Raw genomic sequence first — 57,671 nt, forward strand, 5'->3', positions numbered from 1 at the left:
GGTCAAATAAGCCTTGAGATGAAGCACACAGGAAAGCCGTATGCGGGAGATCCGCACGTACGGTTTGAGGTGGCAGGAGATGGAAACGGATGAGATGACCCGCTTGAGGGGGACACTCTCCCGAAAGGGGAGTAAACAGTCTGGCCTCACAAGGTCTGTACTTACACCGCGCCATTTCTTGACCCTACGGTCTTTGAACAACCTTCAGAATAGGTTGGCCTTTTCGAAATTGAACGAAAGATCCACTCTTCAAGTTGTTTGGTCTGTGATCCATAGGTATGCTCATAGAAGCAACCAGGAATGAACATCGAACAACCCTTTCAGGGGACTATGTCAGGGCAGCAACTTTTCCAAACGTTGGAGACTCACACCCTCCGCCACTACGTGGCCCTCCTCCCTCAAGGGAGGACTTAAGATCAGGATCATCGGGAACCAAACACAGCATTCGCACGAGAACCAGCATATTAATGGAATTTAACTCCCTGACTTATGGGTAATAATGAGCATTTGAGAGGGGATTTAAGAGCTAAGATCAGAATCAGCGAGAAAGATCACTTTTGAGCGCTCCGCTACGAGAAGACGAGGATTGAGGCGAGAATAGGGACTGACGAGTTCTTGAGAACCGCTGCACGCGTATAATCAAGGATCCGCTGATCGCTGTGAAGAGCCATTCTTCGTTAAATCAATCGAGATAGAGCATTTCGAAAGTTTGCTGCGTTCACGAGAAGACCGAGATTCTGAGCAGGATCATCTCAAATGACGCGATGCAAGGGAAGACGGTTATCTCTAATTACTCATGCTAACGCCTTACTTTGTCATCCTGTGAGTGTTTCTGCACAGGATCTCGCCCCTAAGAACCGCTGAACGCCTAAAGAACTGCTTTACGCCTAAAAGCGGAGAACCCGCTGAGCGCCGCAAAGAGCCGTCCTTGGTCCTTCGTCCAAGAGCATGGACTCGTCCTTCGATAAGATCGAGATAGGACGAGGAAGGTCATTTCGAGACGTTCGCTGCGCTCACGAGAAACGCGAGTTTTACCAGGGGTTCTGTCAGAATTACGGCTGGTTTCTCTCTCTACCTTCACTCTATACTCCCTATCTTATTTAGACAAGTTTGCTTAACCTCTTCAAAGATGCTAACATGGCAGTGTCTGGAAGACCGAGGATGTGACTAGATGAATGTTATCGAAAGAAAGATGGAGGCTGACGAAGATCTCGAGAACGGACCGATGCTCCTCGCGAAGAAGATAATCGCGGTAGTTCTACTCGCCGCAATAACCCTCACTTTCTCAGGCTGCTTCCTGATTCGGGCCATTCTCCAGCGTGGCGGGGATTCAAGCGAGCAGGAAGTAGTAAGCTCACCCCTAGGTCTTACGCCGGTAACCGTTGATATAAAAGGCACACAGGCAGTGTACTTTCTAGAATTGCTGAATCTCTTCGACGAACTTCCCGACTACGATGAGGCTACCGTTCGCGCAGTCGTTGACGGCGATACGATTTCTCTCAGAAGAAAGGGGTCGCTGTTGACCGCCGAGACTGTGAGAATGATCGGCCTGGATACACCAGAAACCGTTCATCCAGACAAAGGCATCGAGTACTACGGAGTCGAAGCCTCCGGCTTTGCGAAGGCCCTGCTCGATGGGGAGGAGGTCTTTCTCTCTTACGACTGGAACTCTATTGACAAGTACGGGAGGACACTCGCTTACGTCTGGCTCCCGATAAGCTACGAAGGGCAAAGCTTCAACGCTTTGTTCAACCTCCTCGCAATATCGAGCGGTTACGGTCACGCGTACACCAGCTATGTCTTCAACGACCGCTACATGGAATTCTTCGTAGAGGCCGAAAGACTTGCCAGGCTTAGTTCCCGGGGCCTCTGGTCTGGCGATGACTTTGCGAACGATAACGTGGTTCTTGAATACGATCCGATAGTCTACATAACCAGCACCGGAAGCAAGTACCATCTGGAGAGCTGCCATTACCTTGCGAACAGCAAGATCCGGATTTTGCTGTCGGAGGCGAAGAGGAGAGACTACACGCCCTGCGGAGCTTGCAAGCCTCCCAGATAGTTACTCATCAGCGAGACCCGAATCCTTCAGAACCCTCTTCCAATAGACCCTTAAGAATCCAACTACGGCTCGATAATTTTGATCCAGTGAGGCGATAAGTCATTGCCGGTGAGGTCGGGGACGCTATAATTTATTGTCTTGATCGAAGCCGCCGAGTAGCCTTCCTTGCTTTGTGTATTGCACACATCAGAAAGTGTTGCCGCCGGCAGGACAGAGATCGGGTATGAAGAACGATTAAGAACCCGACAAGAATAAGGAGAAAGGCTTAATACGAGAAAGGGGTGAGACGAGTGAAGAGAATCCTAACGTTTCTGTTTGCCGCAATCTTCGCTTTCATGGCATTCTCAGTAAGTGATATGGTCCTCGTAGAGAAAGGAACCTTCCAAATGGGCGGTTTGTGGGGAGACGGTGCAAACTTCGAGAGCCCTGTTCACGAGGTCACTTTTACGAACGATCTTCTTATCGGCAAGTACGAAGTGACTTTCGATGAGTACGATGTTTTCTGTGAAGAGACCGGGAGGATTAGGCCCGGTGACGAAGGCTGGGGAAGGGGTTCCAGACCGGTGATCAACGTCAGCTGGCACGATGCAATCGCCTACTGCAACTGGCTTAGCCAGAAAGAGACTCTTCCTTTCGCTTACGACTCGAACGGCAATCTGCTTGATAATAATGGCGAAATCACAGTGGATACAATAAATGTGGCTGGCTACAGGCTTCCGACAGAGGCCGAGTGGGAGTTCGCTGCCCGCGGAGGAACAAAGAGCAGTGGCTTCGAATACGCCGGAAGCAACTCCCTTGAGGAAGTTGGCTGGTTTGATTCGAACTCAGAAGGAATGACTCACGAGGTTGGACAGAAACTGCCTAACGATCTGGGCCTGTACGACATGTCCGGGAACGTATGGGAATGGTGTTCCGACATGTTTGATGAATATCCCGATTCGCCGCAGATCAATCCTTATAAAACGATCGGCTTCGGCGGGCCAGTAATGCGCGGCGGCAGCTGGGAATACGAAGCCAGATCAGCATGGGTTGCATCTCGTGACTGCGGTTCGGAGTTTGCGAAATCTAACGGCCTGGGCTTTCGAATATGCAGAACCATTCCAGATCCGGCAGACACAGCTGCTTTCCCTGACAAAGGAATAGTCCTCTTGCTTCCGGAAGACAAAGCGGTATTCGAGAACTTCCCCAGATTGATGAAATTCGAGTGGCTTCCCGTAAACCTTCCCGAAGGTACGACCTACCAGATCGAAATTGAATACTGCTGGAAATTCTCGAACAGTATCGACGAGCCGGAGTTCTTCGGAATATGGGCCGAGGGCAACTACTCCCCGTGGATATCTCGTTCGGGCTTGACGGCTACGGTACTGGATCATGAATTCATTGGCTCTCAGCCGGGAAGATGGAGAGTAGGATATAAGGACGAAAGCGGCGAAATCAAATGGACCGACTGGAGATACTTCAGGTTTCACTAATAGATGAGGCACTTCATTAGCCTCTACACGGATATCCAGTCGGGACTTTCCGTAATGCCAACGCCGTCATTCCGTAGAGTCTACCCCAATAAGCCTGCCCTGAAATGCTCCTGTTTGGGGTCTCTGTTCAGGGGTCCTGTTTGGGAGGTCTGCACGGGATCTGTACTTTTGAAGACGTGGCCGGGGGTAGCGGTTAGGGGGTTGGAAAGAGCGAGTGAAAAGGATCACCGTTGAATGGTTCACCGTTCTCCGAATAAAAAATTGGTTCTTCGTTCTTGGTTAGGGCAATGAAGCAGAAGCATCAAGATTCCTACCAAGAGCTTTGTCGGAATGACGGCATTTGACGCTTTTTCCTCGGGACTTCAGCTTGCAACTTGGAGCAAGCAACTTGTCACTGCTCTCCATGAAGGACCAAGGACGGCTTTTGACAGCGCTCAGCGGGTTCTCCGCTTTTAAGCGTTCAGCGGCTCTAATGCTTGCAACTTGAAACTGATATTTCGCTCTTACCAACCCGCAACCACCAACCCCGAACCTCGTCATTTATTCTTGCAACTTGGAACTTACAACTTGCAACTGATCTTTTAGCGTAAAGCGGTTACTAAATACCTGATCTCGCAAAGAACAACACTGGATGACGGAGTCAGATTGTACGCCTATCCGCAGAGACAAACGGTCGTTTTCTTGAAGAAGCAAAGGTGTTGGAGAGAGCGAACAAGAAATTCTGGTTCAATCATTAATGATAATATGAAACGCTGTGTAAGACTTGCATAACATCATTCTGGAACCCAATCTTCATACCGTTATTTTTCTATGCAAAAGAATGGAGAGTTCGAAGAGGAAGGTTAGAAGAAAATCGGGATTAGTAAATTGCAAAGATCATTCAGAATTATCTATGGCCTTTCACTTCAGATAATGGTATGCCTTAGAAATGGAATTCTTTGAGTTATATGAGTTGGATAAGCTGCAGTCGGAATTTCAGCTTTGCTTAGCAATCAGAACAATCGAAGCTCACAGTCTAGTTATCTGCGAAATAGTGGTCTCAATAGTGCTACAATTCAGCAGAACAAGATAATTGAGAGCTTCTTAATATATTCGGTTTTGGAGCTACTGATTATGAGGTTACGGTTTAATTTTCTCTATAAAATGATACTCAGGAATGTTTTGGAGTTAGAGCAAACCAAGAACTGATTTTACTTTGCATGGTCGGGAATAACATACGGGGATCCATGTGGCATCAAACCCTTTTCGTCGTTGTTGCCAAATAAAGCGAAGGCTGTGTCTTTAGAAAGAAGTGTGCTAGCTTACTATTGTCTAGCCGTTGTCCAGACAGCAAAAGCTTGACGTGGTCCAAAGTCGTGTCTTCAAAAGCTCCGTAGAGTCCGGGAGGTGTAGAAATGAGGGACAGACTCAGAACTCTTATGTTGATTTTTCTATTGTTATTCGCGTTTGTGTTTGCGTACTCCTTTGAAACTGGTCCCTTGAACTTGAATAACTCGCAAAAAGAGGCAACCGATAAAACCGCAGAAATAAACCGCAGTTACTACTCGATTCTCGATTTCGATGACGAATCAGAATATGAATTTGCAACAAGGGGCCTAATCGTGGCGCCAGAAATTCTGGAATTGAAAGATAGCAGTGGGAAGGTTGTCTGGAGCCAGGCGGCATACGGGTTTGTCGATGAATTCGAGACAATACCAGACACAGCGAATCCCAGTCTTTGGAGAGACACTGTTTTGAACCACTGTTATGGGCTTTTTGAGGTCTGTGAAGGCATCTACCAGGTACGCGGTTACGATCTTACCAATCTCACGCTGATCGAAACGGAATGTGGCGGCTGGATAATCTTCGATCCCTTGATGAGTCTCGAGTGTTCTGAAGCAGCCATGAGACTTGTTGAAGAAAATCTCGGCAAGCGTCCCATACTGGCCATTGTAATGAGTCACCCTCACGTAGATCACTTCGGAGGGATAAAAGGAGTCATACAGGAAGAAGAGGTTGCAGATAGAGCTCTCTCAATAGAAGATCAGATCTCCTCTGGGAAAATTTCCATTATCGTTCCTGAAGGCTTTACTGAGCACGCCGTGAGCGAAAACCTTTTCGCTGGAACCGCCATGGCGAGACGTGCTGCTTACCAGTACGGTGTGCTTCTTGAAAAAAGTGAAAGGGATTCGCTGGCTATGGGAATTGGCCTTGGCCAATCAACGGGTACACTGACCTTCATTTTGCCCACCCATGAAGTTAGAAAAACCGGTGAGAAGATAGTAATCGACGGTGTTGAGATGATATTCCAGATGACTCCGGGAACAGAAGCCCCCACGGAAATGAACACATATTTTCCGCAACTCAAAGCCCTGTGGCTGGCAGAAAACTGCACCGGAACACTTCATAACCTCTATACACTGCGTGGCGCAGAGGTGCGTGACGGCAACACCTGGGCCAAGTACATTCTCGAAGCAATCACTCTATTCGGTTCAGAAACGGAAGTGACCTTTCAGTCACACAACTGGCCTCACTGGGGGAATGACGTTGTTATCAAATACATGGAAGACACTGCCGCCGTTTACAAGTTCATTCATGACCAGACGCTAATGTATATAAATCTTGGCTACACTTCCGATGAAATATCCAATATGATACACTTGCCGGAATACTTTGGAAAAGTTTGGTACACGCGGCAATATTACGGCACTGTCGCACACAACGCCAAGGCAGTTTACCAGAAGTATATGGGCTGGTACGATGCCAATCCCGTACATCTGAATCCACTAGATCCATCGGAAAGAGCCAGGAAGTTTGTCGAATATCTTGGCGATACCGAAAGGGTTCTTGAGATGGCTTACAAGGATTTTCTGGCCGGAGAATACCAGTGGGTCGCCGAGATCACGAATATCCTTGTCTACGCAGATCCGCAGAACATGGCCGCCCGTTATCTCTGTGCGGACGCTCTCGAACAACTTGGATACCAGTCAGAGTCGGGAACATGGAGAAATGCCTACCTTACTGCCGCTCTGGAGTTGCGAATAGGAAATCTTAAGGATGAATCAAAGCTCGCAAAAGGGAGTGCTGACATTCTTGCCAACTTGACAGTGGAAATGCTGCTTGATTACATGGGAATGCTTATCGATGCTAATGAAGCAGAGGATATTGATATCACTTTCAATCTAGTTTTGACCGATTCAGATGAGAGGTACTTCGTCCACCTATTCCACGGTGTATTGCTCTACTACAAAGATCAGACTCGCGAGACCTCAGATGCAACGTTGACTTGCCCTAAAATCGGTCTTTTGACTCTGATAAGCAGAAACGAGGCGCAGCAGAAACAGCTCATCAAAGTTGATGGCAACGAGGACATCCTGATGAAACTGACTCAAGCAATGGTGACAATGGACAGGACTTTCAATATAGTTGAACCGTAAAACCCGAACGCAACCGGCAAAGAACCGGCTACCATGAGCCTGAGACTCAGTTTCTTACATCAGTCTAATTATCGCGGATCAGGTACTTAGGTCATCTCATAATGGTTAGTCAGATAAAAGCTTACCGTAAGCCATTCTAAGATCTCTCTTGAAGAGAGAGAAAGATATGATCTTCATTATGGAGCCGTCGGGAACAGACCAGCAAAAACTGTTCCCGATTCTCGTTAGTTTTTGGCAGCTGGGGACAAACATAAAAATGCATACAGGCTTGAGAATTCAGTTGATTTCAAATTATTCTGCCAGAACCCTTCGCCCATTTCTAAGAAAGTATTTTGCTGATCTTTTCGGATTCATTTAGCGATTCGTCTCGCAGCTGATGCACGCTAGATGCCACTTTGTGTCAGTGCTCTACTAACTCACAGCATTTCTGTTTTTCACTTTCCTGGATCTTTCGATGACTGCTAAGACAATCTGTGTTGTATGATTATTGGAAATCAACAGTTCCATTCAAGCTTTGCAGGATTTGGCTCGTCTTCGACCGAAATGGTACGCAGTGCGTTAAGCATTCTTCCGCACTCCATGGCGGCGCATAGTTCCAAATGCTCCCAGTGAGCCTCTATTCCGAGTGTGTCATAAGCGACGGCTAGCGCTCCATAAAGTGCGAGCCCTATGCAGTGTCTTGCCGCATGTATAGTTGATGCGCTCTGAGCTATGGCTCTTGCTGCGGCTTGCGCCGCTGGACTGTTTTGAGCATCTCTTGCTGCTTCATGGCACCGAAGAATTTTCTTCTTTGCCTGCGGCAGTTTTATTTCTCCGGATAGCCACTGCCGAGCGGCATTTATCGCAAATTTCGGACGTAAGTCACTCGGATAGTACTTGAGCCAAAGCGGTAATAGAATGCGCTCAGAATAATCTGTGACCCATTTTATGAGCGTTGTCTTGCTCTGAGTTTCAATCTGTTTCATAAGTGACTTAACATAGAGAGCATTCCAGTCGCTAAGCATCCTTCTCAATCTTGGCATACCAGTCAATCCTCCATTAGTGATGATTACCAGTTTCATAACACCATTTGGCAATTTCTGCGATCAGCTCCAGTGGGAGTGGCTTGCTATATGGAAATTGAACCGCACCCTTGCTTGTTTTATATTGTGTCAGCCGGTCGGCAAAATGCGAAACGGCTTTGTCACCTGGATAAAGTCCGATGTGGTTCTTGAAGGCTGCGAAGTGGATGATATTGTGATTTCTCCAGTAAGTCGGCATTCTCCAGGAAATTCGTTCCTCTGCATCTGGTAGCGTTGCACGGAGTGTATCCCGTACTTGGTGCAGGAGCAGCTGAAAGCTCTCAGGTTGAGCTTCAATGTACGCGTCAATCGTTTTCTGGGGAATACCACATGAATGTCTCTGGTTCTCTTTCTCGAATTCACGACCACATTTCGGACACTGCCACAAGGTAACTCACTACTCCCTTTCCATTATCGTTGCTTTGACGCTGTCACCGGGCTTCTTTCCAATCTTGGCTCTTATATCCTTCCTTATGACGATTACGTAGCAGACCGTACCACCAGGTTCTTCATTCCCATATTAACAACGCTTCCGCCGTGCGGTTCGCCGTCAAAACTCGCGTGGACCCTTAATCCTGCCCCTGCCAAATTCCTTCCTTAAATCATAAGGGAATTCGCTACATGCCCCATCTATGTCGGGAACTTCCAAAAAATGGCATCAGACTCATATACTTTCGGGTTCTTAGTCAATAACTCCCTTCAGAAAAGATCTTCAGTAGCCTCTCCGCGGCGAAAATAAACAAGTACGTTATTTCACGGCTCTTATCACAGAGCGCCTCCATCAATGTTCAGGCTCATAATCCTGTAATTCTTTGTCCCGATCGCTGAATCTGAATCTAATAGTCAAACCGAGAACAAATCAAACTGAATATGTATATAGATAATACACGGTTGCTCTTATGTTGTGAAGAAGCGATCGTTCTCTATGGCAGTCAAGAAACTCATCGAGAAAAGTGCGATAATTCTAGGGTTTTATCTTTCAAAAAAGAAATCGGAAATCCGATTTCAAGCAGCAACAAAAGTCGTTATGTGAAACCAGTATTCAATGAACTGAGCTTTAACCTGAGCTGCATGGTAGATAGAAAAGTCCCGCTTTCGACCGTACTCTAACTCATCCATTTATCCCGGGCCGAGCGTTCCTAGAGTTAGTCCAGTGTAACGTAGCATCCCTTTCCCTTCATGCAGCCTCCTAGCGCGAATCCTGTTGATTTTGGATTCATTCCAGGCAGGTAGAAAACGGTTGTGAGTTCCTCAACATCCTGGCCATGTTGGAGCCAGATGCTTTCTGCCAGTTTCTTCAGGCTGTCTTCGGACTGGCTGTAATTGAAGATCCGTATTTTGACGTTTCTACGTCGCATTGCCTTTCCGAAATCCCTAATTTGAAGGATTTCGTAGCTAATCTCCTCGCTTTTCACTGTTTATCCCCCTAAGAATAATTACAACACGGATATTATTTTACAGCAGTTAACACCAAAAGCAAAATCTCCAATTTAATTGTCTTTACAGTAGTAGTTCGCCAAATTACTATCAAGACATTGTTGAATCAATAGATTAAGTGATATGATTAAGTAGATATTTTGAGGGGTGGATATAACAGAAGGAGGTTTTAAATGAGAGGATTTGATGAACTCCGGTACATCAGACCTACTTTAGTCATATTCATCTTTCTAGTAACGATTCTTCTAATGATGCTACCGTACCATGTCTTTCAGAATGAAGCTATCAGCTATACTCAGGAGATCTATTCGGGAATCTTTGAGACATCTGTCGAAAATCTGGGATCCGCTTTGTCTTTGGGATATTTCCAATGGAATGCCATGTACGATGCCGTTTTGTCGAAAGACGACTTATTCATCGAAGAGATGCTCCAGGAGATCCAAAATGAGTTTCCAGCAGTGAAGTCGGCCAGGCTAGTAAGCAGACCGCCAGAGATACCGGCTAAAGACGTCTACAAACTAGCAACCATAGAGCAGGAGGTCTATCTCTACTTCAACGTTTACGACAGTCATATGGATAATGAGATCTCAGATGCAGTAGTGATTGTTAGTATTGACAAGAATGTTCTGCTTTCGGAGATGAGTTTGGATGATAGAATTACCTTCTCTCCGGGCGGATCGAAGAGTTTCGCCTACGGCCTGAGAACCGAAATAAAAGGATATGACCTTACTAAGTGGATGATTCTGCATTCCGTGGCGGCTGGGATAGTTGGTGTCTTGTTCATGATGGAAGCGCTGGCGCTCGGTCTGTCTAGATACTATGAGATGAGTGGTCTTCAGGAAATTATGTATTTGTGGGAGATGGAAGATTCCTACACAGCCTTTCACTCCAAAAATGTGGCAAAAATTGCTGAGTTTTTGGGCAAGAGTCTTGGATTGAGAAGAAAGAAAGTCATGGAGCTTGTGAACGGAGCAAAACTTCATGATATTGGTAAGATGGGTATTTCACCAAACATACTGAGAAAGCATGGCCCTCTCGATGAAATTGAAAAGGAGGTAATACACAATCACCCTCAACACGGTAAAGAGGTTCTTCAACATTTCAAATACCTCGAGAGATTCATTCCTTACGCCTATCTACACCACGAAAGAGAAGACGGTTCTGGCTATCCCCAGGGCCTAAAGGGAGATGAGATACCGCTCGAAGCAAAGATCTTGGCCGTAGCTGATGTGTTTGAAGCTCTCACAGCGGATAGGCCCTACAGGACTGCTTACTCTTTTGGTCAAGCGGTGGACATGATGACAGAAATGCCTCTCGATCAAGATATAGTATCCGAACTGATAAGTATTCTTCCGGAACTCGAGAACGAGCTTTGCGGGAGGAATCCGCGTAAGTGCGGGATCATTAGAAGTCAAAGTTGATTTTCTGGATAGCCTCATCAAACAAGTCTGTGACGCAAGCAACTCATACACTCTTCTGCTTCTGGTCGGAGCGATATGATGGGCGTTGATTTCGTTGTGCGGGTTTTCTGTCTAGAAGGCTTAGCAGATCGACACTTTCTGAAGATTGACTCAATACAAAGGAGAAGCATAGAATAATAGACAGGGGTGGTGAAAATCACAGTTTCAAGCGTTATCCCGATTTTGGTCGTAGGGCTTGTTATCACGGTAATAGCCATATTCGTTCGTGGTTTTACGATAGTCATGGACAATATCTAGATGCCGGAGCCATTCTCCAAATTTGGATTTCTTTCGCAGTGATGGACTGTAAAAAAACTTTCGATGATGCACTTTCTTGTCTCCATCGCTTCTTCATTTGAAGGAAATTGGCAGTATAGTATTGATTGTGATTTTCTGGTGAAGAACATGAGTCATACCTTCTGCAAATACATTCCTGCAGAAACAAAAGCCCATGAAGACCCGTCCCCCCATCTTACTCGAATAGTCCTCAGGATGAGAAATAGAGTACATAGGCTCTCATTGGCAACTCTTCAGCAACAGTAAGTGAATACATCTACAGTCTATATTTCGCGAAGTCACTTCTCATTATGCAGGGAAATCTAAAACGGGTTGGTTATTTTCAGCTCAGTGCATCGCCATGAGAGCAAAAATCGGATGTTTAGTGAAAACTGCTGATCACAGCCACTGGCAATTCTAAAAGCCTTAGAGCTAATGAAACAGTGGTCTTGGATCGCCGAAAAACTCGCCCAAAAACAAACAAGCCTCCCAACGGGAGGCTAGATTCATTGATCTGAGCGCTTCATACACGCACGTAGGCCCTAAATGCTTGGTGGCGGCGGTCAGAATCGAACTGACGACTCTGCGGGTATGAACCGCATGCTCTAGCCAGCTGAGCTACACCGCCTAATAAATGGTAGCGGGGACAGGATTTGAACCTGTGACCTTTGGGTTATGAGCCCAACGAGCTACCAGACTGCTCCACCCCGCACCGGGTATCTATTATTCTTAATATTTCTATATGAATGACCTGCTTTTTCTGCTTCCATGGTGCCGGGGATGGGAATCGAACCCACACGGAGCCCTCGCTCCAACGGATTTTAAGTCCGTTGCGTCTGCCAGTTCCGCCACCCCGGCAACCGTAAACTATGATAACACCAGTGCAATTCCTTGTCAACCGGAGTTAAAGCTCGACTGTCTGAAGATTCGATGGTATCTGAATCTCGAACTCATACTGCAGTTCTTCGGCGAGGTTTTCAAGTGCTCCCTCGTCACCGTGAACATAGATAAGTTTCTCTGGTTGGAGCTTTCTGGGGAGATCAAGCAGTTCCTGGTAATCGGCATGGCCCGAGAAATTGAAGATATCTATATTCTTTGTCCCAATTTCTACGATTTCTTCTCCCAGAGCGATTTTATCATCACCATTCTTGATTGATTGAAGCACTCTATAGCCATCTGATTCTGGACTCTGATAACCCATGAAGAAGATGCCATCCTTGCTGTTGGGGAGCATCTGCTTCGCGAAGATGTAAGAGAGCGTTTCTTCGACGAGCATTCCAGCTGAAAAGACCAGGAGAGCCGGATCTTTCGAGAAGAGGAGCCTCTCGATACTCTTGGGTGCTACCGTAACATTTTTCTGGAAGTTCTGCATGAACCACTTTCTGTCTTTATCGCTTATTCGTTCGTAATTGCTCATGTAGAGATTGCTCAGAGAGGCAACCATACCATTTGTATATATTGGAACGGAGGGGATCTTGTTCTTCTGCATTAGCCTGAGGAGCATGTATATTGTCTCCTGTCCTCTTCCAAGAGCAAATACCGGTAGCAAAACCCGTCCGCCATTCTCTAGAACACGTTTCACCGATTTGCTTAGACGCTCTATTTCGCTGTATCTTGTATGTAGTTGGTTTTCCTTAGCCCCATATGTTCCCTCGGATATAAGCGTTTCAACCTTTTTGGGAAGCTGAGCCGGCGGAATTGTGAGCTGCTGCGAAAGCGAAATATCTCCTGAGTAGAGGATTCGTCGTCCTTTGTGCTCCAGGTAAATTGAAGCTGCGCCCATCACATGTCCCGCCGGATAGAGCGCCACATCCACTACGTCGTCTATTGAATATCTCTGGAAGTACTCCATGGGATATATTCTTCTTTTCAGCTCATTGACCTCGCCGTGATTGTAGAGTATCGGCTCTACACCGTCCTTAGCGTTTTTCTTCTTCATTACCTCAACGGAGTTCTGAAGTATTCTAAGTGACAGACCCTTGTTTTCTTGAGCCATCAGGATGGGGGCATTTGGCCATCTTTGAGATATGTATGGCAAAGAAGAGAGATGGTCATAGTGAGAGTGGGAGATCATTATCACATCTAGATCGTCTATTTTGTCAATTTCCGGTAGCGACTCAAAACCTTCCTTTACTGGGTGTCTTCCTGCATCGATTAAAATATTCTTTCCGTCCAGACTAAGGAGATAGGAGTTTGCGCCTATCTCGCGGCCGCCACCAAGCGGCGTTAGTGTCATCAAATTTCCTCCTTCTTATTACAATTCTAACAAAAACAAGGAGAATTAACTTGAACTGTCTTCTGATACAATTGCTTTGTCGAAAAGGGGTGATTTCATGGAACAAGACTGGACAATAATACTCGACTTCGCTTACCTTTCCATCCTGATAGGTGTAGCTTCTGTTCTGAAGAGAATCATCACTCCCCTCAGCAAGGTTCTTATTCCAAATGCCGTTATTGCCGGATTTCTTGGAATACTTTTCGGTCCGGAGGTTCTGAAGATAATTCCCTTCTCATACGATAGACTTGGAAACCTTGTCTATCACTTGATGGCAATAGGTTTCATTGCAATTGCGCTTAAGAGAACGAGGCGCTCGACTACAAAATCGTCTGTCAATACCGGGTTCCTTATAAGCATGTCATACGCTCTTCAGGGTCTCGTGGGGTTTGTCGTTGGTATCGCACTTGTGGGATTGTTCTTCAAAGATCTCTTTCCACCTTTCGGCCTTCTCTTGGCGCTCGGATTTGCTCAGGGTCCCGGTCAGGCCTATTCGCTGGGCAGCCAGTGGGAAGCGTTGGGCTTTACCGGAGGGGGTGCCGTGGGCCTTAGTGTTTCAACATTAGGCTTTCTCTGGGCGGCCTTTGGCGGAATAGTGATGTTGAACACAATGGTGTATAGAAAGCGACAGATCGGTATCCAGATCGAGAAACCGACCGTCAGGAAGAGAATCGAGGCGACTATCAGGGACTTCGAATTCTCGGATATAGACGGCTTCACGATTCAGATTTTGGCAGTTGGAATTGTTTATCTTGTCACTTACCTTTTTCTGAAGTGGTTCACGGGTCTGATTGGAGGGCTCGGAACCTTTGGCGAAACCTTTGCCCAAGTTTTGTGGGGCTTCCACTTTGTGATTGGTGTTCTCTTTGCAATGGGTTTCAGAGTGATTTATGAGAAGATCAGAAAATCGGAAAAGTATAAAACGGAATACATGAACGACTTCCTTCTTCAGCGTATTGGCGGGGGTGTGTTTGACTTCATGGTTGCCGCATCTATCGCGGGTATTTCGTTCTCGGTTATCCAGGAGTATATCTGGCCGGTAATAATTCTCACCTCCGTAGGAGGACTATTCATAGCGGGATATACTATTTGGTTTGGGAAGAGGATTTACGAGAAGGCCCCGCTGGAACACATAGTTACCTTCTTTGGCATGCACACAGGAACGCTTTCTACGGGTATGGCATTGCTCAGAGAAGTAGATCCAACCTTTGAGACCGGAACTGCCGAGGACATGGTTTTCGGAAGTGGCCTGGCATTATTCCTTGGCATTCCAATGCTCATACTGCTGAACATTCCGATTCTTGGTTACAGAACAGGCCAGCCAATATACTATCTTTACTTCATACTGGGTCTGGCTGTGTATATCGGAGCAATGTATTTCTTCTGGTTCAGAAAGGCAAAGATAAGAAGCAGAGAAAAGAAGAGTCAGAGCGTAAATAGCCGCTGAGAAAAGCCATTATCCGTCACAGGTCCGCCGTCCTCCGACAAAAGCGGAAAGAGTGGGTTATGGGAGCGAGTTTCAAAGAACGGGTTATCAAAACCGGATCCCGAAACAAGTTCGGAATGACATTCCTTTACGTTATTCTGGCATACTTCTGGCCAAAATTTGGTTCGTTAAACTATTGAAGAGGATGATCTCTATCCTTAGGAAGATTGATCCTTAATAGCGGGCGTGCCGCCGCACGCCCCTACATCCGTTTGGATCGAATCTATTCGCACATGCAACTCACAACTGGAACTTGCAACCGTTCTTTTCTGAGAACGGAGAACCTTTCAACGGTCAACCAGTTTCTCTTGCTCTTACGAACCCGCTACCTGCTACCACTTGCCACGGTTTCTCAAAAGCCCAGATCCCGGATCAAGTCCGGGATGACAGTGTTAGGTGGTTGTGAATATGTCACATCCCGTCATCTGAACTTGATTCACCATCTCTCTCTTTCTTTTCGGAGAACGGAAAACTGTTCAACGGATAACGAGTTCTCCTGCTCTTACGAACCCGCTACCTGCTACCACCTGCCACGGTTTCTCAAGAGCCCAGATCCCGGTTCGAGTCCTGGATCACAATGTCAGATGATTCTGCGATTCCTTTATGGGGGCGAACGGCTGCTTTTTCGCCCAAGAAGGGAACCAACAACGTGGCACTATGCGTTTCATGACAAGCTCTACAGGATGAAAGTGTTTGGTGCTTCTTGAAATATCACGTCCCGTCTGAACTCCATTTGGCAACTTGATAATCGAAAAGACAAAAAAACTGTACAATTCGAAATCCATCGGGTATAAAGAAACAGAATCTGTTTTGAGCCTTGATTTGGTAACCCTGAATAGGAGAATCAAAGGGTAGGCCTTTGAGAAAAGGCTACTAGGGGTGACTGTCCGCTAAAGCAACCATACCCACCGATGATCTTTGACGGCAAAGTGTTCTATGTCAGTAGCGGTCGTCTTCTGTAGCTACACACGTTAACCTTGCGAACGTCTGAAGACACACCTTGAATTGTCAGAAGTTGCAGCTCTTCTTTGGTTATTAAGAAGATCTCATTTCTTCAAAGAGCTTTCACGGATATTTAGTTCCACGTCGATGATGATTTTTCGTAGAGGAAAGTCCGGGTTTGCAAGTCTTTCGAGAAGAGTCTGGAGAGCCAATTCTCCCCAGTTGAACTTGCTGTAATTCACAGAGGAAAGAGAAGGGTAGACCATCATTGAGAATTCAAGGTCGTCATAGCCAACAATTCCAACATCTTCGGGAATTCGGATTTTCTTTTCGTGTAAAGCTTTTATCGCTCCATAGGCAAGGAGATCGTTGAAGCAGACAAGCCCATCGAATTTCTTGCCGGACTCAATTGCTTCCTTAATTGCCGCATAGCCTTCATAGATTCTGTGCTGTTTTTCCAGATTGGCGTTGATCAAGTGATTCTCTTCTTTATATTCTATTCCGTTATCCATTATTGCTTTCTTATAGCCTTCGAAACGTCTTCCGTAATAACCGGTCTTGTACAGGAAGTTATCCAGAAATAGTATCTCTCTTCTTCCCGTTTCTATCAGGTGGTTCGTGGCCATGTACATTCCTTTGAACTCTTCTGTGTAGACACAGTCTATTATTCCTTCTTCTTTGCTCCAGCCAATAAGGACTCCGTTTCTTGTAATTCCGTACTTCTGATACTTCCTTATCTCTTCCTGAAGCGGGAAGATCACGAGGCCGTCAACTCTATACTGAATCAAGGTCTTTATGGCTTGCTCTTCTCTCTCCTGTTCTCCTTCAGAGTTCATTCGTATCAGTTTGTAGCCTTGAGTGAAGGCTTCGCTCTCGAGACCTGCCATGAATTCTGCGAAGAAGGGATTAGAGCTGTCGGACAGAACAACACCAATTGTGTTGCTCTTGTTTCTCTTCAGTTGCGAAGCCGAGAAGTTCTTAATGTAACCCATCTCCTCTGCTGCTTCCTGAACGACTTTCTTTGTTCTTGCGCTAATATCCGGATGATTGCGCAACGCTTTGGAAACCGTTGTTATTGCGAGACCGGTTTTCTCGGAAATATCTTTCAGAGTAGCGTACTTTCTTGCCACCTCTCACCCTTCCCTCTAGCGAGTTTCATGGAGGATTGCTTCCATTTGTCAAGACTATTCTATATCATACTTTTTATATGCGCTCTAGATAAATTTCCCCGTGATTACAGGAATTCTCAGAAGTCTTCGATACTTCTAGTCCTTTGAAGGCGCTCCGAGATCACTGGTCATCGGTTGACTACTTCCTCTTTCTAATAAGAGTATGGACGACCACGGCGGAAATGATCAGGAGACCTATTATGAAACGTGTCCAGAAACCTTTGAGACCTGCAGCGACTATTCCTGCCTCGAGGGCTCCGATCATGAAAGCTCCAAGGAAGGTGCCGAATATGCTGGCCTCTCCGCCGAACATCGAAGTGCCTCCCACGAAAACCGCAGCCATGACCATCATTAGGTAACCTTCCCCCATGGTGGGCCACCATGTTCCCATTCTGTACAGATCGAAAATCCCGGCCATTGCCGCCAAAGCGCCCATAAGCGAGAAGGCTCCGATCTTTACCCAGTCGACATTTACACCCATCATCCTTGCAGCTTCAACGTTATCGCCGACAAAGAGTACGTGTTCGCCGAACTTGTGCCTAAATAGCAAAAAGAAGAGAAAGACTGCAATACCTAAGAACCAAAGCGATTGAAGGGGAACGTTGCCGATTTTGCCCACAAGAAATTGATGAGAAAGTGAACCTCTTACTCTCACAATTATGGCCGTTCCGTTTGAGAGCAAATTGCTCAGCCCTCTTATAAGGAATTGCATTCCCAGAGTAACAACGATTGATGGGACACCGACTTTAGCAATAATCAGTCCATTTACGATTCCAACCAGTATCCCCGATCCTATACAGGCGAGAATGGCGAAAAAGAAGTTCCCTGTGCTGGCATAGACACTCGCAAATAGGAATCCTGATAATGCCATGACAGACGGGAAAGAAAGGTCGATCTCACCTAGAGCAAGAATGAAAGTGAGACCAAGGGCCATTATTCCAATTGTGGGGACGGAAGCTAGAAATGAAAAGTAGATGTCTGCTCTCAGGAATACGGAAGGGCTGGTGATAATAAAGAAAAGGACAACCAGGCTGACCATTATGACAAGTCCAAATTGAGATCTGTATTTATAGAAAAGGCTTTGCTCTGTTCTCTCATTAGCTTTGGTCATGAAAACAACCCCCTGTAGCCTACTTGATTTTCGACTTGGTGAATTCGATTAGCTCTTCGTTGAGCTTCTCCAGCGAGATGTCTCTTCTGTAGTATTCACAAACGACTTCACCTCTATCTATGACGACGAATCTATCGGATACAGGGTAGACGTTTGCGATATTGTGTGAGATATAAACACACGACTTGCCTCTCTCTTTCACTGCCAGGATGAAGTTGAGCACCTTTTTGACTTCCTGAAGCGACAGTGCCATTGTTGGCTCGTCAAGTATTACCAAGTCCGAGTCAAAATACATCGCTCTCGAAATGGCAACACCCTGTCGCTCTCCGCCGGAAAGCGTTCTTATGTATGATTCTGCTCCAGCCCCGATTCCTCTAAATCTCATCATCTCTCTCATTATCTTGTTAGTTTCTTTGATTTCTTCCTTAACTCTTATGAAGCCGAGTCTGTTGGTTATCTGCCGTCCCAGAAAGATGTTTCTCCAGAGCTGCTGTTTCTCTCCAAGAGCCTTTTCCTGATAGACGGTCTCGATTCCGAATCTATGCGCTAATTTCACACAGTGATGCCTGGGATGAATCTTCTTACCCTTTATGTACATTTCACCCGAGTCAAAGGTATGGACTCCCGAAATAATCTTAATCAATGTTGACTTGCCAGCCCCATTGTCACCGAGGACACCTACCACTTCGTTGGGGCCGACGTGAAAGTCTATTCCCCTCAAAGCCTGAACCCCACCGAAGGATTTATGAATGTTTTTCATTTCAATAATGTTCTCGCTCAAGGGACCTCCTCCTTCTTTAAACTGAAAATGCCAACAAGCGGAAGGGGCTCTCACCCCTCCCGCAATTCACAGTGTTCATTCAACAGAGATTATCTGATTCCCTTCTCTGCCAGTGGCGCTATGAAGTCGATGTTGTCAGGACCTATCAAGCCGCCTCCTGTGTCGATGTGGAGTCCAGAGAATCCGAATTTCTTTGTCAAATAGATCTGCATCACCGGCAGGAAGCCCTGCAGGAATGGCTGTTGGTCAAGAACGAGGTCCGTGTAGCCCGACTTGATACTCTCGACAGTTGCCGGTGAGAGATCGAAGCCGGCTCCGTAGATTTCATCGGGACCATAGCCTGCAGACTCAAAATATGCTTGCTGCGCGGATGTGAGGTTCCCGTGATCGGTCACCACAACCTTGCAATTGGGATTGGCCTGCAAGTACCCCACTATTACAGGAATTCCGTTGGCCGCATCTTTGTCGACCTCAGCAGATATCTCGATATAGTCCACAATGAGGCCGCCGTTCTCAAGAGCATCAATGGCTCCCTGGGTTCTCTGCCCTCTTGTTGGCTGGGACTTGAGGCCCCAGACGAGTGCATGGTCACCTGGTTTTACATTTGCTCTTTGCAGAATGCCTTGACCCAACGTCCAGCCGGAGGCGTAAAGTTCCTGGCCCACATAGCCGAATCCTTGGCTTGCGAATTCCGCCTGGAGCCCGGGCAAGGTTGCATTCTGGCTTGTTACGATAATTCCTTTCGCAACCGCTTCTTCGACGAAGGGTCTATAAGCGTCATCGCCAGGGTGCCCCATTATTGCAATACCGTCTGGATTTGCAGCTATGGCCTGTTCGAGTTGGGTAACCATTATCTGAGGACTCCATTCTGACCACAGATAGTGCATCTCAACTCTGTCGCCCAGAATTTCAGCCGCATGAACGGCTCCGTTGTAGACCACAGTAGCAAATGTACCACCCGGACTGCCTCCAGGGAAGAAGTAAATGACAACTGGGTCGTCATCCTGAGCCATCAGTGCTGACGGAATCGCGAGAACCATAAACAGAAGTACCAGAACGAATCCAAGTCTTTTCGACATTTAATCACTCCTTTCGGATTTTGTGAGACCGCATTTAAGCGAAATGACGATAGAATAAAGGATTGTCGCAGGAAGGATACAATTGGATGTCACATGGAAATCGCAAGAAAGTCAAAATTTACAACGTTACCTACAACGATAATACTCCAACCAGTCTAGTGACCAAAGTCCGAGCTGAGCCAAATGGGGGCGATTATGGATGATTATTCTTGATGAGAATCGAAAAAGTAGTTCGTTTTCAAAGATTCATATAATAGTGAGGATAAAGAACCATTGAAAAGAGCCGTTATCCGTCACAGGTCCGCCGTCCTCCAAAAATAGCACAAAGAGCGGGTTAGCAAGAACGGGTTATCAAAACCGGGTTATGAAAACTCAGAAAAGGGATTGATTTGCGCAAAGGCAGATTTGCTTCGGGAAGACGCAGTGAGGGACTTACGATAAACTGCTATGGGATGACAATTCCAGACGATTATGCAGTTCTTTCTGTAGGGGCGAACGGTTGTTCGCCCGAAAGAGAACCGTGCAAAAGGAGGGACCTCACATACGGAGAACCGGGTCTGGGTTTTTCGCTTCTAGCTGAATAGACGGTGACATACGGTTAGGAACTCGTCAGTCCACTATTCGAAATGCTACGGGATGACAATTACATACGATTATGCGAATCTTTTGTAGGGGCGAACGGCCGTTCGCCCGTGAGAGCTTGACAATATGTACGCATCGTAGGCAATGTTTGTTGGGAGCAATGGTTGATGGCAGAGTAATCTTGAGTAGCATTGGCAGAATCGTTTATGAACATGTCATCCGCAGTGAGAAAGAACTGAATCGAATTCGTGAGTACATTGAGAATAACCCCTTGAGATGGCAGATAGACAGGGAGAAGCCCGACAGAAAGACAAGTCAGGTCCGTTCAACCATTGAAGAGGACGATCTTTATCCTTGGGAAGATTGATCCTTAATAGCGGGCGTGCCGCCGCACGCCCCTACATCCGTTTGGATCGAATCTATTCGCACATGCAACACCACACTTGGAACTTGTAACCGTTCTTTTCTGAGAACGGAGAACCTTTCAACGGTCAACCAGTTTCTCTTGCTCTTACGAACCCGCTACCTGCTACCACGTACCACGGTTTCTCAAAAGCCCAGATCCCGGATCAAGTCCGGGATGACAGCCCTTTCCGTCATTCTGGCATGATTCTGGCCAGAATCTCGATTCATAGCGAAAAACGAGAACTGCGCAAGAAGAGAGATGATGATAAGAACGAGAAGAAAGAGATCTTGTGCAGAGTGACCATGCAATTTTCAGGGCAGGCTCTACGAGATTACAGGGTCTGGTAGCTCCCAAGGCGCGTAATTTTCAACGAATTCGCCCTATTAACATGGTCACACATTTATCAGACTTTTCGATCAAGCCATTGCCTAGAAGAGACTAGCCTCCACTACACAACACTAAAATTGTCGCATTCCAGGTGCTGTGGAATCAACCAAATGGACAGAAGCAGATCTCTCGCAATGCCTTCCAACACTTTGTCTTGAATGAAGTTTGAGACTAAAAGATGAGAATGCCTACCCAATGACAGGCACAATAGTACGAGACCAGAGCATTACTCTTGTCAACGACTCAAATGAATCAAACAATGCAGTTGGTTCCAGAATAATGAGTAAATCGGGCATAATCATCTCTGGTTAAGGCCATTAGGAACACGACGGTCAAGAACGCATTTTAGAAAGTAGTGAAGCAGCGTTATTATTTGTTTAGTTACTAACCAAACAAACAGTCTTGGTGGTGATGATTTGGCAAGTCTCAACGAAGTGAAGTCAAAGAACAAGAGGTTGATTCTTGATCTTGTGAAGTCTAACAAAGTGATTTCAAGGGCCGATCTCTCAAGGCTTTCGAATTTGACGAGAGCTACAATTTCTTCACTTACTAGTGAACTCATCGAAGAAGAATTCCTTGAGGAAAAAGGAATCGGGTACTCCAAAAAAGGCAGAGGTGGTCGAAGGCCTGTTCTGCTTAGTTTTGATAGTAAGAAAAAACTTTTCGCAGGAATAGATCTTCACTGGAATCACTTTCAGATAGCAGTATCGAACATTCTTGGAGATATTCTTGTTGAGGAAACCCATCAGTTTCCTGGCAGACTTGCTCCTAATGAATACTTTTCGAAAGTGAATGATGTTTTTGGCAATATGTATAGAAAAGAAGGAATCTACGGTGGATTGTCGGCGATCGGAATTAGTTTATACGGTGTGGTAGATACCTGTAATGGAATATTGAAATTCCCAAGCCATATGCACTGGCCACAGATTGATCTTAAAGAATATTTGGGGCAACTGCCCGCTCCCGTCTTCTGGGAGAGCAGATCAGCCGCATCTCTTATCGCCGAAACATGGTTTCATGAAGAGCTATACACAAAGAAAGGCATGATCGTCTTCATCAATGTGATTGAAGGAATTGGTGGAGCAGTAATGATGAACGGTGAAATCCTAAAGAACAACGGAATAAGCACCGGAGAGATTGGCCATACCACAGTAAACTTAGAAGGAGAAATTTGCACTTGTGGCCGGCAGGGATGTTTGGAAGCCTATGTTTCTGATAGGAAGCTGGTCGAGAGTTATGTTGATCTACTGGACAATCTGCGTTTGCCCACCGAGAGCATAAGGGATATGGCCAGAGAGATATCTCGGATGGCATCACTTGGTGAGTTACCAGCGGTGAAGGCTGTTCAGAAGATCACAAAAATTCTTAGTGTGGGAATAGGGAATGTTATAAATTTTCTTAGTCCTAACTACGTAATAATCGGTGGCTTCATTACTGAAGCATGGTCTGTGGTAGAACCGATTATTAAGGAAGAGGTAGCCCATAGAGCGCTTCCAGGTCTGTCCGTTTCTACTGAAGTAGTCAAGAACAAGTACGGTGATAGGTCGGGGCTAATAGGAGCGATCGCAGTTGCGATAAGAGAGAGTTTGAGAAGAGTTGGATCTAATGGGACTTCTAATTTGGAGAACACATTTGTTAACCAATAGCCAGTATCTCAATTTCACGAAAGCTTACGTTGCTGTATCAAGGAGGAGACAATAGGTGAAGCCCGAAAAGAATAACGCTCGAGAGAAGCTGGAAATACTGCTTGTTGCTGATGTCCACATGGGGCCCAGCAACACAACAAGGCCAGGAGAAGAGACACCAGATCTGATGGAGAGATTCGCCAAAGAGATCAACACAGTTATCAAACCGGATATTTTGGTTGAGCTGGGGGATAGAGTAAATAATTTTAACCATGAAGAAGATAGAAGAAACGCGCTGAGATTCTCAGAAATTATCAGAAGTTTATGCTTACCTTACTATTTGGTACTAGGAAATCATGATCTTCACAATCTGACTAAGGAGGAGAACAAAGAGATATTCGGGGCAGAGGTTGGAAGGAGAACATCCTACGCAAATGGGTTCAAGCTCATTTTCCTGGACACAGAAGAGCCCGTTATTGAAGGTGTGGGAGGCAACATCTCTGAAGAACAACTGAAATGGCTAAGTGTGGAGCTCAATAGCGAAGAGACGCCCAAAATAGTCTTCGGCCATCATCCCGTGGACAACCAGGTGATTTCTGAAAATCCTCATTTTCTACAATTTCCTCACCTGGCATTTTTGAAGAATAGAGAAAGAGCAAGAGATCTAATAGAAAGTGGGAAGAATGTGCTTGCTTATGTGAATGGTCATGTACACTGGTTTAGTTTTGAAGTAGGAGAAAAGATACCGTTCATATCGGTTCCGTCATTTACGGAGGCTTGGCCAGAAAAGAAAGGAGCTCCAGGAATGTTTGCGAAGTTATCGGTTTCCATGAATGGGAATGTAGAGGTTGCCGTTGGCAGCCTGAGTCCCAGGAGGACCCTGGGAAAATTCTTGTGGACAAAACAACACTGATTTTTGTTGGGAAAGTACCTAACAAGAAAAGGTGGGGAAATGCATGCGAAGATTCTTTGCAACGGCGTTAGTCCTTTTGGCAGTCTTCTCAGTAACTGTAATTGCTGCCGATCCGACTATTCTTAGGTTCTATTTCCCGGTGGGAGTTGCCGGGCCTCTGGCAAGGTATATGGGAGAACTTGCTGACGAATTTATAAAACTCATCCCGAAATCATCGTTGAACCTATCTACTCTGGCGGTTATCCAGAGACTCTTCAGAGGGCTTTAACTGCTTCCAAAGCAGGAAATCCGCCTGATGTAGCGCTACTAACCGCAGCAGACGTCTGGACAGCTGCAGACGAGAATATTATCCTTTCTCTTGAAGCCTTCATTGAAGCCGAAGGTGGAGACGCATTTCTGGAGCCTTATTTCCAGGCGTTCCTTGAAGACTGCGATGTTGCTGGAGAGATGTTTGCGATTCCATTCCAGAAGAGTACTCCAATCTTCTACTACAACAAGGATATGTTCAGAGAAGCAGGCCTGGATCCAGACAAACCACCTTCGACGTGGACTGAACTGAAGGATATTGCATCCAAGCTAGTGATAAAATCGGGTGACGAGACAGAAAGATGGGGAGTTGAGATTCCAATTGACCAGTGGCTTCTCTCTGCGTTCATTATGCAGAATGGAGGAGTGGTTAACAACGAAGAGGGAAACGAGACTTGTTTGAACAGTCCTGAAGCTGTCGAAGCGCTTGAGTTCATGAGATCTTTGGTAGCGGAGGGTTTGACTCCAGCCAGGAGACTGTTCGGAGACTCGTCTGCTGATTTTGTTGCCGGAACAACCGCTATGATGTACAACTCCACAGGTAGTTTGACATTTGTTAGGGATAGTGCGACCTTTGATTGGGGAGTAGCTTTCCTTCCTATGAATGTGGTAAGGGCTGTTCCAACAGGAGGCGGACAGCTTGTAATTATGTCAGGAATCCCCGAAGAGAGACAAAAGGCTGCATGGGAGTTCATAAAATGGATGACACTACCAGAGCAAGCGGCAAAGTGGAGCATGTTAACTGGTTACGTTGCTGTTCGTGAAGATGCATTTGATGTTCCAGCTATGAAAGAATATGTAGAAGGATTCCCATTTGCATTGAAGGCAAGGGAACAACTTCAGTACGTTCCCGCTGGAGAACCACCAGCGACACATGCTGCGAGACAGATAGCTCGTTTCATGACAGATGCTCTTGAAGGCGCCATTGCCGGTATCATCAGCCCTGAGAATGCTCTAAATGCCGCTCAGGAAGAGGCAGAAAGAGTATTGAGGCCTTATAGGTAGAGATTGGCGAGGAGGAGCAGCTATTTGCTCCTCCTTTCTTGTTGTTAATGGGGGTGCTAGAAATGAGAATGACTAAGAGATGGAGAACCTACCTACTCGGATATTTGCTGATTCTTCCAAGCTTTTTGTTTCTGATAGTGTTTACATACTACCCGGTGGTCAGATCCGTTTGGCTGAGTCTCTTTCAGAAAGTGGCAGGAGGAGTTACAAAGTTTGTTGGGCTAGCAAACTACGAGTACACGTTAGGAAGTAGGCTTTTCAAGCAAGTCATTCTGAACAATCTTGTTTACTCCATTGGAAGTGTTATACCGGCAATCCTATTGGGCTTGCTGTTTGCGATTCTTCTAAACAAGAAACTAAGATTAAGAGGAGCTTTCAGATTTTCCATCTTTTACCCTACCATGATTCCTATTGCGGCAGCATCAATGGTATGGATCTTTCTTTTCAGCCAGTCATATGGGCTTTTGAACAAGGTACTTGATGTTCTTAATCTGCCATCGAATATTGATTGGCTCAATACCACTCCGTACGCAATGGTTTCAATAATAATAGTCTCCGTGTGGAAGTTCTCAGGTTACTACATGTTGCTCTTTCTCTCTGGATTGCAATCTATAGATGAAAGTCTGTATGAAGCGGCTGTGATTGAGGGAGCAAATCCGTGGCAGAAGTTCAGAAAAATCACCCTGCCCCTTCTTTCGCCTACAACTTTCTTTGTTACTCTAATGGCAATCATAAATTCCTTTCAATCAGTAGATCAGGTTTACGTGATGACAAGAGGCGGGCCCTATAACACCACAAATGTATTACTTTATTACATCTATCAAAATGGCTTTGTTTACTGGGATACGGGTGTGGCTAGCAGTGCCTCTGTTGTTCTGTTTTCGATATTGTTGATCTTCACCTTTGTATACTATTTTGGATTGCAGCACTTTGTTCATTATGAGAGGTGATTTGATGAAGCGAAGAAGGTTTCTCTCAAGTTCTCTTGTTTACATAATACTTATTGTGTTTTCGCTCATCATTTTGATGCCCCTCATTTGGATGACAACTACTGCATTCAAAACGAAGACAGAGATTTTTTCGATGCCCTTCAACCTTCTGCCTACGAAAGCGAATCTTGACAATTTCGCAAATGCTTGGTCTTATGCTCCCTTTACTAGTTACTACTTGAATACGGTAATCACGTCTTTCGGGCTTCTGGCTATCCAAATAGTCACAATAACAATGGCAGCGTATGCCTTTGCCAGATTACATTTCCCAGGCAGAGATTTTCTTTTCATTTTGTTCCTAACGCAACTAATGATTACACTGCAGAGTACGATTTTTCCCAATTATCTTACGATTAGTCAGATGGGTCTAATTGATACAAGATTAGGAGTTATGTTGCCATATTTTGCTTCAGCAATGGGCACTTTCTTGTTGAGACAGGCATTTAAGAGTGTACCAGAATCTCTTGAGGATGCTGGAAAGCTTGATGGATGCAACACATTCCAGTTAATTAGGCACGTTTTCCTTCCGATTGTGAGGCCAACACTGATTGCCTTTTCGATAATTAGTGTCACATATCACTGGAACGAATTTTTATGGCCTCTATTGGTAACAGAAACTTCCAGATCAAGGACACTGACAGTTGGGCTCACGATATTCGCTCAGCAGGCAGAAGGTGGAGCCGAATGGAGCTTGCTGATGGCTGCAACCTTGATTGTCGTTGGTCCTCTTCTGATAGCTTTCACAGTTTTCCAAAAGCTTTTTGTTCAAAGTTTTGCTAATTCGGGGATGAAAGGATAATGGTGTTTGGAGAGGCTATTTCAAAGCTGGAGAAAATTGTCGCAGTTTTTTCCGATATTGATGGAACTCTTTTGAACAGCAAAGAGGAACTAACTGAGGAGAATGTTTTTGCTCTGAGAGAGGCAGTGAAATCTGGAATTTATTTGGTGTTTGCCAGTGGTCGCTCCACAGTGTCTATCAGAAATGTTTTGCCTCAAGAGATAGAATCTAATAACATTATTGCTTTCAACGGTTCAGGAATAACTGTTGGAGGAAGATTGATTTCTAGGACAAAGCTAGATCCATTAGTTGCATCTTCTATCACGAGGAAGGCATTTGACAATTCTATCCATATTCACGCCTATATTGATGATAGACTGGTTTTCTCGGAAATTAATAATACAGCTGCGGATTATGCCTTGCATGCAGGATTAGAACCTGTAGTAGTACATGAACTCGCTGAGTATCTGAAGACTCATGCTCCTACAAAGCTAGTGATTATTTCAGCCACTGAAGAGATTCCTATGGTTAGAGATGGTTTTGCTCGTGACTTTCCACTTATCAGATTCACACGGGCGGGTGATATCTACCTGGATGTAACTTCGCCTGCTGTTGACAAAGGCAAAGCACTTGCTATTGTATGCAAGGAGCTCGGTATTTCACCCAAAGAAGCAGTTGCTTTCGGCGACAGTGATAACGATATTGAGATGCTTAAGTCTGCGGGAGTTTCTGTAGCCATGGCTAATGGTTCATGGGAAGCCAAGAAAGTAGCCACACTAATCGGACCTTCAAATGATGAAAACGGTTTTGCCAGAGTTTTGATGGATCTACTTCAGCGTCAAATTGGGAGAACCGAAACCTATAGGCCTACGCTTGATTAAGATAGGAGGAAATGAATTGATTACGATAAATGAAGTCCGTGAGCAACCCAAGATACTTGCTGAAGTTGCCAAGAACTATGAAGAAATCGTTCGAAGGACTAGGGAGATCATTCAGAAAGCCAATATAAGTCAGATTGACTTTGTCGGTTGTGGTAGTTCATATTACCTTTCAATGGGTCTGTCTATGCAAGCAAGGCGAATGTCTGGTGGTAAAGTCAAATCAAGATTGTTGAGCGGTTCAGAGGTTATGCTTGGGCTTGCTGATGTTGTTCCAGGATCTGTTGTTGTGGGTATTTCCCGTTCAGGCGAATCTTCCGAAACGGTTGCGGCAATTAAAGCGGCAAACATGGGAGGCGCCCTAACCGTTGCTGTAACGTGTTCTGAAGAAAGTTCGATCTCTCGTTTCGCAAGTGTCAGTCTTGAAATTGGCTTTGTTAAGGAAGAAGCAATTGTCATGACTAAGTCTTTTACGTCAATGTCTTTTCTAATGTCAGCTCTCTGTAGAGATCTCTTTACTCATGAGCTTCTCGATAGATATTTGGAAGTAATTCCATCGATATCTCAAGAGATTATTGCTAATGCGAATTTTGAACTTGAGCTCATTAAAGCAGGAACTTTCACTCATTATGCATTCCTTGGTTATGATGAGTATTTTGCTGCCTGTATGGAAGGCGTGATAAAGGTTACAGAGATTTCTCTCTCAGACGTTGATTGTTATCAGACACTTGAGTTTAGACATGGACCAAAATCAAAGATTGGCCAACAATCTCTTGCGGTCGTGTCAACAAATCCTAAGGCTTATGATCAAGAGTTGAAAGTTGCTCATGACATCATGAGACTGGGAGGTACAGTACTCTATATTCACTCAGGCACGAGTAGAAATGAGCACTCGATCTCAACCGGTTATCCCCAAAAAGACTTCGGAGATTGGTTCCTTAGAGCTATGCCTTTTCAGTTAATAGGAATCAAAAGGGCCTTAATAAAAGGCGTTGATCCTGATTCGCCGAATAATCTCACAAGAGTCGTCGAAATCTAGAACCGTCTTCGTTTTTAGAACGGCAGACCGCCTCGTTTATTGTAATTTTAATCAGTTTTATGTTAAGTCCCTACACTTTCGGTAGAGCCATATGCCAAATGATATCAATTCTATATCCTGTCTATCTTCAGTGAGACGTTTAGTCAGAAATCAGACTCTATTACCGCTTCCAAGAAGTTCTATTTTCTCTTTTACTGTCTCCTTGACTCTTAGAACAGCTAATTTTAGTAGTTTCAGCTGATCGTTTAGGCTTGGGTCATTCTGTAGGACTTCTCTAATACCCTCAGTAAAAACGGTCTTCAGTCTTGTACCGATATTTATCTTGGAGAACCCAGTTGTGGCTATGTACTTGAGGTCGTTGTCAGAGACCCCGCTGGAACCATGAAGTACAAGTGGTACGGGTGAGACTTCAGATACCGCGTCAACCAGATCCAAATGAATTTTAGCTTCTTGCTTCTGCATTCCGTGTGCAGTGCCTACGGCTACGGCAAGCGCGTCGACGTCGGTTGCCTCACAGAACATAACTACATCTGAAGGATCGGTAAGTATCTCAACGGCCGATTCTCCTTCTTCACCCTTTGCCACTCTTCCCAATTCGGCTTCAACCGATACACCGAAAGCTCTTGCAACCTTGACTGCAATCTTGCTGTTGGCAATGTTTTCTTCAACGGGCAACATGGAGCCGTCGTACATAACTGAAGTGAACCCTGCGTGGATAGACTTGAATATCAGTTCAAGACTGCTGGCGTGGTCTAGATGTGCAACGACCGGTATATCGACCCTGTCAGCCAAGTCTTTAACTAGAGCCGCTGCGAGCGTCGGCCCCCAGTGTTTTATACAGGTTCCAGCGGCCATGAGTATAACCGGTGATCTTGCTTCCTGCGCTGCTTCTACAATCGCAACGAGGTCCTCGTAGAGATGAAAGTTGAAACCAGGCACGGCATATTTTTTTGCTTGCGCATCCTTAAGAACATCTGTAAGCGATACTAACGGCATATTATCCCTCCTGAATGTCTATCTTTTTGCTTCTTTCTATTGCCAGATACTCTTTCGCGTTCTTCTCATAGATCTCTTTCAGCGTTTCACCTAGCTGTTTGTCCGGATGAATCTCTTCCAGTTCGAGAAGGGTTACGCATTTTTCAATAACCTCATCGGCCCCAACACCATGAGCCGCGGCAAAAGCTCCACCCAGAGCGGTCAATTCGCTTGTAGGCAGGACCCAGATCTCTCTTCCGAGCAGTGAAGCCTTGTATTTCATAAGCAGATTATTGAGACTCCCTCCTCCTCCACTGATTATTGGCAGCTCTTTTTTCGTAATCATCTCAATGTTATTCACGATTCGCTTGCTGATTGAGGAAAGGTATATGTAAGCAGATTGCATCAGCTGCTCTTTGTTCAAAGGAATAGGCATTTCAAGGAGTGTTATTCCCTGCAGTCCTTCATTAACAATAAGATCGCCATTCACAAGGAAGAGCGGCCTTGAATTCACATGGCTAAGCCTTTCTATTTCCCTGTTCAGTCTCTCGTATCCTTCCTTCGTGGCATCAGTCTGGGTTAGATCCATTAGAGATTGCAGCAGTTTCCCGTAGTATCTAACATTGCTCTCGATGTAGTACTGATGATCCTTGTATGCTATTCCTACCGTTCCCCCCGGCATAAATGGGCCGGCGAAATTCAGCGATTCGGCGGTACCGGAAACAACGGCGGCAATTACGGAGGCTGAACCCATTGAATCAAAGAGAAATTCCTTGCCACCCGCAAATGCCTGTGCAGCGTAAAGTCCTGTGATATGATCATGGCCTGCACTTACAAGAGGAACTCCGGATTTAGTGTGTCCAACCTGTTCTCCGGTATATTTGAGTTCGCCCATTGTTTCTTCGCTTTCTCCGATGTACTTGACTAATGATGAGTTCCATTTGCGAGAGTGTATGTTGACCATGAAGGATCTGCACGCCTGGCTCATATCCCAGGCTGGTTCGCCCCCCAGTGAGTAAGCAAGATAAGAAGATACTGGCAGCCAGTTCTCGACTTCTTCTGGTTTAAAGGCTTCCTTCTGAAGGAGTATCTTGTAGAGCGAGAAGGTGTAACTATTCTCAACCCCCGTTATTCTGTAAGCAGCCAGACTGTCAACTGATTCTCTGTGACTTTCCCATAGGCGGTAAGTTGATCTGTCGTACCACATCACGGGTTTTGTCAGGACCTCTCTCTGCCTAACCGGGATAACCGTCTCTCCAAAACTAGAAAAGGCTATCGCCGCAAGAGAATGAAGTTTGCCAACCTTTTCGATTACACTCTTGACGTATGATCTGGTAAGTTCTAGATCTAGAAACTCGACTCCCCCCTCTTTATTTTTCGGAGTCGGCGAATGTAGCACTTTCAAGATCCTTCCATCTTCTCCAAGAACCAGACACTTGATGTTCGTCGTTCCAACGTCTATTCCAAGGAAGACATTCATAGCACCACTTCCGTAACAATTACGTCGCCGATTACCTTTTGTACATCGGAGTATTCGAAAATCGCGGCTCCATAATGCATAGTATTCGCGGCGCCGCAAGCGGCAGCAATCTTCAGTGCCTCTCTCTTTGACATCTTCGACTCTTGACCGTAAATAAGCCCGGCAAAGAAAGAGTCGCCCGAACCAACTGAGAAGTCAGAAAAGACTTTAATTGATCTCGCATGAAGCTTTTCACTCTCCGATAACCATACACTGCCCATTTTCCCATTCGTGATTATTAGATCCGTGATCGAATAGTCCCTTCTGAAATCATCCATTGACTTGAAATCGTCTTTATTGATTCCAAAGGCAACCTTCAGTTCATCCGCGTTGATTTTTAGGAGTTCCGGTGAAGCTGTCACGATCTTAGACAACCAGGAACCGGCGATGTCCACTTTCAAACTGCAACCGGCCTCTCTGGCAATTCTAACAAGTTGAAGAAGGGAACCGTTCTCGAAACCTCTCGGGGCGCTGCCCGAGATTACGAGGTTCATACCCGGTCTGACATGGTCATTAAAAAACTCCATAAAACCCTCTATCTCATTTGGCTTTATAAGAGGTCCAGGTTCGTTTATCATAAGCATTTTGTTTTCGTACTCGTAAACCAGGGCAGTGTTAATCCTGTTTGAATCTTCTATCCAGAAGTTTTCGGTCACTATTCCCAGATGATTACACTCTTTTTCAATTATCGTTCCAACCTGTCCGCCAAGTATGTTTATGCAGAAATACTCACTGTGTCCGAGAACCTTGGAAAGCACTCTCGCAATATTGAGTCCCTTACCGTCCACGAGTGTTACTACTTCGTCTCCTCGTACTACGTTCGGGATCTTTGTAGGATTCTTGAGAATAACCCAGTGATCATAACAAGGATTTAAATTAAGGATACAAGTATCGATGTTATTGCCCTCCTTCATCGTAAACTATGTATTCTTTCACAAATTTTGCTGTAAATTCATCTGTTATAAGAACATCTGCAAAGCCACCTCTAAGCATTCCCACAAGACCGTCCACTTTGTGGTGACCAGCAGCGACAATGACTCTTTCACCTGCATTCATGTATTGCTCAAAGCTAAGGTTAATACACTTGTTGAGAATGTTTTTCTCAAATCTTTTGCCGTTTATATCAAAGTAGTGAGTCAGTACGTCTCCTACGACATCGTTCTTCTCGAGCTCGTCCGCATAGCTCACTTCGAGCAAATTCTCCCTGAACAGGGGTGATCGCGCGATGGAGTATCCAACACTGCAGATGATAATATCCAGTGAGTTCCATAGTTTCTGGATGTTCATGTACTCCAGAGATTGCTTTGTGTTCTCCAGCTGGTGGGCATTTTCGAATATGAAGGGTAAATACATTGGAACGGCCTTTCCCGATAGTCGAGTGGCGAAATTCTGGACTATGTGGTTTATATTAAACCTCTTATCGGCAAGTCTTGCGGTACCCCCTGATAGAGGAATAAGTTGCCAGTCCGGTCTTTCAAGTTTCTCAATCGATTCTGCTACTGTGAAGACTGTGTTGCCCCATCCAAGCCCTATATTCATAGGCTTTTCAGGTAGTGTTTTTAAGTATTTATGAACCTCCCTTGAAAGGGCTTTCAAGACTGTCTTTTCGTTTCTCGCTCCTCTGGCGATGAACATCTTCTTCAGATCATATTTCTCCCTGAAAAAATCTTCGTATTCCTTTCTAACGGATGTTTTTACTGAAGGCTGTTCAACTTCAATATGAACGATTCCTCTTTCTTGCGCCATCTTGAGGTACTTGCTAATCTGTACTCTCGAAACGCCGTACTTATTAGCAATATCCTTCTGTAGCATTCCTTTAACGTAGTAGTCGGTCGCAACCTCGAAGAGCAGTTCATCGCTAATCATCTCTTACTCCTTCACAGATCCGCTTACCAGTCCAGCTATAAAGAACTTCTGTAAGATCATGAATATTATAAGTGGTGGAATCGTCGCTAGTATCGATCCCGCAAAGAGCGGACCCCACCTAGTCTGATACTGACCCACGAAAAGCTGAAGGAACGTCGGGATTGTCTGCTTTGCCTTGGATGTCAGAATGGACATTGAGTACATGAGTTCACTCCATGAAAACAAGAAGGCATAGACGCCTACGGCTGCTATCCCTGGAAGCGTGATCGGCAGAATAACCTTTCTGAACGCCTGACCAAAGGTGCAGCCGTCTATTCGCGCAGCTTCTTCCAGCGATTTTGGTATTGATAAGAAGAAGGTTCTCATGAACATAATGGAAATTGGCGTTGTGAATGGTAAGTAAGATAGGATTAGGCCGAAATATGTATTCAGAATTCCAACATTGTTGAGCGTCTTAAAAATCGGCAAAAGGAACACTACGACAGGAAGCATCTGAAATACCAGAACTCCCGTGAGTAGCGGCCTTTTGAATCTGAATTCGTATCTGGCAAACGCATAAGCCGGGAACAATCCAATAAGTATAGAGAAGAACATTGTCCCGGTTCCTACGATAACACTGTTCTTGAAATAAGACCAGAAATTCATGTCGGCTATCTTGTCAAAGTGCTCTCTCGTTGGTTCGAATATGAAATATTTAATTGGATAGGCATAGATATCAGGATAGGTTTTTATTGCAGTTAGGATAAGCCACACAAAGGGGAAGGCTATCACTACTGAGAGGAATATTAGCAGAGAATAGGTAATTGACCTCTTAACCTTTTTCTTTGTACTTCTCTTCATCTCGCTTCCTCCTTTGCAATGTTTCTCAGGAAAACGAACGCGATAGCGAATATTGCAATGAACAGGATATTTGAAAGTGCGGCGGCTTTATTGAACTCCAGGAACCTGAATCCAAGTTTGTAGATATAGGTAACTACAGTCTCTGTGCCGTATCCCGGTCCACCTCCCGTCATGATATAGATCAGCGGGAAGTAGTTGATCGTCCAGATCACAGTAAGCATAAGAGTTGTCATAATAACCGGCTTAAGCTGGGGAATAGTTATCCTCCAGAATCTTTTGATAGAGTTGGCGCCGTCGATTTCTGCAGCTTCATAAAGATCGGGGGGTATTGTCTGAAGACCAGCTAGGAAAAACATTCCAGAAAGACAAAAGCCTTTCCATATGTTTGCAATTATTACCGAGATCATAGCCATATTTTCAGTAGCGAGCCAGGGTATGTAATCATTTATCATATTCAATTTAACCAGAATATCATTGAGTACACCGTACATGTCGTTGTACATCCACTTCCACATCACACCGGCCACAATGTCCAGCGTTGCCCAGGGAAGTATGAGAATGATGCTTCTGAATAATATCTGCCCTTTTGTCGATTCATTAAGAAGCAGAGCAACGAGCAAGCCCAAAAGCAACTGCCCAAGTACACTTCCTATTACCCAGAAGACGGTGTTAATCATTGATCTTCCGACAACAGGGTCAGTGAATACACTGGTGTAGTTCTGAAGTGTGAAGGTACCCTCTTCTGTTGTGAAACTGCTGTATATGTTCGAGCCTATTAGATAAACGAAGAGCAAGACTACTATCAAGAGATAGGGCAGTACCATTTTGAAGGCTGTCTTCTCTTCTCTTACAAGTTTTTTCATCTGTTTTCAACCCTTTCGTCAGGGATTGTTAAAAGGGCGGGCTCTTGCCCGCCCCATGGAAAGTTTATCACTTAGCCAGTATTGCGTTTACGTTTGTTTCAGCAGTCTTCATCGCTTCTTCAGGTGTGGCTTTTCCAAGAAGTACGTCCTGAATCATGATCTGAATCTGCTCAGAAACCTGAGGATATTCGGGAATTGGAGGTCTTGAGACCGCGTGTGGGAAAGTCTCAAAAATAACCTTCCACTTCGGGTCCTGAAGAACTGGCGCGTCAAAACAAACGTCCTGTCTGGAAGGCATTGGACCGCCTTTAGCTTCGATCCAGGTCATCCAAGTCTCGTAGCTCGTCAGGTACTTAGCGAGCTCCCATGCATTATCCTTGTTTTCACTTGCAGATGGGATAACCAGTGCCCAACCGCCGAGAACACTTGCGGGCGTTGCTCCGTAAGGGTGAAGGGAAACCGTGTAGTTCCCAACTATGTCGGGATTGGCTGTCTCAATCAGCGGGAACGACCAGGGCCCGCCAACAGCCATTGCAACTCTGTTCTGAGCCATCATGTTTCTGTAGTCATCTTCGTTGTAGGTAACTGCATTCGGACTTACAGCATAAGTAAGCGCGAGATCGGTATAGAACTCAAGAGCTCTGAGCCCCTCAGGAGTGTTGAAGGCAGCCGCTGAGTAATCATCCGTCAAAAGCTGACCACCAGCACCGTAAAGGAAGATTATGTAAGCAAGAGTTGTATGCTCTGTCTTGGTACCACTGACTCCATAACCGAAAACTCTCTTGCTAGCATCTGTGAGCTTCATAGCCTGGTAGACCAGTTCTTCCCATGTTGCCGGCGGGTCATTCCTGTCAAGTCCGGCCTGATCGAACATCGTCTGATTGTAAAGAAGAAGTCGGCAATCTGTATACCACGGAAGACCGTATCTTTCACCGTTGTGCAGAACCGTCGGCCACAAATTCGGCCAGATTTCCTCAGTTCCGTCCCAGGAGTCAAGAAGGGTTCCCATTGGTTCTAACCAGCCCTTTTCTGCAAATGTTGGAACCCATCCACCAAGGTCGGCGAATGCGAGATCAGGACCCTGACCTGCCTGTAGTGCCGTCAGAAGTTTGTCGTAGTAAATGTCGAAGCCAAACAGTTGAACCTCTACCTTAAGCCCAGTTTTTTCTTCGAACTCCTTCACAATCATGTCCCAGGTTTCATCCAGCTCAGCAACTTGTCCGCCGATCCAGATATTGATTACCTGTGATACTCCTGTGAAAGCTAATACTACTAGCATCAAGAATACCAATAGCGTAGATTTTCGCATGCAAGAACCTCCCTTTTTTGTATTCAGTTACATATGTAACTTACTTATGTAACTATTTAATTCTACAATTTGGTTACTCTGAAACCAATTCGATTCTGGAGTAATCTAGAACGACTAGATGCAATTAACATTGACTAAGAGAAATAAACGCATTCTTATTGATGAAATTGTTAGTATTAGTTCTTCTCAACGAAATGTTTTGTGGTAGTGTTTTCAAAATGGCAGTAACCTGAATCAGATCGATCATTATGCTTCTAGAATAATGATTAGAAAGTAGATTTGCTCATAATTCTTGAAGGAGCTTGAAACGATAATACCGGAAATTTCGATTCTGACTAAGGCAAAAGAAAAACAAATCAGATACTAAAACGAGTATTCAAAGTCGGTTCAAAGCGACTCTATCAAGACCTATCAACTTAATTATTGGCGGTTATAAAAACAGCCGGAGATTCCACTATTTGATAGAAATGTTGGATCTGTGAAAAGTTGAGAATACAAACCCGGGACTTAAGAACCAGTGGTATCTGCAGCGAGTTTTCGAGAAACAAGTTCGAAGCCCAGATCCCGGATCAAGTCCGGGATGACAGTCCTTTCCGTCATTCTTGCATAATTCTGGCTAGAATTTGGTTCGTTCAACTATTGAAGAGGACGATCTTTATCCTTGGGAAGATTGATCCTTAATAGCGGGCGTGCCGCCGCACGCCCCTACATCCGTTTGGATCGAATCTATTCGCACATGCAACTCACAACTGGAACTTGCAACCGTTCTTTTCTGAGAACGGAGAACCTTTCAACGGTCAGCCGTTTCTCTTGCTCTTACGAACCCGCTACCTGCTACCACGTACCACGGTTTCTCAAAAACCCAGATCCCGAAACAACAAGTTCGGGATGACAATCTTTCGCGTCATTCTGGCATGCTTCTGGCCAGAATTTGGTTCGTTCAACTATTGAAGAGGACGATCTTTATCCTTGGGAAGATTGATCCTTAATAGCGGGCGTGCCGCCGCACGCCCCGTCAACTTGATTATCATTCTAACTGGTTTTCCAAGGTTTCCTAACTCTAAATCCCACAATCTGGTTCAGCTTTCCAGCTGGGGATCTTCTTCTCTTTTGAACAAATGGATAACGTTTTACGTTCGAGTAATTTCACTTCGCCAGTTCGTAGATCTTCTTTACATTATCCTTGTAAAGCTTCACGAACTGACCCAGAGGGCCGTCTTCAGTTGCCTTCTTGGCCATCTCGTCAAACTTGTCGTCTAGAATTCCGGCCTCTGTTAGGGTAACGGGAATGCCGAGGCTCGCGAAGAATTCCTTCAGCCTTTTGATTCCCTCAAGAGCAGCCTTTTCAGGATTACGGAAGTTCGGTTCGACGTCCCACACCCTGTAAGCGAACTGGGCGAAGCGCTCAATGTCATGCTTGTAGACGTATGTCATCCATGGAGCCCACATAATAGCCAGGCCCCCGCCGTGAGCTATGTCATATATCGCGCTGAGTTCATGCTCAATGCCGTGGGTAGCCCAATCTCCTATTCTTCCCGTACTAAGCAAGTCGTTATGCGCTATGGTTCCGGCCCACATGATTTCGGCTCTCGCATCGTAATTTTCGGGCTCTCTTAGAGCTATTGGAGTGTTCCTGATCATCGTTCTAAGTGTAGCTTCGCAGAGTCTGTCCGTGAAATCTACGTTCTTGACATTTGTGAAGTACCTTTCCATTACATGGGACATTATGTCCACTGCCCCGACTGCCGTCTGGTAATTAGGCAGCGTAAATGTCAGTTCGGGATTCATTATTGCGAATTTTGCCCTCATATTTACGCTGTTGGTTGCTCTTTTGTACCAGCCGTCTTCATTTGTAATAACCGATCCGCCGCTTGATTCGCTTCCGGCCGCCGGTATAGTCAGCACTACGCCGAGCGGGAGCATCTCTTCCACTTTCTTGCCTTTTGAGTAGAAATCCCAGACATCACCTTCATAGGGGACGCCAATTCCAATAGCCTTAGCCGAGTCGATAACACTTCCTCCGCCCACAGCGAGGATTGCGTCTATCCCGTTCTTTCGGCATAGTTCAATGCCTTCCTTTACAAGTGAGAGTCTGGGGTTCGGTTTGACTCCGCCCAGCTCGAAGATCTCCACTCCTGATTCTTTCAAGCTTTTGACTACACGATCGTACAGGCCAGTCTTCTTTATGCTTCCTCCACCGTAGTGAAGGAGTACTTTCTTACCGTACCTGGAGATCTCTTGACCAACCTGTTTTTCAGTGTCTCTTCCGAAAACTATCTTTGTTGCATTGTGAAATGTGAAATCTAGCATCAAATCACTCCTCTCTTATATGTATTACTTCATCATCATTAAGACAGTCGGAATTCCCGTTGCCGCGATTTTCAATAATTTCAATTATCCTTTCAATAGATGCTTCAATTATTCTGGCCGTTGCGCCCCATACTACGAAACCAGGAAAGCGGTATCTGATGGTCTTCTTTCCATTCGGCATAATAATTGTCTCTGGGGAGGTAAGGCTAAGAGCCTTTAGCGAAAGAAAGATCACATCCTCAACTTCTCTCCTGTCTAGTTTGAACTCAAGTTTGTCAATGAATCCAGCGAATGAGGTAATTACTTTTCCGGATGTGACTGTAGTGTTTACGTTCAGCGGGCAGACTTCTTCAAGAGAAGACGGAGAGGCACCAATTTCCTCTCTCATTTCCCTTATCGCGCACTCTAGAAGAGTTTCATCGTCTTCAATATGACCCCCAGGAAAGCTGACCTGCCCAGGATGGCTTATTCTTGTTGATCTTCGAGTCAAAAGCAGATAGTATTCCCCGCGGATCTCCACAATGGGTACAAAAACTGCCGTATCTTGATTCTTCTGTTGCAAGACTCCACCTCGCATAAATTCTACTATTATTATCAATTATAATGCTTTTAGGAGGCGATGAAGTGAAGGAAGTAACTCTGGCAGAATTGAGGGGAGTCATCGGAAAGGTTCTTATTGACTTCTTCAGTCCCGGCTGCGGCGTCTGTACAGCGATTGAAACAAAACTTGATGAAGTTGAAGACACTTTTGTTTCCTGGAAATTCTACAAGATAAATACCGTCGAGAATCCTGCGGTTGCTTCAGAACACTCTGTCTTTACAGTCCCGACGATTATCGTGCAGGTCGATGGCAGGGAACAGAAGAGATGGTGCAGATACTTCTCTCTCGAAGAAGTTTTGGACTACCTTCGTGAAATTGATGAGACAGAGAGTTAGTATTTCGGAAGCCAGTCTGCTGTCGCAGGCCAGCCAGGCTTTGCCTGGCCAGTCTCGCTGAGTCGAGGTCAGTTCCCATTGAGATAAGACGCAATGCCACCTTCGGCAGGAGGCGTTTTCACCTTCTCCGTCAACGGTCCCCCGCCCTTCGAGAAGGTAGCACAGTAGCATTTTGAGTAGTTTATGAGTCGGCTGATTTTCTTCGCCAGCCCCGATAATCAAGACCCTAGACCCGGTATCAATTCCGCCATTCTGAGCTCATTTCAGAATCTAGATTTGCTATCTGAAACAACTACATACCGTCTGAACCTTAGAAAGAACTCTGTTTCTTCGATAAGAGCAGTCAAGAAAGAGCATTGTCGAGAGGTTCGCTGCGCTCGCGAGAAGACGAGAGTTATAATCACTGACTGTCAACCGTCCACCGTTCTCCGACAAAAGCGTAAAGAGCGGGTTATAAGAAGCGAATTAGCAAGAACGGGTTATCAAAACCGGGTTATGAAAACCTAATAGGGTTGATTTGCGCAAAGGCAGATTTGCTTCGGGAAGACGCAGTGAGGGACTTACAATAGACTGCTACCAGATGACAATTCCAGACGATTATTCAGTTCTTTTGTAGTGGCAAACGGCTGTTCGCCCAAAAGAGAACCGTGCAAAAGGAGGGACCTCACATACGGAGAACCGGGTCTGGTTTTTTCGGTTCTAACGGAATAGACGGTGACATACGGTCAGGAACTCGTCAGTCCACTATTCGAAATGCTATGGGATGATAATTCCAGACGATTATGCAGTTCTTTTGTAGGGGCGAACGGCTGTTCGCCCGCGATAGCTTGACAAAATGTTCGCATCGCGGCAATGTTTGTTGGGAGCCATGGTTGATGGCAGAGTAATCTTGAGTAGCATTGGCAAAATCGTTTATGAACATGTCATCCGCAATGAGAAAGAACTGAATCGAATTCGTGAGTACATTGAGAATAACCCCTTGAGATGGCAGATAGACAGAGAGAATCCCGACAGAAAGACAAGTCAGGTTCTTTCAACAATTGAAGAGGACGATCTCTATCCTTGGGAAGATTGATCCTTAATAGCGGGCGTGCCGCCGCACGCCCCTACATCCGTTTGGATCGAAATTATTTGCAATGCAACTCACAACTTGGAACTTGCAACCGTTATTTTCTGAGAACGGAGAACCTTTCAACGGTCAACCAGTTTCTCTTGTTCTTACGAACCGCTACCCGCTACCACCGGCCACGGTTTTTCATAAGCCCAAATCCTGAACAGGAGCACTTCAGGATGACTTGATGAGTTGGTTCTGATCAGATTGCTTCAATTTGCCTTCTTCTGCGTTTCTTCTTTTTACAACTGACAACTGCAACTTGGAACTAATTTTTTGCTTTTTCCAACCACCAACCCGCTACCCCCAACCCCGGTTTCTCGAAGCCCAGATCCTGAACAGGAGCACTTCAGGATGACAAAATGAGTTGGTTCCTTGGGAAGACTGATCCTTAATAGCGGGCGTGCAGCCGCACGCCCCTACATCCGTTTGGATCGAATTCATTCGCACATGCAACTCACAACTGGAACTTGCAACCGTTATTTTCTGAGAACGGAGAACCTTTCAACTGTCAACCAGTTTTTCTTGTTCTTACGAACCACTAACCGCTACCCCCGACAACGTCTTTACGGTGTATACTTTTGATTGTTAGTGGCTTCATTGCTTCAGGAGGGGGTGCAACAATATGAGAATCGGGATTGCCGGACTTGGCACTGTCGGGTCCTGTGTCTATGCAATTCTTAAAGACAAGGGAGATGAGATCGAGAAGAGATCTGGGAGAAAGTGTATCGTATCCAAGGTAATAACCAGGACTCATAGCAAGTACGAAAAACTGGGTATCCCATCCGATCTGGTCGCTGAGGATTTTGAAGATCTTATTATCAATAGCGACATAGTTGTAGAAACGATTGGCGGGAGCGAAGCCGCAAGAAAGCTTGTAAAGCAGTCTCTCGAGCTGAATAGAACGGTCGTGACGGCCAACAAAATGCTGATTTCGGAATTCGGTAACGAATTCACAAACAGCTCTCCGATAAAGAGCCTATTCTTCGAAGCGGCCGTCGGCGGGGGTATTCCTATCATCTCTCTTCTCGAGGACTATCTCATCTTTCATGGGATCAAACGTATTCGGGGTATTCTGAATGGCACAACGAATTTCATACTTTCCGAGATGCAGAAGGGAATGGACTACGCTTCGGCTCTGAAGATTGCTCAGGAAAAGGGTTATGCGGAAGCCGATCCAACGAGCGATGTGAAGGGCTACGATGCCGCTTATAAGCTGTCGGTGCTCACCGGCGTCAAAACGGGCGTCTTCCCCGGTATTTCCACGATTGAAACAAAGGGCATCGAAGGAATAGATAAAAGCGATCTTGAGAGAGCAGCAACCGCAGGGAAAAAGCTCAAATTGATCGGGACAATTGATTTCGAAAGAGAGGTAGCTTCAGTTCAGCCGCAGGAGATTGAAAGGAATGATCCTCTTTGGAGCGTAGATGGGGTTGAAAACGCCATAGAGGTCGAGACGGATCTCTCGGGAAGATTTATTCTCAGGGGAGAGGGGGCGGGAGCTCAACCAACTGCAACGGCGATCATTTCAGACATTCTCAGGGCATCGAGATACGCAGAGAAGCAGAGTAACTCAGTTGTGATAATGAAATTTGGTGGAACCTCAGTCGACTCGGCAGAGAAAATAAAGGATGTTGCGGAGAGGGTACAGAAAAAGGTCCTTAGTGGTGTCAAGCCTGTGATAGTTGTGTCGGCTATGGGTGTTGAGACAGACAAGCTTCATGAACTCGCGAAAGAGATATCCAGCAAACCGAACGGTAGAGAGATGGACATGCTTCTGGCAACAGGAGAGCAGAAGTCCATTGCCCTTGTTGCAATGGCGATTCAGGTGCTCGGGATGAAATCGATTTCACTTTCGGGCAATCAGGCGAGAATTCAGACCGATTCGAATTTTTCGAATGCAAGAATCGTCGGAATAGACGCCGATCTTATAAACAGATACCTATCAAACGGGTACGTTCCAGTTGTGGCCGGCTTCCAGGGATCCACCTACACCGGCGAGATTACGACTCTTGGCAGAGGAGGCTCGGATCTTACGGCCGTTGTGTTGGCCAAAGCGCTGGGATCACAACTCTGCGAGATTTACAAGGATGTAGACGGTGTCTATTCGGCCGATCCTAGGATAGTTCAGAAGGCCAGACCGATCAAAGAGATTTCATGGGAAGAGATGATAGAGCTTTCAAAGCAGGGTGCTCAGGTGCTTCAAAGCAGAGCATCTGAATTTGCCAGAAAGTACGATATTAAAGTGCTTGTGAAAAACGCACACTCGAATGCTAGAGGCACGCTAATATGGAGGGGATCGAAAGTGGAACAGCCTATTGTTAGAGCAGTAACTTCTGATGACGAGATTGTGAAAGTAGTTCTGCAAGAAGTTCCTGATAGACCGGGAATAGCTGCGAGAGTTCTGAAAACTCTTGCAGAGCAGAACGTGAATATTGACATGATAATACAGAGCATGAGGAGCGGGGAGTTTAACACAATGGCCTTCACTATACACGGGAGCGATCTCTCAAAGCTGAAACAGGATATCCTTAAGACAAGAAGCGAGGCCAAAGAAATAACTGTGGAAAGTTCAATCGCAAAGCTTTCTATTGTCGGAGTCAACTTGACTGCTACTCCGGCAATCGCTGCGACTCTCTTTGAGACTCTTGCCAATGAAGGAATCAATATCGATATGATCAGCGCCAGCAACAGCAGAATATCGGTTGTTATCGACAGCAATATGGTTCATCTGGCGGTAAACGCTATCCACAGTGCTTTCAGCTTGGAGGAGATTGTATGAGAGGTGTAATAGAGACCTATGAGAAGTACCTGCCTGTAACGCAGAAGACCCCGAGAGTCTCACTCCTTGAAGGTGATACTCCTCTAATACATCTGGAAAAGGCGAGCAAGAAGTTCGGTTTAAATGTTTATGCGAAGTACGAAGGAGCTAATCCTACTGGATCATTCAAAGACAGGGGAATGGTCCTCGCGATAGCCAAAGCGATAGAAGAGGGCTCAAAGGCTGTTATTTGTGCCTCCACTGGAAACACTTCGGCCTCTGCAGCCGCTTACTCTGCAAGGACCGGTTTGAAGTCGATAATCTTGATTCCGGAGGGAAAGATCGCTCTAGGCAAGCTTGCTCAGGCGATGATCTATGGCGCAAAGGTAATTCAGATAGATGGGAATTTCGATGAGTGCCTTGAACTAGCGAAGAGTATATCGGAGAATTACCCCGTTACTCTCGTTAACAGTCTCAACCCTTACAGGCTTGAGGGGCAGAAAACGGCTGCCTTCGAAATAGTAGACGTTCTGGGAAGGGCTCCCGATTATCACTTCATACCGGTAGGAAATGCCGGTAATATTACTGCCTACTGGATGGGGTATCGAGAGTATCACGAAAGTGGTCTTTCAGACGGCCTGCCCAAGATGATGGGCTTCCAGGCCGAAGGGGCAGCACCGATAGTATATGACAGAGTCTTCGATAACCCCGAGACGATAGCTACCGCGATAAGAATTGGTAACCCTGCGAGTTGGAAGAAAGCAGTTGCTGCAAGAGACGAATCGGAAGGAGTGATCGAGGCTTTGACCGACGAAGAAATCCTCGAGGCGCAGAGACTTCTTGCGGCTTCTGAAGGTGTCTTCTGTGAGCCGGCTTCTGCAGCTTCTTTCGGCGGGTTTCTGAGAAAAGCCGAAGAGGGTCTGTTCTGTTCAAGTGATCTCGTTGTCTGTACCCTGACAGGTAATGGACTTAAAGATCCCGACGCCGTTCTCAAGTCCGTAGATAAGCCCATCGTAGTAGAGAACAGTCTGGATGCTGTCCTGAAAGAGGCGGGCCTGAAATGAGGCTGAGGGCACCGGCCACAACGGCAAATATGGGAAGCGGATTCGATGTTGTCGGTATGGCTTTGAAGCTCCATAATGTCGTGCAATTTGAGAAGGCAGATAGGTTGAAAGTCTTGTGCATAGGAAGATATGGTCAGGAGATCGAGAACTCCGAAGGACTATTCGAAAAGGCGATAAAGGGATTCGAGAAAGTTACTGGCAAAGCCGTTCCTGGCGTTCAGATAATCCAGGAGTGCAATATTCCACCGGCACGCGGCCTGGGTTCAAGTGCCGCAGCGATAGCCTCAGCTCTGTTTATTGCGAACATCGTGACCGGCGGGAGTATTCCCATGAAGACACTTCTCCAGATCGGAACGGAGATTGAAGGTCATCCCGACAACATCGTTCCCTGTATGCTTGGAGGGCTTGTGGTTTCCTACTATGACGGCGAAACACTTGATTATGAGAAATTCGAAATGACTGATCAAAGGCTGACATTTCTTGTGCCCGAATTCAAGCTTTCCACCGGTGAGATGAGAAAGGCGCTTCCTGAATCGGTTCCCTTCAGGGACGCGATAAACAACCTGAAGAATGTTTCTCAGTTCATTTCGAAAGTCGCCAAAGGCAATCTGATCGAAGCCTTCAGATATACTCACGACAGTATCCACCAGATCTACAGAATAAACAGCGACCCCAGAATGAAAGAGCTGATTAGCTGCATTGAAGGAAGGAACACGAATTACTGGTTTGTGAGCGGTTCTGGCTCGTCGGTCTGCTGCAATCTCGAAGATGTCGCAGGGCTTCCTTACCTGGAAGCCGTAATAAGAACGTCTCCCGCGAACGAGCCATTCATTATCGAATTATGAGCTTTCCAAAAACAACTGCAATAATCAGCTTCTATAAACTGTTTTCGCGGCGCATCCGGAAGGGAACAAGTCGTCGAAGATTCGGTAATAAAGAAGTTCTTCCTTCGACCTAATTCCTTTCTCTCGCCTTTCAGTCTCGAATTCGGAATCGCTTATTTTCTCTTCAGCATATTCCTTCATTAGGTGCGATGAGCCTGAGCCGACGCTGAACTTACTCTTTTTTCGCCATACGACACTTTTGGGAAGTTCGCTCTCGAATGCCTTCCTGAGAATCCACTTCTCGGTCTTCTCAGGCCCGTGGATTTTCCAATCGACGGGAATTGAGAATGCGAGATTCACAACTGAAGGGTCCATGAACGGAACGTCGAACTCGATCCCAAATGCTAGGGACATCCTGTCATTGCGCTGAAAGCCCGAACGATAACCGTTTCTCGTTATCCGCAAAGATTCTTCATCTATAGATTCTGAAGATGGTAGTTCTTTCATATACTCGTAACCGGCAAAGAGTTCGTCTGCGCCTTCTCCCATGAAGACGAAGGAACTACCTTCTTCTGCAGCCATTTTCGCCACAATGTAGTTTGGAATTGCACTCCTTACTAAGGGAGGATCGAACGACTCAAGGTGGTAGATGACTTCCGGTAGAGTCCTAAGCATCTCTTTGAAATCATAAGTATATTCACTGTGGTCTGTCCCGAGATACTCGGAGACTTCCCTGGCGAATTTTGGGTCTTTTCCATCCCCGCTTCCAACGGTGAATGTTCTAAGCGATCCATTAAGAGAACTCGCCACAGCCGCTATACAGCTGCTATCGAGCCCACCGCTAAGAAATACGATAGGGTCTGAGTTGATCGAAGAGATTCTATTCTCGATGGCCTCTCCAAGAGATGTTCGAAGCAGCTCCGTTGCTTCATACTCATTTCTCATGACGGGTTCCTCCGTAAGCAGGTCTTCAAGAGAAGAATATCTCTCAAAGCCCACGAGAGAGGAATAATAATGACCCGGCGGGAAGATTTTTACTTCGTTGCAGAAGGGCGCCAGAGCCTTCATTTCTGATGTGCATACTATGTATCCATTGATATAGCCGTAGTACAGAGGCTTTAGACCCAGAGGGTCACGGGCGATAAGAGTCTCTTTGTCTGTATAAATTGCAAAGGCGAATGAACCGTCCAGCTCCTTCAGAAACCCCCTGCCACTTTCCTTATACAATTTCATTATCTTCTCTGGCCAAGCTGTGTCCGGATGATTCCTGAGAAAACCGTCGAAGACAACGTACTCGCCATCTCCTTCGAAAATGCTCATTTTGCTGTCGAAGGCCCGGCTGACAACTGCGCCCATGCCTATCTTCTGTCCTGTTTCCAGAACTGTTGTTCTGCTCCCTCTATGTCCAAGGAGAGACAGTGAGGACTTTGCCATTTCTCTTGTGCCTCCATAGAAGACAGCAATTCCGCTCATTCTGAATACCTCCATCCTTTTTCATCGTGAAGTCGGATTTGAACCAATTTGATTAAATCCTCAGATTCCTCATTAAACTATTATAACATGGTGCCAAATCTCCAAACTTAACTTCTGCAGCCAATTTTGTGCATTCGTTGCATATCGCGCGAGACATCGCCTTCACTTAGTTCACAAAGAAGATTCTTGTATAATCGGAATACGAACTGAAGTTTCAGCTTTAAAACTAGTTGCTTCCGTGTTATTTTTTTCTTTTCTAGACAGGGGATTGAGGAGGTGGTTCTATGAAGATAGCAGTAGTCGGTGCAGGCAATGGTGGGCAGGCTCTTTCGGCAGTTCTTGCGATGAGAGGGCACGATGTCTCGCTTTATAACAGGAGCCAGAAGAGGATCTCACCTATAATGACTGACCGCAAGATCAGGGTTGAAGGCGAGTCGAGTGGCAAAGCTAAATTGAGATACGTTGGAACGGATATGAAGAAGGCAGTAGATGGTGTGGAGGCAATCATGGTGGTTGTGCCTGCCTTTGCTCATGCTCAGATTGCCGGCGAACTGGCCGATTGCGTTACGGAAGGGCAAATCATAGTTCTTAATCCGGGCCGCACAGGAGGGGCGCTGGAGTTTGACAAGATATTCAGGGAGAAGGGAGCTAGAGAGAAAGTGGTAATTGCCGAGGCCCAAACGTTCGTCTTTGCTTCACGTATTTCCGGCCCGGGGATGGTAAGAATATTCAGAATCAAGAATGCAGTTCCTGTTTCCGTACTTCCTTCAAAGGACAACGAGGCAATTCTACCGATAATCAACGAGATAATGCCAGAGTTCACACTTGCAAAGAACGTGCTGTACACGAGTTTCAACAATATTGGTGCCGTCTTTCATCCCGGCGCAATATTGATGAACGCGGGTTGGATAGAGACGAAGCACGGAGATTTCCAGTTCTACCTCGAAGGTATAAGCCCCTCTGTTGCAAGAGTTTTGGAGGAGCTCGACAAAGAACGTTGCGAAGTCACGAGCAAACTGGGCGTCGTTGCAATGGGTGCCAGAGAGTGGCTTGATTACGCGTATGACGTCAAAGGTGACGATCTCTATACGGCCATTCACAGCAATGAGGGCTACCGAGGGATCATGGCCCCGATAAGCATAGAGAACAGATACATAATGGAAGATGTTCCTATGAGCCTGGTTCCTATGAGCTGCTTTGGGAGGAAACTTGGAGTGGAGACAAGAATAATCGATTCGGTAATAAACATAGCTGGAGCAGTAATTGGAAGGGACTTCTGGAAAGAAGGTCGAACACTGGAGAACCTCGGTATAGACAGACTATCTGTAGAAGATCTACTCAAGTACGTCGAGGAAGGGAGCTAAGATGAAGATCTTAGCGGGAGCAATCGGAAGCGACATTCATACAGCAGGCATTCTGAATTTCCTTAATCTCGCCGGTAAAGAAGGCTACGAGACTATATACATTGGAAGCGTGATAGGTATAGACAAACTGTTGGATAGCATAGAAGAGGCTTCTCCGGACATCGTTGCGGTGAGCTACAGGCTGGGAAAAGAGTCTTGCGAAGGTCTTCTCAGGGAGCTTAAGATGTCGCTGGAGAACAGGGGTATTGAGAAAAGATTGATTTTCGGCGGAACGGTTGAGACCGCGGAAATAGCAAAGAGGAGCGGTCTTTTCGAGAAGGTCTTCGATGGTAGCGAAATGCCGGAAGAAGTCGTTATGTTCCTCAGGGGCAGGACCGATGCAAAAGGAGAGGTTGATTACCCTCAGACACTTCTCGAAAGGATAACTGCTAAGAAGCCCTATCCGTTGATAAGGCATCATATAGGCTTGGAGACCGTTGAAGCAACGGAAGGGGCAGTAAGGAATCTCGCTGAATCCGGCTTACTAGACATTATCTCGTTAGCGCCGGATCAGAACTGCCAGCAATGGTTCTTCCAGCAGGAGAACATGATCTCTTCTGAAGACGGTGCTGGCGGCGCTCCCTTCAGAACGAGAGAGGATTTTGAAAGAATGTATAAGGCTAGCCGGATAGGTAACTACCCCTTGATGCGCTGTTACTCAGGAACGAGAGATCTTCTCAAGTTCTCGCTTCTTTTCAAAGAAACAATAAACAACGCTTGGACTGCAGTTCCTCTGACCTGGTACTCGCAGCTTGACGGCAGGTCGGATCGTGAATTGCTCGAAGCGATAAGAGACAATCAGGGAGCGATCGCGTGGAACGGAGGAAGTGGAATCCCGGTAGAGATAAACGAGGCTCATCAGTGGGCGTTAAGATACTGCCATGCTTCGATAGAAGTGACTACAGCGTATCTAGCAGCCCTCTCCGCCAAGCGGCTCGGCGTAAAAGTGTACGTTGCACAATACATGTTTAACACGCCGCCGGGAATCTCTCCAAGAATGGATCTGGCAAAGGCGCTTGCAAAAAAAGAGTTGATCGAATCCTTGAAGGATGAGAACTTCACACCGGTTACGATGGTAAGGCCAGGATTGATGTCTCTTCCAGCCGACCCGGATATGGCTAGGGGCCAGCTCGTTTCATCTGTGTACACTGCCATGAAAATGGACCCGGAGATCGTTCATGTCGTTGCATACTGCGAGGCGACAAGAAGAGCCTCCGATGTGGAAATAATAGAAAGCGTCAAGATGGCTAAACAGGCAATAAACGAGGCAATCAAAGGACTTCCCGACTTCAAGCAGGATAAAGTGATTCAAGATCACAAGGAATACCTAAAGAGTGAATCTGCTACGATCATAGAGGCAATGGAGAAGATCAAAACAGGTGAACTCACGTCGCCCGAGACTATTTACGCGGCTATCAAACTGGGCATCCTCGATGCTCCGGGTTTGAGCAAGATGTCAGTCGCCAAAGGGGCAGTTCGAACGGCCATTATCGATGGACAGTCGTGCGCAGTCGACGAGGAAGGGAAACGGATAGATGAGAAGGAAAGACTCTCACTGTAAGCCAGTCTGCTAACGTGGGCCAGTTCCGACTACTTCGGGCAGAAAAGAGGGTGAATCGAGAAAGAGCATGTCGAGACGCTCGCGAGAAGACGAGAGTTATAATCACTGACTGTCAACCGTCAGCATCGGGAAGATGCAGTGAGGGACTTACGATAAACCGCTACCAGATGAAAGTCCTAGACGATTGTGCAGTACTTTTGTAGGGGCGAACGGCTGTTCGCCCGAAAGAGAACCGTGCAAAAGGAGGGACCTCACATACGGAGAACCGGGTCTGGGGTTGTCGGTTCTAGCGGAATAGACGGTGACATACGGTTGGGAACTCGTCAGTCCACTATTCGAAATGCTACGAGATAACAATGTCAGACGATTATGCGAATCTTTTGTAGGGGCGAACGGCCGTTCGCCCAAAAGAGTACTGATTAGGAAACAAGAGCAGCAGTTTCACAGATAGAAGATCCAGATCCTATACAGAAGCACGAGGATGGCAAAGTATGGGGTCGGTATGAGTGACTTGGGATGACGGCCATTCTTTTTTCACGCTACTCTACTTCTTATTGTTTTTCTGAGCGATTAGCCTTAAGCGTTTCAAACAAGCGGTTCTTCCGGCGATAAGGGTTTTAGTTCTTAATCGTGCAGCAGTATTATAGAATAGTGTGTCGATTTCTTTCTGTAGGGGCGAACGGCCGTTCGCCCGTGAGAGCAAAAAGATCTCGGAGGGTTGCGTTTTGGAACACAATGAAAGTCTTGTCAAAAGGCGGTCAATTAGACTGAAGGAGTATGATTATTCTCGAACCGGAGCATATTTCTTGACAATATGTACGCATCGTAGGCAATGTTTGTTGGGAGCCATGGTTGATGGCAGAGTAATCTTGAATAGCATTGGCAAAATCGTTGCTGAAGAGTGGCTAAGATCTGCAGAAGTCAGAAAGGAAATCGAACTGGATGCGTTTGTGATAATGCCAAATCACCTGCACGGGATTGTAGCGATACATGGAGGCGAAAGGGAGATTGTCGGCAACTGTTTGGAAGCAGAAAGAAGAACTATAAAACCAAAGACGATTGGTTCTTTCGTGTCGGGTTTCAAAGCAGCTGCAACGGTTCGAGTGAACGAACTTCGCGGCACACCCGGGAAATCTATTTGGCAACGAAATTACTATGAACATGTCATCCGCAGTGAGAAAGAACTGAATCGAATTCGTGAGTACATTGAGAATAACCCCTTGAGATGGCAGATAGACAGAGAGAATCCCGACAGAAAGACAAGTCAGGTTCGTTCAACTATTGAAGAGGATGATCTCTACCCTTGGGAAGATTGATCCTTAATAGCGGGCATGCCGCCGCACGCCCCTACATCCGTTTGGATCGAATCTATTCGCACATGCAACTCACAACTTGGAACTTGCAACCGTATTTTCTGAGAACGGATAACCATTCAACGGTCAACCAGTTTCTCTTGCTCCTACGAACCCCCTAGCCGTTACCCCTAACCACTTTTTCAAAAACCCAGATCCTGAAGAGGAGCACTTCAGGATGACTTGATGAGTCGGTTCCTTGGGAAGAATGATCCTTAATAGCGGGCGTGCCGCCGCACGCCCCTACATCCGTTTGGATCGAATTCATTCGCACATTAGTCACAATTTGGAACTTGTAACCGTTCTTTTCTGAGAGCGGACAACCTTTCAACGGTCTGCTGTTTCTCTTGCTCTTACGAACCCCCTACCTGCTACCACATACCACGGTTTCTCAAAAACGTTCATGATGCTGGTAGATGATTTCCGATATGGGAACTTTGAAATCAACTTCCGTGAAGAGATTTCTGCCAACCAGAGGGTGTTCCTTGATCATTGCGAACTCAAGCCTGTTCAGCTTTCCCGGTTTGTTCAGAATCTCCGACGGAACCTTTATCTTTCCGACGTCGTGGATCATCGAAGCGAAACGTAGCGCATCCCGTCTCTCTTCATCGAGAGACAGTCTCTCGGCTATTGCCATTGCCAGTGCGGTTACCCTTACCTGGTGACCCGCGGTGTAGGGATCCCGCAGATTCATAGTGACTTCAAGCGCGTTAATGACGGTAAGAGTGATCTTTTTCAGTTCTTCCACGGTTTTTTGAAGTTCCCTCTCGGCAACCTTTCGATCCGTCACGTCGTGGATAATTGAAAGGATTCGATCATGTCCGTCTATTTCCACTCTCTTGCTGAATGCCTCTACGTCTCTCACAGAACCGTCTGCAAGTCTATGTTTGAAATCGAACTTTATCTTTTCCCTATTGAAAGCCTTCTTCATTTCTTCGGCAAGTGTTTCCGCAGGAAGAGTATTTACATCTTCAATGCGTTTCGATAGAAGAGTCTCCTTATCCCAGCCGTAGAAATTCAGAGCGGCATCGTTGGCGTTCAAAAATCTTCGAGTTTCTGGATCAAGAACGATCATAATTGCTAGATTTTCGCTGAACAGATTTCTCAGGCTTTTCTTGTATTTCTGAAGCTCTTCCTTCGCAGTCTTTAAATAATCCTCTCTTTCGATTCTCTTTAGAGCATATGCGATTTCGCTTGAAATCCATTTCAGAAGCTGAAACTCTTCACTGTCCATTGCCAAATGATCCAAAGCATTAACGCAGAGGACCCCGTAGGTCTTCTCTTTTATTTCCAGTTTGAATGAGAACCTATGCTCGTTCTCTAAGTTCGATGACTCAAGTGGGCAGTCGTGTTCTTTGCAGGCAGAAGCGATTGAGAGTAGTTCATCGCTCTTCAGAAAATCGCGGGCGCAAGCAGGTATATTTTCGGTCGGAGAATAATCGTATGAATGATTAACTATCTGACTGCTCGAATCCAAGTAATAAATGATCTCATCGCTAAAGAAGATCTTAGCATCTAGATAAGTGCGTGTTTCCATAAGACTATCTCGTATTCTTTCAGACAGCTCATTTCGGTCGCTGCAATTGTTTACAATGCTTGATATCTTGCAGACTAGATCTACTGTAGAGTCTCCGCTCCTTTTCATGCGCGTTGACTGAGTTCTCTCACTTACCTCTTCTAAACCAGATGATTTGCTCATTTCCTCGTCTCGCATATCATTCCCCCGGCGGACTAGCACTATTCCAATCGGATTCAGAAAAACTTACGTATGCAGAGCTCCCTCATTAAACATCTCGAAAAGTCCTTTCGAAAATTATATCATTCGTTTGCTATTGATGTGAGTTGTCTTAGAGTAATTTGCTGAAAAGCATAGATTATGTGGAAATGGTTTCAAACAATATAGAAGCGACATGGACTGAAAATTCGTCATGGGAGTACAAATCAGTCAATCTGAATCTCACTTAGATAGTCTCTTGAAAAAATAAAAGCCCTCCGAAGAGGGCTGTATGTGTAATAACGAGAAGACAGACTCAATAATTTGTGAAATTGAAAAGATAATAATACGTGGCAGCTCCATCTAGACTTCCGGTCGAAGTCAGTTCTGTGAACCCTGTGGTAGTATAATCCCCACTAACCGCGTTTGTAATCAAGTCTGCCATTATCCCGGAGTTGGCTTGTTCTGATGTCTTTACAACCACCGTATAATCTCCACTAGTTGAAGAATAGTCAAAGAATACAGTGTACAGAGTATCGTCAATGTCTCGCCCAATGTCCTCAAGATTGCTTGGGACTTCTCCGCTTACATAAACATAGTTTTCAAACGCGCTTGCCAGTGTCTTCAAATTTTGACCAACCTTTGTTGCTTTGGCCTTTTGAATGGCATTCAGAGCAACCGGAGTGATTGTGGCGATTAACGCAGCGATAACTGCGAGAACGATAAGTAGTTCAACCAGAGAAAATCCTCTTTTTCTGTTTTTCATTATACCCCTCCTAATAATTGGTGGTTTTAGTAACAGATATTCTAAAGCAAGTTTGTGCCAAAATCAAGCTGGATTTGCTCTTTTCTGGTGTCATCAGTTTCTATAACCATCTGTCGATATAGCTTTCAAGAGTTGTGTGACAAAATCCCTTCGCTGCCTTATTCGATGAGATGATAACTCGCAATCTCAAGAGAAGAGTAATGAAACGATGTGAAACTTACTAGCAAGGGGAAAGAGAAAACCTTCCCGATTGATAGTTATAACATCTCAAAAGCTTTGGGTATCTTGAGCACGCGCTGTCTTTGCTGTTAGGCAAAAATCATTGAAGTTGGTTTCACTATTGAGAGAAAAAGCGTGAAACTAGTTTCCGCTATCCCGGCCTGTCATTTCCATAAGAAGATAAGAGACTAGAAAGAGCAGATTAGAAACTGACATGCGCCGAGGTTCATCAGCGGTCGCAATGCCGGCGAAGAACATGCCGGGACGCAAGGCTGAGTGAGAACATCCCGAAATGCTACCAGATGAAAGTCCCAGACGATTATGCGAATCTTTTGTAGGGGCGAACGGCCGTTCGCCCGAAAGAGGTCTTGGTTGGAATCTCTGCCTTTTACGCGAAAAAGTGGACAGACCTTAGGAACTGGTCAGTCCCCATTTTCACTTTTGTTTTTCATAGCGTTCAACTGCTCTTTGCCCGACATAGTCGGAACTGGCCTCTGCCTAAGGCAGAGACTGGCCGCGCGCAGCGCGACTGGCCACCGAAGGTGTCTAGCTCATATTAGTGTGTTCTCTTCGAATCATACAGTTCCAGAACTCTAGGTTCATTCTTGAAATCCCTGTAGAACAGGAAGATGATGAAAGCATTTGCAGCATAAAACGCAGTGCTCAATAAGAACAACTCTGTATAACCGCTGATAGTGGTACCGACTATGAACCCGAAGATCATTGCAGCCACTGCCCTGACTGTATTGTTCAGAAAGCCATTGATTCCCGATACCGTTGATAGCTTCGAATCGGGGACATAAGAGAAGATAATTGAGGTCATGATCGGGTTAGTTATGTTCATGAAGACGAATCTGAAGGCATAAAGTATCGTGAAAAGAATCGGCTCTCTCACAATGACTAGAGAGAGCATCAGCGGGATAACAAGCAACTGCATAATCAGGTTGAACTTCAGTGCCCCAAAGCGTTTACCCAGCTTGTGCGAGAGTGTTGAACCGGCTGCCGTTCCAAGCTGAGCAATGGACAAGGCAATTCCGATAGCAGTTGCCGACATGTTGAATAAGTCCTTGAATATGAGATTTCCAAAGTGAATGAAGAGCCCGGCTCCAAAACCCACCGTTGCCGTGGAAATGAAGTAGTAGGTAAGCACCTTCCTCTGGTCTTGCTGAAGCCCCGAAAAGTTGAAGAGTTCCTTCAACTTGGATCGCGATTCAGTCATCTCGAGTCTGATTACCGGTATGATTGCCGGTAGATGTGCAACCATAGAGATTATTAGAGTTGTCTGAAGACCGAAGAGATCTCCAAAGGCCCCGCCGATAAAATTGCCGATGACTCCGCTTGCCATGTTGATCCCGAAATTCAAACCGAAGACCTTTGCCCTGTTTCCCGTCTTTGTTATGCTTGTCATTGTCGCCATGACCACTGTAAAGGCAGTTACTGTGAAACCGCCTTTGATGAATGACAAAACGATAATTAACGTCGGATCGACAACGAATGCAAGTGCTATTCCAGAAACGGGAACTACAATCGCAGAGAGAAAGAGAATCTTCTTCTTTCCAATAGTATCCGCGAGAACAGCTGTGAGCAGTCCAATGATCGCCGAGCCCCACAACTGAGCAGAAGTGACGTTGCCTATGAGGTGGTTTGAGAAACCGATTTCCCTCAGATATAAGTTATAGACAACGCGGTACATGGAGATGGTTATTGTAGTAATGAATGTATAAGTCAGCAGTAATACGATTCTCTTTCTCAACCGGAAGACCTTCTTTGTTAGATTTGCTTACTATATATTACCATTTTGGAAGGATTCTGTGGGATGATTAAGTTCGGCAGCTGCTGACGCAGGCCAGTTCCGCTTCGCTGGCCACAAGATCCGCTGAACGCTGGCTAGAAGACGCTGATCGCTGTGAAGAGCCATCCTTGGATAAGATTAATCGAGAAAATGTAATGTCGAGACGCTCGCTTCGCTCGCGAGAAGAAGAGAGAGTTGATAGTCATTAGCCGTCAACGGTCCAATGAGAAAAGAACGGAAAGAGCGGGTGATAAGATGCGGGTTAACTAGAACGGGTTATCAAAACTGGGTTATGAAAACCAAATAGGATTGATTTGCGCAAAGGCACATTTGTTTCGGGAAGACGCAGTGAGGGACTTACGAATAGACGGGGACAGACGTCAGTAGCCCGTCAGTCCCCTATTCGGTTCCCTTATCAGTACTCTTTTGGGCGAACAGCCGTTCGCCCCTACAGAAAGAAATCGACACACTATTCTATAATACTGCTGCACGATCAAGATGAAGACCCTTATCGCTGGAGGAACCGCTTGTTTGAAACGCTGTAGGCTAATCACTCAGAAAAACAATAACAAGTGCATGATTCTGAATGGGATCATTGATCAAGAGGATCGTCTACCGGCTCTTCACGTTCTTCCTGTGCAGCATATCTTTTGCTCCTCTCGCTCGGAGTTCGGAAAATCGTTTACGGTGAACCTGCAAATGTCTCCCGCCTAAGGTGAAACGGACGGGGGGACGTCAGAAGCCCATCAGTCCCCTACTAGAAATGCTACCAGATGACAATGTCAGACGATTATGCGAATCTTTTGTAGGGGCGAACGGCTGTTCGCCCGAAAAAGGTCCTGGTTGGAATCTCTGCCTCTACGCGGAAAAAAAGGACCTTAGGAACTGGTCAGTCCCCATTTTCGCCCTCGCCTTCTCTTGAGCGAAGCGAACTCTCGAATATGTTCTTTCTCGGCTACTCACAGCCTTGCAACATGGCACTTGGAACTGTTCTTCCAGCGTTCAGCGGCACTTTGAGATGGCAGTTCATATAGGGATTCTCTTAGGGGAAAACGTTGTCCAGATTCACCAGAATCTATCACATGAATGCCTACGAGAAATCAACCCGGCCACTAGAAAATCTTTTATAGACTAAGATACGAGCTCTTGTTGCAGCAGGTATTCTCCCTCAATCGTTTCATGTGATATCTAGGAGAATCTTTATCCGATCCAGAACGTCGAGGATTACTTCTTCTGAGACCTGACCGATCTTCTTCTCCAATCTATTTCTCGAGATTGACCTTAAGTCCTCGGTCTTAATGTAGCTTGTTACATCGAGCCCTGTTTGCTCTCCGGAGATCTCAACATGCAGCGGGATAGATTTGTTCTTTGACGTTAAGGGAACAACAATCACGAGCTCAGCAGGTCCATGATTGAACTGGTCGACCGAAATGACCAAACATGGTCTAAATCCAGATTGCTCTCTTCCTCTAGTTGGACTGAGGTTTGCCAACCAGATTTCTCCTCTTAAAGGCAGCTCTCTATTCATGATCACTTTGCCCGTCTAATAGTGAGCCTTCCCATTCTTCCCTCTCGTCTAACTCGCCTTTCCAAAGATCGGCTTGCTCTTTTAGTTTTGAGAAGGCTTCATTTGTATCTTCCAGGAGCAACTCACGTCTATATGATTCCACTGCTTTAGCAAGTATTTCTCCGATTGTTTCACCACTGGCGGAGGCCATTGCCTTAAGCCTCGAATGAGTTTCGAAAGGGACTCTGACTATTTGCGTTTTCAAGATTGATCACCACCTAGTAAATTGATTAGTATACCATAACATAACACGATTTGTGACAGAAAACACCTTTTCGGTTGATCCCATCGAAGGGAATAGATCTTGAAACGAGTTCATGACGGAATTGATAGCGGGTCTTGAGTTAGGGTCTAGGGTGTAGTGAAAGAAACGATCTTCTCTGCAGTTATTCCATGGATCATGCTTTGATGAGCTCCACAGGATTTCATTTTTCTCGTTCTTCTCATTGTTTCTCTTCTTCTTGCAAAGTCCTCGTTTTTCGCTATGAATCGAGATTCAGGCCAGAATTAT

46 protein-coding genes, 3 tRNA genes and 2 pseudogenes are annotated in these 57,671 nt (G+C 45.8%); 24 read left to right on the forward strand and 27 right to left on the reverse strand.

Annotation, left to right across the window (positions count from 1 at the left end; genetic code table 11):
* The first annotated feature begins 1,171 nt into the window (after positions 1–1,171).
* The 4 genes from Y697_RS00005 to Y697_RS14520 all read left to right on the forward strand — a co-directional run bounded on the left by Y697_RS00005 (position 1,172) and on the right by Y697_RS14520 (position 7,308).
* On the forward strand, positions 1,172–2,062 hold the full coding sequence (locus Y697_RS00005; RefSeq protein ID WP_121549682.1) for a thermonuclease family protein: 891 nt from the start codon (positions 1,172–1,174) through the stop codon (positions 2,060–2,062).
* A 290-nt stretch (positions 2,063–2,352) separates the two neighbouring features.
* A complete protein-coding gene (locus tag Y697_RS00010) occupies positions 2,353–3,534 on the forward strand; it encodes a formylglycine-generating enzyme family protein (RefSeq protein WP_259462225.1) in 1,182 nt (393 codons plus the stop codon).
* A gap of 1,394 nt (positions 3,535–4,928) precedes the next feature.
* The gene (locus tag Y697_RS00020; RefSeq protein ID WP_121549684.1) at positions 4,929–6,950 is read left to right on the forward strand and encodes an alkyl/aryl-sulfatase; all 2,022 of its coding nucleotides are present in this window, start codon (positions 4,929–4,931) and stop codon (positions 6,948–6,950) included.
* A gap of 148 nt (positions 6,951–7,098) precedes the next feature.
* A complete protein-coding gene (locus Y697_RS14520; protein ID WP_121549685.1) occupies positions 7,099–7,308 on the forward strand; it encodes a hypothetical protein in 210 nt (69 codons plus the stop codon).
* Between the two features lie 136 nt (positions 7,309–7,444).
* Here Y697_RS14520 and Y697_RS00030 read toward each other — a convergent pair whose 3' ends face one another.
* The 4 genes and pseudogenes from Y697_RS00030 to Y697_RS00045 form a co-directional block, all read right to left on the reverse strand.
* Positions 7,445–7,972 (reverse strand): putative immunity protein, encoded by a 528-nt coding sequence (locus Y697_RS00030; RefSeq protein WP_121549686.1) that lies wholly within the window; start codon positions 7,970–7,972, stop codon positions 7,445–7,447.
* A 16-nt stretch (positions 7,973–7,988) separates the two neighbouring features.
* Complete coding sequence (locus Y697_RS15095) at positions 7,989–8,399, reverse strand: iron chaperone (protein ID WP_121549687.1); 411 nt, start codon at positions 8,397–8,399, stop codon at positions 7,989–7,991.
* 9 nt (positions 8,400–8,408) lie between these two features.
* Positions 8,409–8,660 (reverse strand): annotated as a pseudogene (locus Y697_RS15100) (DUF1905 domain-containing protein).
* Positions 8,661–9,156: 496 nt separating this feature from the next.
* Positions 9,157–9,426 (reverse strand): hypothetical protein, encoded by a 270-nt coding sequence (locus Y697_RS00045; RefSeq protein WP_006490341.1) that lies wholly within the window; start codon positions 9,424–9,426, stop codon positions 9,157–9,159.
* Positions 9,427–9,621: 195 nt separating this feature from the next.
* Between Y697_RS00045 and Y697_RS15065 the strand changes: the two genes are divergently transcribed.
* Positions 9,622–10,869 carry an HD-GYP domain-containing protein gene (locus Y697_RS15065; RefSeq protein WP_006490343.1) on the forward strand — a complete coding sequence of 416 codons (1,248 nt, stop codon included), beginning with the start codon at positions 9,622–9,624 and terminating at the stop codon, positions 10,867–10,869.
* Between the two features lie 866 nt (positions 10,870–11,735).
* On the opposite strand, the gene Y697_RS00055 is transcribed toward Y697_RS15065, so the two are convergent.
* The 4 genes from Y697_RS00055 to Y697_RS00070 all read right to left on the reverse strand — a co-directional run bounded on the left by Y697_RS00055 (position 11,736) and on the right by Y697_RS00070 (position 13,420).
* Positions 11,736–11,812, reverse strand: a tRNA-Met gene (locus tag Y697_RS00055).
* Between the two features lie 7 nt (positions 11,813–11,819).
* A tRNA-Met gene (locus Y697_RS00060) sits at positions 11,820–11,896 on the reverse strand.
* A gap of 57 nt (positions 11,897–11,953) precedes the next feature.
* A tRNA-Leu gene (locus tag Y697_RS00065) sits at positions 11,954–12,042 on the reverse strand.
* Positions 12,043–12,088: 46 nt separating this feature from the next.
* The gene (locus tag Y697_RS00070) at positions 12,089–13,420 is read right to left on the reverse strand and encodes an MBL fold metallo-hydrolase (protein WP_121549688.1); all 1,332 of its coding nucleotides are present in this window, start codon (positions 13,418–13,420) and stop codon (positions 12,089–12,091) included.
* A gap of 76 nt (positions 13,421–13,496) precedes the next feature.
* Between Y697_RS00070 and Y697_RS00075 the strand changes: the two genes are divergently transcribed.
* Positions 13,497–14,906, forward strand: a complete 1,410-nt coding sequence (locus tag Y697_RS00075) for a sodium:glutamate symporter (protein ID WP_259462226.1) — start codon at positions 13,497–13,499, stop codon at positions 14,904–14,906.
* Between the two features lie 1,085 nt (positions 14,907–15,991).
* On the opposite strand, the gene Y697_RS00080 is transcribed toward Y697_RS00075, so the two are convergent.
* The 4 genes from Y697_RS00080 to Y697_RS00095 form a co-directional block, all read right to left on the reverse strand.
* Positions 15,992–17,017 carry a LacI family DNA-binding transcriptional regulator gene (locus Y697_RS00080; protein WP_121549690.1) on the reverse strand — a complete coding sequence of 342 codons (1,026 nt, stop codon included), beginning with the start codon at positions 17,015–17,017 and terminating at the stop codon, positions 15,992–15,994.
* A gap of 178 nt (positions 17,018–17,195) precedes the next feature.
* On the reverse strand, positions 17,196–18,167 hold the full coding sequence (locus Y697_RS00085; protein ID WP_121549691.1) for an ABC transporter permease: 972 nt from the start codon (positions 18,165–18,167) through the stop codon (positions 17,196–17,198).
* A gap of 19 nt (positions 18,168–18,186) precedes the next feature.
* Complete coding sequence (locus Y697_RS00090) at positions 18,187–18,948, reverse strand: ATP-binding cassette domain-containing protein (protein ID WP_220665709.1); 762 nt, start codon at positions 18,946–18,948, stop codon at positions 18,187–18,189.
* Between the two features lie 89 nt (positions 18,949–19,037).
* Positions 19,038–20,027, reverse strand: coding sequence for a substrate-binding domain-containing protein (locus Y697_RS00095; RefSeq protein ID WP_121549692.1), 990 nt, complete (start codon positions 20,025–20,027; stop codon positions 19,038–19,040).
* Between the two features lie 742 nt (positions 20,028–20,769).
* Between Y697_RS00095 and Y697_RS00105 the strand changes: the two genes are divergently transcribed.
* From Y697_RS00105 to Y697_RS00145, 10 genes are all read left to right on the forward strand, one after another.
* Positions 20,770–20,976, forward strand: coding sequence for a hypothetical protein (locus Y697_RS00105; RefSeq protein ID WP_259462227.1), 207 nt, complete (start codon positions 20,770–20,772; stop codon positions 20,974–20,976).
* Between the two features lie 591 nt (positions 20,977–21,567).
* On the forward strand, positions 21,568–21,714 hold the full coding sequence (locus Y697_RS14525) for a hypothetical protein (RefSeq protein WP_183083666.1): 147 nt from the start codon (positions 21,568–21,570) through the stop codon (positions 21,712–21,714).
* A gap of 104 nt (positions 21,715–21,818) precedes the next feature.
* Positions 21,819–23,048: an ROK family protein gene (locus Y697_RS00110; protein WP_183083667.1), complete on the forward strand. Its 1,230-nt coding sequence runs from the start codon at positions 21,819–21,821 to the stop codon at positions 23,046–23,048.
* A gap of 55 nt (positions 23,049–23,103) precedes the next feature.
* The gene (locus Y697_RS00115; RefSeq protein ID WP_121549695.1) at positions 23,104–23,940 is read left to right on the forward strand and encodes a metallophosphoesterase; all 837 of its coding nucleotides are present in this window, start codon (positions 23,104–23,106) and stop codon (positions 23,938–23,940) included.
* A gap of 43 nt (positions 23,941–23,983) precedes the next feature.
* On the forward strand, positions 23,984–24,208 hold the full coding sequence (locus Y697_RS00120) for a hypothetical protein (RefSeq protein ID WP_121549696.1): 225 nt from the start codon (positions 23,984–23,986) through the stop codon (positions 24,206–24,208).
* A complete protein-coding gene (locus tag Y697_RS00125) occupies positions 24,166–25,251 on the forward strand; it encodes an ABC transporter substrate-binding protein (RefSeq protein ID WP_259462231.1) in 1,086 nt (361 codons plus the stop codon). The genes Y697_RS00120 and Y697_RS00125 overlap by 43 nt, the downstream gene beginning before the upstream one ends.
* Positions 25,252–25,313: 62 nt before the next feature.
* Complete coding sequence (locus Y697_RS00130) at positions 25,314–26,201, forward strand: carbohydrate ABC transporter permease (RefSeq protein WP_183083668.1); 888 nt, start codon at positions 25,314–25,316, stop codon at positions 26,199–26,201.
* Positions 26,202–26,205: 4 nt separating this feature from the next.
* Positions 26,206–27,039, forward strand: a complete 834-nt coding sequence (locus tag Y697_RS00135) for a carbohydrate ABC transporter permease (RefSeq protein ID WP_121549699.1) — start codon at positions 26,206–26,208, stop codon at positions 27,037–27,039.
* On the forward strand, positions 27,039–27,899 hold the full coding sequence (locus Y697_RS00140; protein WP_121549700.1) for an HAD family hydrolase: 861 nt from the start codon (positions 27,039–27,041) through the stop codon (positions 27,897–27,899). The genes Y697_RS00135 and Y697_RS00140 overlap by 1 nt, the downstream gene beginning before the upstream one ends.
* 16 nt (positions 27,900–27,915) lie before the next feature.
* Positions 27,916–28,935 (forward strand): SIS domain-containing protein, encoded by a 1,020-nt coding sequence (locus Y697_RS00145; RefSeq protein WP_121549701.1) that lies wholly within the window; start codon positions 27,916–27,918, stop codon positions 28,933–28,935.
* A gap of 150 nt (positions 28,936–29,085) precedes the next feature.
* Here Y697_RS00145 and Y697_RS00150 read toward each other — a convergent pair whose 3' ends face one another.
* From Y697_RS00150 to Y697_RS00190, 9 genes are all read right to left on the reverse strand, one after another.
* On the reverse strand, positions 29,086–29,931 hold the full coding sequence (locus Y697_RS00150) for a class II fructose-bisphosphate aldolase (protein WP_121549702.1): 846 nt from the start codon (positions 29,929–29,931) through the stop codon (positions 29,086–29,088).
* Position 29,932: 1 nt separating this feature from the next.
* Positions 29,933–31,390, reverse strand: a complete 1,458-nt coding sequence (locus Y697_RS00155) for an L-fuculokinase (RefSeq protein ID WP_121549703.1) — start codon at positions 31,388–31,390, stop codon at positions 29,933–29,935.
* Positions 31,387–32,343 (reverse strand): 1-phosphofructokinase family hexose kinase, encoded by a 957-nt coding sequence (locus Y697_RS00160; protein ID WP_121549704.1) that lies wholly within the window; start codon positions 32,341–32,343, stop codon positions 31,387–31,389. Before Y697_RS00160 ends, Y697_RS00155 begins: the two co-directional genes overlap by 4 nt.
* The gene (locus tag Y697_RS00165; RefSeq protein WP_121549705.1) at positions 32,327–33,295 is read right to left on the reverse strand and encodes a sugar-binding transcriptional regulator; all 969 of its coding nucleotides are present in this window, start codon (positions 33,293–33,295) and stop codon (positions 32,327–32,329) included. Before Y697_RS00165 ends, Y697_RS00160 begins: the two co-directional genes overlap by 17 nt.
* Before the next feature lie 3 nt (positions 33,296–33,298).
* Positions 33,299–34,135, reverse strand: coding sequence for a carbohydrate ABC transporter permease (locus tag Y697_RS00170; RefSeq protein WP_121549706.1), 837 nt, complete (start codon positions 34,133–34,135; stop codon positions 33,299–33,301).
* Positions 34,132–34,998 (reverse strand): carbohydrate ABC transporter permease, encoded by an 867-nt coding sequence (locus tag Y697_RS00175; RefSeq protein WP_121549707.1) that lies wholly within the window; start codon positions 34,996–34,998, stop codon positions 34,132–34,134. Before Y697_RS00175 ends, Y697_RS00170 begins: the two co-directional genes overlap by 4 nt.
* Positions 34,999–35,065: 67 nt before the next feature.
* Complete coding sequence (locus tag Y697_RS00180; RefSeq protein WP_121549708.1) at positions 35,066–36,307, reverse strand: sugar ABC transporter substrate-binding protein; 1,242 nt, start codon at positions 36,305–36,307, stop codon at positions 35,066–35,068.
* Between the two features lie 1,146 nt (positions 36,308–37,453).
* The gene (locus Y697_RS00185; RefSeq protein WP_121549735.1) at positions 37,454–38,617 is read right to left on the reverse strand and encodes an iron-containing alcohol dehydrogenase; all 1,164 of its coding nucleotides are present in this window, start codon (positions 38,615–38,617) and stop codon (positions 37,454–37,456) included.
* A 4-nt stretch (positions 38,618–38,621) separates the two neighbouring features.
* Positions 38,622–39,215, reverse strand: coding sequence for a CoA pyrophosphatase (locus tag Y697_RS00190; protein ID WP_259462228.1), 594 nt, complete (start codon positions 39,213–39,215; stop codon positions 38,622–38,624).
* Between the two features lie 26 nt (positions 39,216–39,241).
* Here Y697_RS00190 and Y697_RS00195 point away from each other — a divergent pair, with 26 nt between their 5' ends.
* The 5 genes and pseudogenes from Y697_RS00195 to Y697_RS00215 all read left to right on the forward strand — a co-directional run bounded on the left by Y697_RS00195 (position 39,242) and on the right by Y697_RS00215 (position 45,334).
* On the forward strand, positions 39,242–39,553 hold the full coding sequence (locus Y697_RS00195; RefSeq protein WP_121549710.1) for a thioredoxin family protein: 312 nt from the start codon (positions 39,242–39,244) through the stop codon (positions 39,551–39,553).
* A 913-nt stretch (positions 39,554–40,466) separates the two neighbouring features.
* Positions 40,467–40,628, forward strand: a pseudogene (locus Y697_RS00200) (transposase); the annotation flags it as partial.
* Positions 40,629–41,289: 661 nt separating this feature from the next.
* Positions 41,290–43,446, forward strand: coding sequence for an aspartate kinase (locus Y697_RS00205; RefSeq protein WP_121549711.1), 2,157 nt, complete (start codon positions 41,290–41,292; stop codon positions 43,444–43,446).
* A complete protein-coding gene (gene thrC / locus Y697_RS00210) occupies positions 43,443–44,489 on the forward strand; it encodes a threonine synthase (protein ID WP_014730071.1) in 1,047 nt (348 codons plus the stop codon). The genes Y697_RS00205 and thrC overlap by 4 nt, the downstream gene beginning before the upstream one ends.
* Positions 44,486–45,334, forward strand: a complete 849-nt coding sequence (locus Y697_RS00215; protein WP_121549712.1) for a homoserine kinase — start codon at positions 44,486–44,488, stop codon at positions 45,332–45,334. The genes thrC and Y697_RS00215 overlap by 4 nt, the downstream gene beginning before the upstream one ends.
* Positions 45,335–45,358: 24 nt before the next feature.
* Here the strand turns inward: Y697_RS00215 and Y697_RS00220 are convergent, their stop codons facing one another.
* Positions 45,359–46,786 carry an asparagine synthase-related protein gene (locus Y697_RS00220; protein WP_014730073.1) on the reverse strand — a complete coding sequence of 476 codons (1,428 nt, stop codon included), beginning with the start codon at positions 46,784–46,786 and terminating at the stop codon, positions 45,359–45,361.
* Positions 46,787–47,070: 284 nt separating this feature from the next.
* Between Y697_RS00220 and Y697_RS00225 the strand changes: the two genes are divergently transcribed.
* The 3 genes from Y697_RS00225 (at position 47,071) to Y697_RS00235 (ending at position 51,066) form a co-directional block, all read left to right on the forward strand.
* On the forward strand, positions 47,071–48,150 hold the full coding sequence (locus Y697_RS00225; protein WP_121549713.1) for an NAD/NADP-dependent octopine/nopaline dehydrogenase family protein: 1,080 nt from the start codon (positions 47,071–47,073) through the stop codon (positions 48,148–48,150).
* Position 48,151: 1 nt separating this feature from the next.
* A complete protein-coding gene (locus Y697_RS00230; RefSeq protein WP_121549714.1) occupies positions 48,152–49,750 on the forward strand; it encodes a methionine synthase in 1,599 nt (532 codons plus the stop codon).
* A 725-nt stretch (positions 49,751–50,475) separates the two neighbouring features.
* Complete coding sequence (locus tag Y697_RS00235) at positions 50,476–51,066, forward strand: transposase (RefSeq protein WP_121549715.1); 591 nt, start codon at positions 50,476–50,478, stop codon at positions 51,064–51,066.
* Between the two features lie 427 nt (positions 51,067–51,493).
* Here Y697_RS00235 and Y697_RS00240 read toward each other — a convergent pair whose 3' ends face one another.
* The 5 genes from Y697_RS00240 to Y697_RS00265 form a co-directional block, all read right to left on the reverse strand.
* The gene (locus tag Y697_RS00240) at positions 51,494–52,816 is read right to left on the reverse strand and encodes an HD domain-containing phosphohydrolase (RefSeq protein WP_121549716.1); all 1,323 of its coding nucleotides are present in this window, start codon (positions 52,814–52,816) and stop codon (positions 51,494–51,496) included.
* 316 nt (positions 52,817–53,132) lie between these two features.
* Entirely contained in the window at positions 53,133–53,582 is a 450-nt protein-coding gene (locus Y697_RS00245) for a type II secretion system protein (protein WP_121549717.1), read from the reverse strand.
* 775 nt (positions 53,583–54,357) lie between these two features.
* The gene (locus tag Y697_RS00250; RefSeq protein WP_121549718.1) at positions 54,358–55,554 is read right to left on the reverse strand and encodes an MFS transporter; all 1,197 of its coding nucleotides are present in this window, start codon (positions 55,552–55,554) and stop codon (positions 54,358–54,360) included.
* Between the two features lie 1,216 nt (positions 55,555–56,770).
* Entirely contained in the window at positions 56,771–57,121 is a 351-nt protein-coding gene (locus tag Y697_RS00260; protein ID WP_014730082.1) for a type II toxin-antitoxin system PemK/MazF family toxin, read from the reverse strand.
* Positions 57,114–57,365, reverse strand: a complete 252-nt coding sequence (locus Y697_RS00265) for a hypothetical protein (RefSeq protein WP_014730083.1) — start codon at positions 57,363–57,365, stop codon at positions 57,114–57,116. The genes Y697_RS00260 and Y697_RS00265 overlap by 8 nt, the downstream gene beginning before the upstream one ends.
* Between the last annotated feature and the right edge of the window lie 306 nt (positions 57,366–57,671).

It is taken from the genome of Mesotoga sp. BH458_6_3_2_1 (assembly GCF_003664995.1).
Classification (GTDB): Bacteria; Thermotogota; Thermotogae; order Petrotogales; family Kosmotogaceae; genus Mesotoga.

Coding starts and splice junctions, on each gene's coding strand:
- Y697_RS00230 (WP_121549714.1), top strand. CDS start 48,152: ATGAAGATCTTAGCGGGAGCAATCGGAAGCGACATTCATACAGCAGGC.
- Y697_RS00240 (WP_121549716.1), bottom strand. CDS start 52,816: ATGCGAGACGAGGAAATGAGCAAATCATCTGGTTTAGAAGAGGTAAGT.
- Y697_RS00180 (WP_121549708.1), bottom strand. CDS start 36,307: ATGCGAAAATCTACGCTATTGGTATTCTTGATGCTAGTAGTATTAGCT.
- Y697_RS00070 (WP_121549688.1), bottom strand. CDS start 13,420: ATGACACTAACGCCGCTTGGTGGCGGCCGCGAGATAGGCGCAAACTCC.
- Y697_RS00160 (WP_121549704.1), bottom strand. CDS start 32,343: ATGAAGGAGGGCAATAACATCGATACTTGTATCCTTAATTTAAATCCT.
- Y697_RS00020 (WP_121549684.1), top strand. CDS start 4,929: ATGAGGGACAGACTCAGAACTCTTATGTTGATTTTTCTATTGTTATTC.
- Y697_RS00085 (WP_121549691.1), bottom strand. CDS start 18,167: ATGACCAAAGCTAATGAGAGAACAGAGCAAAGCCTTTTCTATAAATAC.
- Y697_RS00220 (WP_014730073.1), bottom strand. CDS start 46,786: ATGAGCGGAATTGCTGTCTTCTATGGAGGCACAAGAGAAATGGCAAAG.
- Y697_RS00135 (WP_121549699.1), top strand. CDS start 26,206: ATGAAGCGAAGAAGGTTTCTCTCAAGTTCTCTTGTTTACATAATACTT.
- Y697_RS00170 (WP_121549706.1), bottom strand. CDS start 34,135: ATGAAGAGAAGTACAAAGAAAAAGGTTAAGAGGTCAATTACCTATTCT.
- Y697_RS00225 (WP_121549713.1), top strand. CDS start 47,071: ATGAAGATAGCAGTAGTCGGTGCAGGCAATGGTGGGCAGGCTCTTTCG.
- Y697_RS00105 (WP_259462227.1), top strand. CDS start 20,770: ATGGTTGATGGCAGAGTAATCTTGAGTAGCATTGGCAGAATCGTTTAT.
- Y697_RS00120 (WP_121549696.1), top strand. CDS start 23,984: ATGCGAAGATTCTTTGCAACGGCGTTAGTCCTTTTGGCAGTCTTCTCA.
- Y697_RS00150 (WP_121549702.1), bottom strand. CDS start 29,931: ATGCCGTTAGTATCGCTTACAGATGTTCTTAAGGATGCGCAAGCAAAA.
- Y697_RS15065 (WP_006490343.1), top strand. CDS start 9,622: ATGAGAGGATTTGATGAACTCCGGTACATCAGACCTACTTTAGTCATA.
- Y697_RS00260 (WP_014730082.1), bottom strand. CDS start 57,121: ATGAATAGAGAGCTGCCTTTAAGAGGAGAAATCTGGTTGGCAAACCTC.
- Y697_RS00095 (WP_121549692.1), bottom strand. CDS start 20,027: ATGTCGAAAAGACTTGGATTCGTTCTGGTACTTCTGTTTATGGTTCTC.
- Y697_RS00185 (WP_121549735.1), bottom strand. CDS start 38,617: ATGCTAGATTTCACATTTCACAATGCAACAAAGATAGTTTTCGGAAGA.
- Y697_RS00030 (WP_121549686.1), bottom strand. CDS start 7,972: ATGCCAAGATTGAGAAGGATGCTTAGCGACTGGAATGCTCTCTATGTT.
- Y697_RS00155 (WP_121549703.1), bottom strand. CDS start 31,390: ATGAATGTCTTCCTTGGAATAGACGTTGGAACGACGAACATCAAGTGT.
- Y697_RS00005 (WP_121549682.1), top strand. CDS start 1,172: ATGAATGTTATCGAAAGAAAGATGGAGGCTGACGAAGATCTCGAGAAC.
- thrC (WP_014730071.1), top strand. CDS start 43,443: ATGAGAGGTGTAATAGAGACCTATGAGAAGTACCTGCCTGTAACGCAG.
- Y697_RS00175 (WP_121549707.1), bottom strand. CDS start 34,998: ATGAAAAAACTTGTAAGAGAAGAGAAGACAGCCTTCAAAATGGTACTG.
- Y697_RS00215 (WP_121549712.1), top strand. CDS start 44,486: ATGAGGCTGAGGGCACCGGCCACAACGGCAAATATGGGAAGCGGATTC.
- Y697_RS00130 (WP_183083668.1), top strand. CDS start 25,314: ATGAGAATGACTAAGAGATGGAGAACCTACCTACTCGGATATTTGCTG.
- Y697_RS00205 (WP_121549711.1), top strand. CDS start 41,290: ATGAGAATCGGGATTGCCGGACTTGGCACTGTCGGGTCCTGTGTCTAT.
- Y697_RS00140 (WP_121549700.1), top strand. CDS start 27,039: ATGGTGTTTGGAGAGGCTATTTCAAAGCTGGAGAAAATTGTCGCAGTT.
- Y697_RS00245 (WP_121549717.1), bottom strand. CDS start 53,582: ATGAAAAACAGAAAAAGAGGATTTTCTCTGGTTGAACTACTTATCGTT.
- Y697_RS00165 (WP_121549705.1), bottom strand. CDS start 33,295: ATGATTAGCGATGAACTGCTCTTCGAGGTTGCGACCGACTACTACGTT.